General features: G+C 70.5%; 51 protein-coding genes (1 of these 51 running past the window's edge). 26 read left to right on the top strand and 25 right to left on the bottom strand.

Annotation, left to right across the window (positions count from 1 at the left end; all coding sequences use genetic code 11):
• The 4 genes from IEX84_RS12460 to IEX84_RS12445 form a co-directional block, all read left to right on the top strand.
• Nucleotides 1–1,137 (top strand): ABC transporter substrate-binding protein (locus tag IEX84_RS12460; RefSeq protein WP_188872907.1); only part of this gene is annotated, 1,137 nt, incomplete at its 5' end.
• Nucleotides 1,138–1,144: 7 nt separating this feature from the next.
• Nucleotides 1,145–2,119 carry a carbohydrate ABC transporter permease gene (locus tag IEX84_RS12455; protein WP_188872906.1) on the top strand — a complete coding sequence of 325 codons (975 nt, stop codon included), beginning with the start codon at nt 1,145–1,147 and terminating at the stop codon, nt 2,117–2,119.
• Nucleotides 2,116–2,985, top strand: a complete 870-nt coding sequence (locus tag IEX84_RS12450; protein WP_188872905.1) for a carbohydrate ABC transporter permease — start codon at nt 2,116–2,118, stop codon at nt 2,983–2,985. The genes IEX84_RS12455 and IEX84_RS12450 overlap by 4 nt, the downstream gene beginning before the upstream one ends.
• Before the next feature lie 6 nt (nt 2,986–2,991).
• On the top strand, nt 2,992–4,131 hold the full coding sequence (locus IEX84_RS12445; protein WP_188872904.1) for an ABC transporter ATP-binding protein: 1,140 nt from the start codon (nt 2,992–2,994) through the stop codon (nt 4,129–4,131).
• 211 nt (nt 4,132–4,342) lie between these two features.
• Here the strand turns inward: IEX84_RS12445 and IEX84_RS12440 are convergent, their stop codons facing one another.
• The 3 genes from IEX84_RS12440 to IEX84_RS12430 all read right to left on the bottom strand — a co-directional run bounded on the left by IEX84_RS12440 (nt 4,343) and on the right by IEX84_RS12430 (nt 6,295).
• A complete protein-coding gene (locus IEX84_RS12440; protein ID WP_188872913.1) occupies nt 4,343–4,582 on the bottom strand; it encodes a BolA/IbaG family iron-sulfur metabolism protein in 240 nt (79 codons plus the stop codon).
• Between the two features lie 123 nt (nt 4,583–4,705).
• Nucleotides 4,706–5,686, bottom strand: a complete 981-nt coding sequence (fen, locus tag IEX84_RS12435) for a flap endonuclease-1 (RefSeq protein WP_188872903.1) — start codon at nt 5,684–5,686, stop codon at nt 4,706–4,708.
• A gap of 24 nt (nt 5,687–5,710) precedes the next feature.
• Entirely contained in the window at nt 5,711–6,295 is a 585-nt protein-coding gene (locus IEX84_RS12430; RefSeq protein ID WP_188872902.1) for a GNAT family N-acetyltransferase, read from the bottom strand.
• A gap of 89 nt (nt 6,296–6,384) precedes the next feature.
• Between IEX84_RS12430 and IEX84_RS12425 the strand changes: the two genes are divergently transcribed.
• From IEX84_RS12425 to IEX84_RS12415, 3 genes are all read left to right on the top strand, one after another.
• Complete coding sequence (locus IEX84_RS12425) at nt 6,385–6,789, top strand: DUF3054 domain-containing protein (protein WP_188872901.1); 405 nt, start codon at nt 6,385–6,387, stop codon at nt 6,787–6,789.
• A gap of 126 nt (nt 6,790–6,915) precedes the next feature.
• A complete protein-coding gene (locus IEX84_RS12420; RefSeq protein WP_229732370.1) occupies nt 6,916–7,182 on the top strand; it encodes a hypothetical protein in 267 nt (88 codons plus the stop codon).
• Between the two features lie 45 nt (nt 7,183–7,227).
• Complete coding sequence (locus IEX84_RS12415; protein ID WP_188872900.1) at nt 7,228–8,229, top strand: ornithine cyclodeaminase family protein; 1,002 nt, start codon at nt 7,228–7,230, stop codon at nt 8,227–8,229.
• Here IEX84_RS12415 and menD read toward each other — a convergent pair whose 3' ends face one another.
• The 3 genes from menD to IEX84_RS12400 all read right to left on the bottom strand — a co-directional run bounded on the left by menD (nt 8,230) and on the right by IEX84_RS12400 (nt 12,112).
• Nucleotides 8,230–9,993: a 2-succinyl-5-enolpyruvyl-6-hydroxy-3-cyclohexene-1-carboxylic-acid synthase gene (menD, locus tag IEX84_RS12410; RefSeq protein ID WP_188872899.1), complete on the bottom strand. Its 1,764-nt coding sequence runs from the start codon at nt 9,991–9,993 to the stop codon at nt 8,230–8,232.
• Complete coding sequence (locus IEX84_RS12405; protein WP_188872898.1) at nt 9,990–11,378, bottom strand: isochorismate synthase; 1,389 nt, start codon at nt 11,376–11,378, stop codon at nt 9,990–9,992. The genes menD and IEX84_RS12405 overlap by 4 nt, the downstream gene beginning before the upstream one ends.
• 128 nt (nt 11,379–11,506) lie before the next feature.
• Nucleotides 11,507–12,112, bottom strand: a complete 606-nt coding sequence (locus tag IEX84_RS12400; protein ID WP_188872897.1) for a sulfite oxidase-like oxidoreductase — start codon at nt 12,110–12,112, stop codon at nt 11,507–11,509.
• Nucleotides 12,113–12,274: 162 nt separating this feature from the next.
• Between IEX84_RS12400 and IEX84_RS12395 the strand changes: the two genes are divergently transcribed.
• From IEX84_RS12395 to IEX84_RS12385, 3 genes are all read left to right on the top strand, one after another.
• The gene (locus IEX84_RS12395; RefSeq protein ID WP_188872896.1) at nt 12,275–12,487 is read left to right on the top strand and encodes a DUF7120 family protein; all 213 of its coding nucleotides are present in this window, start codon (nt 12,275–12,277) and stop codon (nt 12,485–12,487) included.
• A gap of 67 nt (nt 12,488–12,554) precedes the next feature.
• Entirely contained in the window at nt 12,555–12,833 is a 279-nt protein-coding gene (locus IEX84_RS12390; RefSeq protein ID WP_188872895.1) for a UPF0058 family protein, read from the top strand.
• A 43-nt stretch (nt 12,834–12,876) separates the two neighbouring features.
• Nucleotides 12,877–15,213, top strand: coding sequence for a DUF7527 domain-containing protein (locus IEX84_RS12385; protein WP_188872894.1), 2,337 nt, complete (start codon nt 12,877–12,879; stop codon nt 15,211–15,213).
• Here IEX84_RS12385 and IEX84_RS12380 read toward each other — a convergent pair.
• Nucleotides 15,210–15,515, bottom strand: a complete 306-nt coding sequence (locus IEX84_RS12380) for a hypothetical protein (protein ID WP_188872893.1) — start codon at nt 15,513–15,515, stop codon at nt 15,210–15,212. The genes IEX84_RS12385 and IEX84_RS12380 overlap by 4 nt on opposite strands.
• Before the next feature lie 225 nt (nt 15,516–15,740).
• On the opposite strand from IEX84_RS12380, the gene IEX84_RS12375 reads away from it, so the two are divergent.
• The 3 genes from IEX84_RS12375 (at nt 15,741) to IEX84_RS12365 (ending at nt 18,080) form a co-directional block, all read left to right on the top strand.
• The gene (locus IEX84_RS12375) at nt 15,741–17,111 is read left to right on the top strand and encodes an adenylosuccinate synthase (protein WP_188872892.1); all 1,371 of its coding nucleotides are present in this window, start codon (nt 15,741–15,743) and stop codon (nt 17,109–17,111) included.
• A gap of 171 nt (nt 17,112–17,282) precedes the next feature.
• Complete coding sequence (locus IEX84_RS12370) at nt 17,283–17,477, top strand: methytransferase partner Trm112 (protein WP_188872891.1); 195 nt, start codon at nt 17,283–17,285, stop codon at nt 17,475–17,477.
• 54 nt (nt 17,478–17,531) lie between these two features.
• Nucleotides 17,532–18,080 (top strand): DUF7524 family protein, encoded by a 549-nt coding sequence (locus IEX84_RS12365; RefSeq protein WP_188872890.1) that lies wholly within the window; start codon nt 17,532–17,534, stop codon nt 18,078–18,080.
• Here the strand turns inward: IEX84_RS12365 and IEX84_RS12360 are convergent.
• Together IEX84_RS12360 and IEX84_RS12355 are read right to left on the bottom strand one after the other, a co-directional pair.
• Entirely contained in the window at nt 18,077–19,261 is a 1,185-nt protein-coding gene (locus IEX84_RS12360) for a DR2241 family protein (RefSeq protein WP_188872889.1), read from the bottom strand. The genes IEX84_RS12365 and IEX84_RS12360 overlap by 4 nt on opposite strands.
• Nucleotides 19,258–20,154: a CbiX/SirB N-terminal domain-containing protein gene (locus IEX84_RS12355; protein WP_188872888.1), complete on the bottom strand. Its 897-nt coding sequence runs from the start codon at nt 20,152–20,154 to the stop codon at nt 19,258–19,260. The genes IEX84_RS12360 and IEX84_RS12355 overlap by 4 nt, the downstream gene beginning before the upstream one ends.
• 177 nt (nt 20,155–20,331) lie before the next feature.
• Between IEX84_RS12355 and IEX84_RS12350 the strand changes: the two genes are divergently transcribed.
• Genes IEX84_RS12350 through corA form a run of 5 tightly spaced genes read left to right on the top strand, consistent with a single transcriptional unit; the run spans nt 20,332 to nt 24,258 of the window.
• Nucleotides 20,332–20,835: a DUF7523 family protein gene (locus tag IEX84_RS12350; protein WP_188872887.1), complete on the top strand. Its 504-nt coding sequence runs from the start codon at nt 20,332–20,334 to the stop codon at nt 20,833–20,835.
• A gap of 50 nt (nt 20,836–20,885) precedes the next feature.
• Nucleotides 20,886–22,364, top strand: coding sequence for a cysteine--tRNA ligase (cysS, locus tag IEX84_RS12345; protein ID WP_188872886.1), 1,479 nt, complete (start codon nt 20,886–20,888; stop codon nt 22,362–22,364).
• A gap of 45 nt (nt 22,365–22,409) precedes the next feature.
• Nucleotides 22,410–23,060 (top strand): DUF6517 family protein, encoded by a 651-nt coding sequence (locus tag IEX84_RS12340; protein WP_188872885.1) that lies wholly within the window; start codon nt 22,410–22,412, stop codon nt 23,058–23,060.
• A 50-nt stretch (nt 23,061–23,110) separates the two neighbouring features.
• Nucleotides 23,111–23,281: a hypothetical protein gene (locus IEX84_RS12335; RefSeq protein ID WP_188872884.1), complete on the top strand. Its 171-nt coding sequence runs from the start codon at nt 23,111–23,113 to the stop codon at nt 23,279–23,281.
• Nucleotides 23,278–24,258, top strand: coding sequence for a magnesium/cobalt transporter CorA (gene corA, locus IEX84_RS12330; protein WP_188872883.1), 981 nt, complete (start codon nt 23,278–23,280; stop codon nt 24,256–24,258). The genes IEX84_RS12335 and corA overlap by 4 nt, the downstream gene beginning before the upstream one ends.
• Here corA and IEX84_RS12325 read toward each other — a convergent pair.
• The 4 genes from IEX84_RS12325 to IEX84_RS12310 form a co-directional block, all read right to left on the bottom strand.
• Nucleotides 24,255–25,502: a tripartite tricarboxylate transporter permease gene (locus tag IEX84_RS12325; RefSeq protein WP_188872882.1), complete on the bottom strand. Its 1,248-nt coding sequence runs from the start codon at nt 25,500–25,502 to the stop codon at nt 24,255–24,257. The genes corA and IEX84_RS12325 overlap by 4 nt on opposite strands.
• A gap of 206 nt (nt 25,503–25,708) precedes the next feature.
• Entirely contained in the window at nt 25,709–26,053 is a 345-nt protein-coding gene (rpl12p, locus tag IEX84_RS12320) for a 50S ribosomal protein P1 (protein WP_188872881.1), read from the bottom strand.
• Nucleotides 26,054–26,080: 27 nt separating this feature from the next.
• Entirely contained in the window at nt 26,081–27,127 is a 1,047-nt protein-coding gene (locus IEX84_RS12315; protein WP_188872880.1) for a 50S ribosomal protein L10, read from the bottom strand.
• Nucleotides 27,128–27,763 (bottom strand): 50S ribosomal protein L1, encoded by a 636-nt coding sequence (locus IEX84_RS12310; protein WP_188872879.1) that lies wholly within the window; start codon nt 27,761–27,763, stop codon nt 27,128–27,130.
• A gap of 204 nt (nt 27,764–27,967) precedes the next feature.
• Between IEX84_RS12310 and IEX84_RS12305 the strand changes: the two genes are divergently transcribed.
• The 3 genes from IEX84_RS12305 (at nt 27,968) to IEX84_RS12295 (ending at nt 30,332) form a co-directional block, all read left to right on the top strand.
• The gene (locus tag IEX84_RS12305) at nt 27,968–28,675 is read left to right on the top strand and encodes a thioredoxin domain-containing protein (RefSeq protein ID WP_188872878.1); all 708 of its coding nucleotides are present in this window, start codon (nt 27,968–27,970) and stop codon (nt 28,673–28,675) included.
• A 122-nt stretch (nt 28,676–28,797) separates the two neighbouring features.
• Entirely contained in the window at nt 28,798–29,217 is a 420-nt protein-coding gene (locus IEX84_RS12300) for a plastocyanin/azurin family copper-binding protein (RefSeq protein WP_188872877.1), read from the top strand.
• Between the two features lie 152 nt (nt 29,218–29,369).
• Nucleotides 29,370–30,332, top strand: coding sequence for a transcription initiation factor IIB (locus tag IEX84_RS12295; protein WP_188872876.1), 963 nt, complete (start codon nt 29,370–29,372; stop codon nt 30,330–30,332).
• 164 nt (nt 30,333–30,496) lie between these two features.
• Here IEX84_RS12295 and IEX84_RS12290 read toward each other — a convergent pair whose 3' ends face one another.
• The 6 genes from IEX84_RS12290 to IEX84_RS12265 form a co-directional block, all read right to left on the bottom strand.
• Nucleotides 30,497–31,513: an NADP-dependent oxidoreductase gene (locus tag IEX84_RS12290; RefSeq protein WP_188872875.1), complete on the bottom strand. Its 1,017-nt coding sequence runs from the start codon at nt 31,511–31,513 to the stop codon at nt 30,497–30,499.
• A 104-nt stretch (nt 31,514–31,617) separates the two neighbouring features.
• Entirely contained in the window at nt 31,618–31,827 is a 210-nt protein-coding gene (locus IEX84_RS12285; RefSeq protein WP_188872874.1) for a hypothetical protein, read from the bottom strand.
• A 51-nt stretch (nt 31,828–31,878) separates the two neighbouring features.
• Nucleotides 31,879–32,847: a Gfo/Idh/MocA family protein gene (locus IEX84_RS12280; RefSeq protein ID WP_188872873.1), complete on the bottom strand. Its 969-nt coding sequence runs from the start codon at nt 32,845–32,847 to the stop codon at nt 31,879–31,881.
• A 49-nt stretch (nt 32,848–32,896) separates the two neighbouring features.
• Nucleotides 32,897–33,238, bottom strand: coding sequence for a rhodanese-like domain-containing protein (locus IEX84_RS12275; protein ID WP_188872872.1), 342 nt, complete (start codon nt 33,236–33,238; stop codon nt 32,897–32,899).
• 2 nt (nt 33,239–33,240) lie between these two features.
• Nucleotides 33,241–33,534, bottom strand: a complete 294-nt coding sequence (locus IEX84_RS12270; protein ID WP_188872871.1) for a sulfurtransferase TusA family protein — start codon at nt 33,532–33,534, stop codon at nt 33,241–33,243.
• Between the two features lie 44 nt (nt 33,535–33,578).
• Nucleotides 33,579–34,745, bottom strand: coding sequence for a YeeE/YedE family protein (locus IEX84_RS12265; RefSeq protein WP_188872870.1), 1,167 nt, complete (start codon nt 34,743–34,745; stop codon nt 33,579–33,581).
• Nucleotides 34,746–34,915: 170 nt separating this feature from the next.
• Here IEX84_RS12265 and IEX84_RS12260 point away from each other — a divergent pair, with 170 nt between their 5' ends.
• The 3 genes from IEX84_RS12260 to IEX84_RS12250 all read left to right on the top strand — a co-directional run bounded on the left by IEX84_RS12260 (nt 34,916) and on the right by IEX84_RS12250 (nt 37,425).
• Nucleotides 34,916–35,890: a WD40/YVTN/BNR-like repeat-containing protein gene (locus IEX84_RS12260; RefSeq protein ID WP_188872869.1), complete on the top strand. Its 975-nt coding sequence runs from the start codon at nt 34,916–34,918 to the stop codon at nt 35,888–35,890.
• A gap of 123 nt (nt 35,891–36,013) precedes the next feature.
• Nucleotides 36,014–37,063, top strand: a complete 1,050-nt coding sequence (locus tag IEX84_RS12255; protein ID WP_188872868.1) for a beta propeller repeat protein — start codon at nt 36,014–36,016, stop codon at nt 37,061–37,063.
• Between the two features lie 56 nt (nt 37,064–37,119).
• Nucleotides 37,120–37,425: a PadR family transcriptional regulator gene (locus tag IEX84_RS12250; protein WP_188872867.1), complete on the top strand. Its 306-nt coding sequence runs from the start codon at nt 37,120–37,122 to the stop codon at nt 37,423–37,425.
• Between the two features lie 9 nt (nt 37,426–37,434).
• Here the strand turns inward: IEX84_RS12250 and IEX84_RS12245 are convergent, their stop codons facing one another.
• Nucleotides 37,435–38,055, bottom strand: coding sequence for a molybdenum cofactor guanylyltransferase (locus IEX84_RS12245; RefSeq protein WP_188872866.1), 621 nt, complete (start codon nt 38,053–38,055; stop codon nt 37,435–37,437).
• A gap of 84 nt (nt 38,056–38,139) precedes the next feature.
• Between IEX84_RS12245 and IEX84_RS12240 the strand changes: the two genes are divergently transcribed.
• Nucleotides 38,140–38,592 (top strand): hypothetical protein, encoded by a 453-nt coding sequence (locus IEX84_RS12240; protein ID WP_188872865.1) that lies wholly within the window; start codon nt 38,140–38,142, stop codon nt 38,590–38,592.
• Nucleotides 38,593–38,599: 7 nt separating this feature from the next.
• Here the strand turns inward: IEX84_RS12240 and IEX84_RS12235 are convergent, their stop codons facing one another.
• Both IEX84_RS12235 and IEX84_RS12230 read right to left on the bottom strand, forming a co-directional pair.
• Complete coding sequence (locus IEX84_RS12235) at nt 38,600–39,250, bottom strand: RAD55 family ATPase (protein ID WP_188872864.1); 651 nt, start codon at nt 39,248–39,250, stop codon at nt 38,600–38,602.
• A gap of 79 nt (nt 39,251–39,329) precedes the next feature.
• Entirely contained in the window at nt 39,330–40,286 is a 957-nt protein-coding gene (locus tag IEX84_RS12230; protein WP_188872863.1) for an NAD-dependent epimerase/dehydratase family protein, read from the bottom strand.
• Between the two features lie 98 nt (nt 40,287–40,384).
• Here IEX84_RS12230 and IEX84_RS12225 point away from each other — a divergent pair, with 98 nt between their 5' ends.
• A complete protein-coding gene (locus IEX84_RS12225; RefSeq protein WP_188872862.1) occupies nt 40,385–40,939 on the top strand; it encodes a tRNA (cytidine(56)-2'-O)-methyltransferase in 555 nt (184 codons plus the stop codon).
• Here the strand turns inward: IEX84_RS12225 and IEX84_RS12220 are convergent, their stop codons facing one another.
• The 3 genes from IEX84_RS12220 to IEX84_RS12210 form a co-directional block, all read right to left on the bottom strand.
• Nucleotides 40,940–41,626, bottom strand: coding sequence for a helix-turn-helix domain-containing protein (locus tag IEX84_RS12220; protein ID WP_188872861.1), 687 nt, complete (start codon nt 41,624–41,626; stop codon nt 40,940–40,942).
• A 65-nt stretch (nt 41,627–41,691) separates the two neighbouring features.
• Nucleotides 41,692–42,054: a hypothetical protein gene (locus IEX84_RS12215; protein ID WP_188872860.1), complete on the bottom strand. Its 363-nt coding sequence runs from the start codon at nt 42,052–42,054 to the stop codon at nt 41,692–41,694.
• Between the two features lie 60 nt (nt 42,055–42,114).
• Nucleotides 42,115–42,285 carry the 3' portion of a hypothetical protein gene (locus IEX84_RS12210; RefSeq protein ID WP_188872859.1) on the bottom strand. The gene runs 210 nt beyond the window's last position, so 171 of the gene's 381 nt are visible here — the last part of the coding sequence; the start codon falls outside the window, past its right edge; the stop codon is at nt 42,115–42,117.

The following is a 42,285-nucleotide window of genomic DNA, read 5'->3' as shown; positions in this document are numbered from 1 at the left end:
GCCGCCTTCCAGAGCATGCTGGAGGGGTTCGAGGAGGCGTACCCGGACGTCACGGTCAACGACAAGGCAATCGGCGGCGGCGGGAACACGAGCCTGAACACGCGTATCAACGTCCGGCTCGGCAACGACAACCCGCCGAGCTCGTGGGCCGAGTGGCCGGGGAAGAACCTCCTCCAGTTCACCGAGGCCGGCCTGCTCGGGGACATCGAGGAGTCCGTCTGGAGTCAGAACGACATGAAGGAGGCGTACGTCTCCGGCCCGCAACAGGCGGCCCGCCCGGACGGCACGTACGTCGCGGTGCCGACGAACATCCACCGCATGAACAACCTCTTCTACAACCCCTCCGTCGTCGAGGCGGCCGGCGTCGACGTCTCCGCCATCGAGACCCCCGCCGACCTCACCGACGCCCTCGCCCAGGTCGAGGAGAACACCGACGCCGTCGGCATGGCCCAGTCCAGTCAGTCCCCGTGGACGACGCTGCAGCTCTGGGCGGCCGTCTACCTGGGTCAGTCGGGCTGGGACACCTACCAGGAGTTCATGGCCGGCGAGGCCGAAACCGGTCCCATCGCGGACGCCTTCAAGACCATCAACGCCTACAGCGAGTACTTCAACTCCGACGCCGGCACCGTCGGCTGGCAGGAGGCCAACAACCTCATCATCGACGGCGGGGCCGCCTTCTTCCACCAGGGCGACTGGGCCGCCGGCATGTACGCCGGCACCGACGACTTCGAGTACGGCACCGACTGGGACTGCGTGACGTTCCCGGGCACGGACGGGCTGTACGCGCTGAACATGGACTCGTGGGTCTACCCGACGAACAACCCTTCCCCGGAGGCCACGGAGAAGTGGCTCACCTACGTCGGCACCACGGACGCCCAGGTCCGCTTCAACACGGAGAAGGGCTCGATTCCGCCGCGTAGCGACGTCCCGATGGACGAGTTCAGCGAGTTCCAGACCAACCAGTACAGCGACTTCCAGGACTCCACCGCCCAACCGCCGAGCGTCGCGCACGGCCTGGCGACGACCCCCGGGGTCCTGAGCGACCTCAAGACCGCCATCAGCCAGAACTACTCCGGCTACTCGGACTCGGCGGCCGAGAACACCGCACAGGCCTTCGTCGACGCCTTCGACAACTGAGCGAGCGATGCGTGGAAAGCTCGCGGCGTATCTCGGGCGGCTCGTCCGCCGGAACCGGGTTCGCGCCGACGGCGGCGAGGTGAACGCCAACGCGACCCGCGATGGGTTCGTGAGCGACGAGTTCACCGCGTCGCTCCCCTACTGGCTCCCGCCGTTCGTCGTGATGGGGCTGGCCGTCTACGGGGCGATCCTCTGGAACTTCTTCCTGAGTCTCACGGACACCTCGGGGTTCCAGACGCCGAACTACGCGAACCTCGACTTCGAGATGTACGCGAAGGCGTTCGCCGACCCCGTCTTCATCGGGGCGTTGCGCAACACCTTCGCGCTCCTCGTGGCGTTCACCGTCCTCTGTCTCGTCGTCGGGCTCGTCGTGGCCGTCCTCGTCGACCAGGGCATCCGCTACGAGAACACGTTCCGGACGATATACCTGCTCCCGATGGCGCTCTCGTTCGTCGTCACCGCCCAGTTCTGGCTCTGGATGTACAACCAGCAGAACGGGCTCGTGAACATCATCCTCGGCGTCGTCGGCCTCGGCCCCTACGAGTGGATCGGCAACCCCTCGTTGGTGCTCGGTGCGGTCGTCTTCGCGCTCATCTGGCAGTTCAGCGGCTACGCGATGGTCGTCTACCTCGCCGGCCTGCGCGCCATCCCCACCGAGCAGTTCGAGGCCGCGCGCGTCGACGGCGCGACCACCCTCCGGATGTACTGGCGGGTCATCCTCCCCCAGCTGAAGGGCGCGACCATCTCGGCGTCCGTCGTCCTGATGGTGTTCGCGCTGAAGGCGTTCGACTTCCTCTACTCCCTCACCGGGAGCTACTACCCGCCGAAGGGGTCGGACATCCTCGCGACGATGATGGTCCGGCAGGCGTTCGTCGCCAACAACCGGGCGTACGCCGCCGCCATCGGTATCATGCTGTTCGCGCTGGCGCTGGTCATCGTCGCACCCTACCTCCTCTACCAGTACCGCGCAGGTGAACTATGACAGAGACGAACGCACTCTCCGGTCGAAGTTGGCGCTCGACGGCCCTCTACGCCGTCCTCGTCCTCCTGGTGGTCTTCTACCTGCTGCCCCTCTGGACGGGGCTGGTAACCTCCATCAAGGCGGACGTACTCGCCACCGCACCGTTCCTCCCGCCCGCGCCCGCGGGCTTCACGAGCGTCCACTGGACGCGCGCGGTCAACGCGCTCGCGGGCGGGCTGGTGAACAGCCTCATCCTCGCCATCCCGGCGACGATCCTCTCCGCCCTCCTCGGGAGCATGGCGGCCTACGGACTAACGACCCTCGACTGGCGCTATCAGGTGCCGATCCTGATGCTGTTCATCGCGGGTATCTTCATCCCGTACCAGGCCGTCCTCATCCCGCTCTCGAAGTTCTGGGCCTCGGTCGTCCCGGTGAGCGACCTCGTCGGCTACGTCGGCCTCGCCGGCTGGGTCGGCGACCTCGTCGGGCTGATACTCTCACACGTCGCGTACGGCATCCCGATCTGTACGCTCCTCTTCCGGACCTACTACAAGGACTTCAACGAGGAGATGATCGAGGCCGCGCGTCTCGACGGCGCGACGACGCACACGATCTACCGGCGGATAATCCTCCCCCTCTCCGTGCCGATGTTCGCGGTGACGCTCATCTACCAGTTCACGCAGGTCTGGAACGACCTCCTGTTCGCGCTGGTGCTCGTCGGCCCGGGCGCGGGCGCGCCGGTCACCGTCCCGCTCAGCCAACTCGGTGCGAGCCTCTCCGAGGTCGGCTTCGGCATCCGGATGGCCGGCGCGTTCGTCGCCGCGCTCCCGACGATCATCGTCTACGTCCTGTTCGGCGACCAGTTCGCGGAAGGGGTCTCCACCTAACACACCATGGCTAGACTCGAACTCGACGACATCACGAAGCACTTCGACGACGACGGCGAGACCATCGTCGCCGTCGACGACGCCAGCATCGACATCGAGGACGGCGAATTCCTCGTCCTCGTCGGCCCCTCCGGGTGTGGGAAGTCCACGACCCTCCGGATGATCGCCGGCCTCGAAACCATCACGGACGGCGAACTCCGCATCGGCGGCCGACGCGTCAACGAGGCCAAACCGCGCGACCGGGACATCGCCATGGTGTTCCAGTCGTACGCGCTCTACCCGCACATGACCGTGCGGGAGAACATGAGCTTCGGCCTTGAGGAGTCCACGGACCTCTCCGGAAGCGAGATCGACGAGCGCGTCGAGTCCGCGACGGACACGATGGGCATCAGCGACCTCCTCGACCGGAAGCCGTCCGAGCTCTCCGGTGGGCAACAACAGCGCGTCGCGCTCGGGCGCGCCATCGTCCGCGAACCCGAGGTCTTCCTCATGGACGAACCCCTGAGCAACCTGGACGCGAAGCTCCGCGCGCAGATGCGCACGGAGCTCCAGCGCCTCCAGGAGGACCTCGACACCACCACCGTCTACGTCACGCACGACCAGACGGAGGCGATGACGATGGGCGACCGAATCGCCATCCTCAACGACGGCCTCCTCCAGCAGGTCGCCACCCCGCTCGAAGCCTACCACGCGCCCGCGAACCAGTTCGTCGCGGGGTTCATCGGCGAACCGTCGATGAACTTCTTCGACGTCGACCTGGAGGGCGACTCGGTCGTCGGCGACGGCCTCGACTACCCCGTGAGCGACGACGTCCGCGCGAAACTCGACACCGACGCGCTCGTCCTCGGCATCCGCCCGCAGGACATCGAGCTCGTCGAGGAGGTCGAGTCGGGCCACGACGTCGCCGTCACGGTCGACGTCGTCGAACCGATGGGCGACGAGAACAACGTCTACCTCAGACTTCCGGACAGCCCGGCGGGCGAGACGTTCATCGCCAACGTCGACGGCCGGACGCTCGTCGACGAGGGCGACGACATCGTCGCGCGCATCCCCGAGGAGGCGGTCCACTTCTTCGACCGCCGCAGCGGCGAGGCGCTCCGCAACCGGGAGTTCGACGACGAAGCCGACGTCGACCTCTCGCTGTAGAACGGCCCGCGACGAGCGCGCCGGCGGTTCGGGTTCGCCGCTCGGTCCGCGCTTCGTGACCCATCCTCTTTCGTTCGTCCGGCCACGCCACGGCGGAGCGACGCGTCCGGCGTGCGCTCGTCACCGAGTCGCTCGGTGCGTCGGTCGTGCAGTCGAGTCAGTCGATTCGTCAGGAAGACACACAGCCGTCCGTCGCGGTATCCGCTCGTCCTCAGGCGTCGTCGGGCGTCTTCGTCGTCAGTTCGAGCGCGTGGATGTCGGTCGTCATCGCGTCCCCGAGCGCGTCGTACACCTGCTGGTGTTGATCGACGATGGTCTCGCCCTCGAAGGTCGGCGAGACGACCGTCGCGGCGAGGTGGTCGTCGTCGTGCTTCCCGCGGGCGCGGGTGACGTCGGCGTCGCACTCGGGGAGGGCGTCCTCGATACGTCGCTGGACTTCCTCGGGACTCATGCTCATGCCCGGAGAGTGGGCGCGCGCGGACAAAAGGACCGCGGAGCGCGGAGGCGCGAACGGTCGGTCGCGCACGCGGCGTGTCGGGAAATCGCGCGGCCGCCGCGGCGTGAACCGTCGCCGTCAGGTCCAGCGGTCGAGGCCGGTCTGCGTCACGGACTCCTCGATGCGCTCGAAGGCGCGTTCGACCTCGTCGACGGGGATGTCCCACTCCTCGGTGAGGTAGGCCCGCGCGCCGTCGAGGTCCGGGTCGAGGTCGGCGTCGACGGTGTAGTCGTCGGTGACGTCGGGGTCGAAGAAGAGCTCGCGGATGCGGTCGGCGTCGTCGATGTACGCGTCCTCGGCGTCGAGGACGCCCCAGAGGTCGCCGTGCTCTCGCACGGCTGTCAGCGCGGTCTTCGGGCCGTATCCGGTGAGTCCCTCGTTGAAGTCGGTGCCACAGAGGATGCCGACGTCGACGAGTTGCTCCCACGTGACGTCGTGTTCGGCGAGGGTGGCCTCGAAGTCCATCCGTTCGACGTCGCCCTTGCTCGTGAGCTGTCGGAGGGTGAGAGGGGCGCCGAGGAGCAGGCAGTCGTAGTCGTCGCTCCCGACGTAGTCGACGTCGTCGTCGACGCGCGCCATGTAGGAGGCCTGCGCTTCGCCCTCGGCGGGCGCTTCGACCATCGGGACGTCGAGGAGCGAGAGGAGTTCGCGCGTCGTCTCGTGGATGACGTCGGTGAGGCGCTGGGTCTGCGAGTCGAGGCGCGCGACTTCGAGGGCGTCGCCCGCCTCGCGGGCCGCCTCGAGCTTCTCCTCGCGCCGCTCGCGCTCCTCGCGGCGTTCCTCGACTTCCTCGTCCTTGAGGCCGACGACGCGGCCGTCGAAGACGAAGACGGGCGTGAGGTCGTTCTCGAAGAACTTCGGGAGGCCCTGCACGACGCCGATGAGGTTCGGGACCTCGGTGCCGTCCGCGGTCGTGTAGGCGTCGTCGCGGGTGAAGCGGACGGTCGTCGTGAGGTACTTGTAGAGCCAGTTGTGCGCGTCGACGGCGACCACGCCGTCGAGCTCGTCGAACCCGACCTCCTCGATGACGGCGAGCTGCCGGAGGTCCGCGTTTCCCATACGCGCCCTATCGGCGCGCGGGTCTTAACGCTCGCCTTCGCCGGCCGGGGCGTCCACGACGGCCGGCGGGCCGTCGCGCGCGTCGAGGAAGGCCCGCTCGGCGTCGTCGAGGTCGCGCTCCCGGTAGGCCGCGAGGCCGTCGGCGTAGTTCTCGGCGCGCGCCCCGGCGGGTCGTTCGAGGACGAGTTCGGCGAGCCCCGCCCGCTCGCCCGTGTAGCCGAAGCCGGCCTTGTGGAGCGCCTCGTAGGCGTAGGGGTTGTTGACGTCGATGCGGACGCGCGCGTACGCATCGAGGAGCCGTTCGGCGGCGAACGCGCAGAGGCGCGCGCCGATCCCCTCGCCGCGCCGGTCGTCGCGGACCGTGACGTAGCGGAGGACGACCGCGTCGTCGTCCGCGTGGTGCGGGCTGAAGGAGACGGCGCCGAGGACGCCCTCGGCCTCGGCGTCGCGGGCGTCGGGCGGCCACTCTTTCCCGTTGCGCACGCCGTCCGCGACGGCGACGGCCTTCCCGGCGTCGCCCGTCACGAACTTCCCGGCGTAGGCGAAGCGCCGCCAGTCGAGGCGGAGGCGGGGGGCGTCCGGCGGCGACCCGAGCAGGGCGTACTCCATACCCGAAGTGGGCGCCCGACGCCCTTGTGGGTGGCGTCGCCGTCCGCGCGAACCGATACGGGAAAGCCCCGGACGGCCCAACTGCGGGTATGTCGTTCCTCGACGTCGATAGCCGGACGGTCCGGGCGTTCGCGCTCGCCGACCTCGTCGCCATCGTCGCGTTCGTGCTCGTCGGCGAGTACCAACACGGGATGCTCGCGTACACCGCGACGCACCCGCTTCGCCTCCTCGGCGTCCTCGCGCCGTTCCTCGTCGGCTGGCTCGTCGCGGCACCGCTCGGTCGGGCGTACAGCACGCGGACGCACGGCCCGCGGGGACTCGTCGGCTGGACGGTCCTCTCGTGGCTCGCCGCCGACGCGCTCGGTCAAGCCCTCCTCGGCACGGGCGCGTTCCCCATCGGCTACGACCCGGTCTTCGCGGTCGTGGTCGCCGTCTTCGGCTCGCTCTTCCTCCTCATCACGCGCGGCGTCGCGTACGCCGCCGTCCTCCGCTGAACGCGGGGTTCTCGGGGCGATGCACCGTCGACGAACGTCTCATAAGTTATGAGTAGCAGATACAGCAGCAACGCATCATTCACGCAAAACACTTATATGAGTGCTGCGCGTAGTACGTAATACATTATGACGAGTTATTACGACCACATCCTGGGGCTGATTCCCCTCGCGTTCGTCGCCGTCGCCGCAATTTTCACGCTCACCGGCTACTCGACGGCGGTGGCGATACCCGCGGCGGGTGGTGTGGGCGTCGCGCTCGTCGGCCACGCCCTCTTCGTTCGCGGTCCCACGGACGAGCCCGCGGTCCCCGCGGCCACGACGACGACCGCGGCCACGACGGCCGGACCGGCCACGACGCCGGACGACCGCGCCCCGATGCCGGCCGCCGAGTAACCCCTCTCCTCAATCCTTTTCCGCGCGCTCGTCTAACCCTCCCGTATGACCGACTGCCTCTACCTCGGGAGCGAGGACGTCGCCGACCTCGCGGAGCCCGCGGCGTACGTCGCCGCCGTCCGCGACGCCTACCGCCAGCGCGGCGAGGGCGCGCCCGCCGAACCCCGGACCAAGCTCGTGAACGAGGAGCCGCCGGGCATGTTCACGACGTATGCGGCTGTCCTCCCCGAGACCGGCGCGATGGGCGGCTACATGTACGGCGCGGGCTTCGACGCACGCGACGCGTGGTTCGTGGCCCCCCTCTTCGACGCCGAGAGCGGCGAACCCCTCGCGCTCCTCGACGGCGCGAGCATGAACCCCTTCAAGACCGGTGCGGTCGGCGCCGTCGGGACGGACGCGCTCGCGCGACGCGACGCCACCTCGCTCGCCGTCATCGGCAGCGGCGCGCAGGCCCGCGGGCAACTCCGCGCCATCGACACCGTCCGGGACATAGAGACGGTGTGGGTCTACTCCCCCACGAAGGAGAACCGCGAGGACTTCGCGGGCGAGATGAACAAACGCCTCGACGCCAGCGTCGCCGCCGTCGCCTCCTCCGCGGCCGCCGTCGAGGACGCCGACATCGTCGTCACCGCGACGAACGCCCCGGAACCCGTCTTCGACGGCGACCACCTCGAACCCGGGACGCACGTCACCGCGATGGGCCAGTACGACCCCGAGAAGCGCGAGCTCGACGCGCGCACGCTCGAACGCGCCGGAAAGTACGTCCTCGACCTCGCGGCGCGCACCGAGACGGACGCCGGCTCGTTCATCCAGGCGAAGGCCGACGGCGTCGTCACCGACGACGACGTCCACGGCGAACTCGGCGACGTCCTCGTGAATCGCCTCCCGGGCCGCGAGGACGACGAGGAGATCACGGTCTTCGACTCCGGCGGCACCGCCATCGAGACCGTCGCGGCCGCGCACATGCTCTACGAGCGCGCGGCCGAGGCCGGGCGGGGAAAAGAGATCGACTTCGCGCCCGCGAGCGAGGCGCTCACCGGCGAGTGATCAGTCCGCGAGGCGAGCGACGACGCGCTCTCTGAGCGACTCGCGCGTCCGGTGACTCCGTTCCGCGTCCGAGGCCACCTCGATCACCTGCGTGCCGTCGCTCGCGAGGCTCGCCCGATAGGCGTCCGCGAAGCCGTCCGGGTCGTCGGCGCGCACGTAGTCGAAGCCGTAGAGCTCGGCGGTCGGCGCGAAGTCGAGGCCGTGGGGCGTCTTGAACTGCCCCTCGAAGGGCGGGTCGAAGGCCTCGATGGGGAGCATGTGGAAGATGCCGCCACCGTCGTTGTTCACGAGGACGATGGTCGCGTCGACGCCGCAGCGTTCGAGCGCGAGCAACCCATTAGAATCGTGGTAGTACGCGAGGTCGCCGATCAGGAGGACGAGCGGGTCGTCCGTCGCGCTCCCCGCACCGAGCGCCGTGGAGGTGACGCCGTCGATGCCGGACGCGCCGCGATTGCCCAACACGGCGAGGTCGGCGTCGCGGGGCGCGCCGAAGCGGTCGACGTCGCGGACCGCCATGCTGTTCGAGACGACCAGCGTCGCGGGGTCCGGGGCGTCCGCGACGACGCGGCGCGCAATCGCGCCCTCGAAGCGTTCCTCCGTGGCCGCGACCTCGCCCGCGTGGACGCGCTCGGCGCGCTCGAACGTCGACGCCGGCCAGTTCGCACTCTCCGTATCGAGGCGTTCCGCGAGCTCGACGGCGAGCCGACCGGGTTCGGCGGTGACGAGGTCGCTCGCGTGGAACGTCGCCTCGCGCCACCCGCCCGCGGGGTCGACGACGACCTGCCGCGCGCCGGACCGCGCGAGGTAGCGCCGCAGGGGCTTCGAGGTCGGCGACGCTCCGATTCTGAGGACGAGGTCCGGGTCCGGCCACTCCGCCGTGACGCGCTCGTCGAGGTAGCCGTCGTACCCCCCGTGGACGGGGACGTCGCCGACGTGCGGGCCGTAGCGGAGCCCGGAGAGCGGGTCGGCGAGTATCGGGAAGCCGCTCGCCTCGGCGAGCGCGACGAGCGCGGGCGCGCACTCGCGGTCGGTCGGCCCGGCGACGAGCAGGCCGCGCTCGGCGTCGTCGATGGCGGCCGCGAGGTCCGCGAGCGCCGCGTCGTCGAGCGCCATCCGTCCCGCGGTCGTCGTCACGAACGGACCGTCGCGGCCGTACGCGGCCAGCGGATGGTCGTCGACCCACCCCTCGGGGACGGCGTGGGGCGAGTCCGCCGGGACGTCGGTCGGTTCGAGGGGCTTGGCGAACGGGACGTTCAGGTGGACCGGGCCGGGTTCGACGCCGGTCGCGGCCGTCACGGCGCGGTCGACGCGGACGCGCAGCGAGCGGAGCGTGCGGTCCTCGACGGCGGGTTCGGGCAGGTCGTCGTAGTAGCGGACGGCGTCGCCGTAGAGTTTCTCCTGGTCGATGGTCTGGTTCGCGCCGCTGTCGCGGAGTTCGGGCGGCCGGTCGGCGGTCAGGGCGACGAGCGGCACGCGGGCCTGCGAGGCCTCGACGACGGCGGGGTGGACGTTCGCGGCCGCGGTCCCCGAGGTGCAGACGAGCGCGACGGGGTCGTCGCTCCGCTTCGCGCGCCCGAGCGCGAAGAACGCCGCCGAACGCTCGTCGAGGTGCGAGAACACGACGAGGTCGGGGTGGGCGTCGGCGGCGACGGTCAGCGGCGTCGAGCGACTCCCGGGCGCGACGCAGACCGCCCCGACGCCGGCCTTGGCGAGTTCGTCGACGAGGACGCGCGCGTGGAGCGTCGCGCGGTTCGGCGCGCTCACGCGTCGCCGTCCCCCCCATTCGGTCCGTCCTCCGTCACCGCATCGCCCGCGCCGCCGTCCGCCTCGAAGACGTCGAGGACGGGCCGATACTTTAGTTGGACCTCCTCCCACTCGGTGTCCGGGTCGGAGTCGGCGACGATGCCCGCGCCGGCGAACGGCCGGACGTGCGTCCCGTCGGCGAGCGCGGAGCGCAACGCGACCGCGAACGTCCCGTCGCCCGAGCGGTCGAACCAGCCGACGGGCGCGGCGTACCAGCCGCGGTCGAACGTCTCCGTCTCCCGAATCACGCGCAGCGCGGCGTCGGGCGGGAGCCCGCCGACCGCGGGCGTCGGGTGGAGCGCCTCCACGAGGTCGAGGACGTGCGCGTCGCTCGACGCCGTTATCGGCGTGAAGAGGTGTTGGACGGCTTCGAGCTTCCGCACGCGGCGCTCGCCCGTCTCGATGCCGGAGGCGACGCCCGCGAGCTGCTCGCGGATGCGCTCTGCGACCACCTCGTGCTCGTGGCGGTACTTCGACGACGAGCGGAGGTCGGCCGCGAGCTGCTGGTCCTCGTCCGGCTCTTCGCCGCGCCCGACGGTGGCCGCGAGCGCGCCCGTCCGGAGGGCGTCGCCGTCCCGGGTGACGAGGCGCTCGGGCGACGCCCCGAAGAACGTCGCGCCGTCGGTCGGCCGGAGCGCGAAGCGGAAACAGGCGGGATAGGTGTCGCCGAGGCGCGCCATCGCGTCCGGGAGCGAGAACGACTCGGCGAGCGTCACGTCGAGCGCCTGGGCGAGGACGACCTTCTCCAGTTCGCCCGAGCGGATGCGTTCGGTCGCGGCCGTCACCTGCTCGCGCCACTCGGCACGCGACGTCGTGCGCTCCGTCGAGACGACGCCCGGCGGGGACGCGGCCCCGCGCTCGTCCGGCGCGAAACGCTCCGTCACGTCACGGAGCGTCCGCTCGACGGTCGCCTCGTCCGCGTTCGGCCCGTGCGTGTTCACGGTCAGCCACGTCTCGCCGGTCCCGGTGACGACCTGGACGTGCGGGAGGACGAACGCCGCCGTCGGGAAGCCCGCCCACGGCCCCGCGCCCGCGTGACCGTCGTGGAAGGCGAAGCCGCCGAGGAAGCGGGGGCGCGCCACGGCGGGGGCGTCCGCGGGCCGGTCGGGCGACGCGAGAACGTCGTTCGCGCGCTCGCGGACCGCCTCGAAGCGCTCGGGACCGTCGGCGGTCACCTGCGCCGCGGCACCGTAGCCGACGACGCCGGGTTCCTCCGGGGCCGTCCACACGGCGTTCGGTCGCCCGAGCGTCCGCAGCACGCCCGTCAGCGACGCGTCCGGGAGGCGGACCGTCCGGCTGACGAGCCGTCCGGTGTCGGCCCGCGCGACGCCCTCGCGTGAATCCATCTACTACGGAGTCGGGGGGCGCGCGCCTTAGCCCCTACGACCGACGACCCACCGGACGCGCTCGCGGGCGCGGGCGACGCACGGAACGCCACCGGCCACGGAACGCCATCGGCCGGCGAGTCGCGGCGTCACGAGTAGCGCTCCTCCGCCCACGGGTTCGCGCTCACGGAGTAGCCACGTTGCTCCCAGTAGCCCCGCTCTGGTTCGGTGAGGAGCGTGACGCCGTCCACCCACTTCGCGCCCTTGTAGGCGTACTTGTGCGGGGTGACGACGCGGAGCGGCCCGCCGTGCTCGCGCGGGAGCGCGTCGCCGTCGTACCCCCACGCGAACAGCACCTCGTCGCGCGCGACGGCGTCCAGCGGGAGGTCCGTCGTGTAGCCGTCGAGGGCGTGGAACATGACGTGGACGGCGTCCGATTCGACGCCGACGGCGTCGAGGAGCGTCGTCGCGCTGACGCCCGTGAACTCGCAATCGAACGTGCTCCAGCCGGTGACACAGTGGAAGTCCTGGCGCTGCGTCTCGCTCGGCAGGTCGCGGAACTCGTCCCACGTGAAGGAGCGCGGCGTCTCGACCGCGCCGTCGACGTCGAAGCGCCACCGCTCGGGGTCCCAGTTCGGCGTGCCACCCATCGAGAGCACGGGGAAGCGCTCGACCTCGCGTTGCCCCGGTGGGAGACGCGCGTCACCGAACTCCCGGTAGAGGCCCGTAACGTCGCGGACGTCCGTCTCGTCCATGGTTCACGGCACGCGCCGGGCGCCCCTGAGGGTACCGGTATCGAGAAACACCGAGACACGGAACGACAACTCCACTTTCCGATACGTGAACGTGAGTTTCGTGAAGCGGGAAATCGGCCCGCCAACTTTATACCAGGCGACGCCAAACCTCGGGGTAGACGAATGCCAAAGGTCGAAATCAACATCCCCGACCACATCGAGATGCAGATCGCCCAGCTCGTCGAGCAGGGCGAGTTCCTCACGCGGGAGGACGCCATCGAGGACCTCCTCTCCGCCGGTATCAAGGCGTACAAGACGAGCGGTCCGATGGACGACGACGAGCCCGGCCTCGAAGACGAGGGCATGATGGGCCACGACGACGAGTACGTCTTCTAACTCGGCTTTTTGCGTGTGTGACCGGCTGGCGAGCAAGGTTTAACCCTCGCTGTACCCAAATCGCGGTATGCACAAGGACGAACTGCTCGAACTCCACGAGGAGATGGTGGAGATCAAGGAGACGTTCTCGGAGTACGAGGGCGTCGACGCGAGCGTCTTCGAGCCGTACGAGGAACTCGACATCGACCCCTCGCACGTCCACAAGTCGAAGAGCGAGCACAAGCACGCGGTCTTCGTCCTCGGGAACGCGCTCGCCGTCGCCATGAGCGAGGACGAGTTCTCGAACGCCGGCCGAATCTCCAAGCGCATGGAGGAACTCGCGGACGACGCCGGCGGCAAGCTGTAGGTCCCCGGAAAACGTTTTACGTCGGTGCCGCCACGGGGCGCGTATGCAGACACGCACGACCGAGCGCGTCGAGTCGTGGGACGCCCGACCCTACGCGGGTGGGGCGGACGCGCTCGCTCGACTCGCGGCCGCGGACTTCTCCGGCGTCGTCACCGCCGGCGGCGCACACCTCTTCTTCGTCAACGGCCGCGCCGTCGCCGTCGCGGACGGCACCGTCGCGGACGTCGCCGAGGGGTCCGGCGAGGCGCACGTCGCCCCGGAGCGCTCGCTCGCCCTCCTCCTGGCGATGCACGAGTCGGACGGCGAGACGCGCGCGAGCTACTACACGAACGACACGCCGCTCGCGGAGACGGACGAGGCGCTGCGCGACGCGGGCTTCACGGGCTACGTCGAGCTCTCCGAGAACGTCCTGAGCGGCGACTACTACGTCGCCTACTACGGCGGTCGCTCGTTCCCGGTCGCCTTCGTCGGGAACGTTCCGGAGGTGTTCACCGGCGAGGAGGCCTTCGAGCGCGCGGCCGACGAAGTGGGGGTCTACGACGTCGTCTCCGTCGACCTCGACTTCCCCGACCTCCCCGAGCCCGAGGAGCCGGTCGACGAGACCGAGACGGTATCGGCCGGGGCCGGAGCCGCCGACGTCGAGGCGAGCGAGGCGACGGGAGACGGGAGGCGCGACGCGACGACCGACGGGACGGCGTCCGGGCCGGCGGCCGGTGCGACGGCGGACGCGGACGACGGGGCGAGCGGGGGCGAGGCCCGGCGGGACGACGCGACGGCCGGGGAGCGATGGAGCGACGAGGCAGACGAGCCGGCCGACGACCGCGATAGCGGGGCGGACGAGCGGGCGGTACCCGACGAGCTCGCCATCGCGGCGGCCGGGCCGGCGGACGACGCGCCCGTCGATACCGACGGCGAAGGGGACGCCTCGGATGGAGCGGAGGACGGCGAGCCGAGTGGAGCGGAGAGCGACGAGCCGGGTGAAAGGGAGAGCGATGCGTCAGGTGGAGACGAGGACGACGCGTCGAACGCTGGAGCCTCGGCGACGCTGGACCCCCTCGGCGCCGGGAGCGACTCACCGGTGGACGCCGAGCGTGGCGGGCCGTCGAGCGGTCGTGAGGGCGCAGCGGCGCGCGACGCCGAGGGCGACGATAGCGACGACGGAGTAGCAGTCACCGACTCGGGAACGGGCAGTGATGGTGAGACGGCGTCCCCGGAGGCGGGCGCGACGGGAGCGGAGCGCGCGCACGCGGGAAACGACGACGCCGACGAAGATGGCGACGACGAGGTTGGCGCCGCCGACGCGACCGGTGGGGATGACGACGAGGACGCGGAAACGGAAACAGAAGTGCCAGAGGCTGACGGGACGGACGGCGTGCCGGCGGCCGAGCACGAGGCGCGCGTCGCGGAGTTGCGCGACGCCGTCGCGGAGCGCGAGGCCCGCATCGAGTCGTACGAGGAGCGCCTCGCCGAGCGCGAGGACCGCATCGAGGCGCTGGGGGAGCGCGCGGAGGACGCCGAGGCCGCCGTCGAGGAGCGCGAGGCGGACCTCGAGCGGCTCCGCGCGGAGCGCGACGACCTCCGCGAGACGGTGGCGACGCTGGAGGAGCGCGTCGCGGAGTTGGAGTCCGCCCTAGAGGCCGCGGGCGGACGCGTCGACCCCGCGACGGAGCGCGACCCCGAGGCGGTGCTCGCGGGGACGAACCTCTTCGTGCGCTACGAGTCGAGAGCGGAGCCGACGCTGGACGCGCTCGGCGAGGCGGACCCGGAGGCGATAGACGCGAACCTCCGCCTCGAACACCACACGAGCTTCGACGCGGCCGACACGACGGTCGCGGGCGACGACTACCGGACGTTCCTCGAGTCGTCCGCGCCCTACCGGTTCGTCTCGTGGGTCGTCCGCGACCTTCCCTTCGAAATCGACGCGACCGGCCACCGCAAGGGTCTCGCGGAGCTCTACGAGGCGATTCCGGAGGTCGACCGCGCGGAACTCGACGGGACGGTGGAGGTCACGACCGACGACGGCGAGACGGTGACGGAGTCCTTCGACGTCGTGTTACGCGACGGGATGGGCGACCCGCTCGTCGTCGCGGCGCTGAACACGGGCCGCGACCCCGTCGCCGGCGGCGAGATGGAGGCGTTGACGGCGGCGGCGTCCCGGGTCCGCGCGGGCGCGGAGACGCTCGCGGGAGCGTTCTACGTCACGGCGTCGTTCTTCGAACCGGACGCGCTGGAAGCGGCGGACGAGGCGACGGCGAGCGGCGGCTTCCTGCGGCGAAGCGAGAAGGAGAGTTACGTGAAAGTCGCGCGCAAACACGGCTACCACCTCTGTCTCGTGGAGGACCGCGAGGGATCGTTCCACGTGACCGTGCCCGGGCTCTAGTTCTCCGCTTCGGCGGGGGACTCGATCTTCATCGACTGGAGTTTCTGGACGGTCTCGTCGACCTTCTCGTCGAGTTCCTCGACGAACTCGTGCGTGTGGTCGGTCGTGATGGCCCCCTGACTGGAGGGCTCGATGAGGTTCTCCTCTTCGAGGACGCGCAGGGAGTAGCGGACCTTGTGGTGCGGGTAGCCCGTCTCGTTGGACATCTTGACGATCCCGATGGGCTCGTTCTCGATGACCATTCGGAGCACTTCGAGGTGGCGTTCGAGCATATCGACCTCTTTCTCAAGTCGGTCTATCATGGCATTTGTTAACTTGTCGGGGCAGCGTTTAAAGGTTGTCCTACGCCCCGGAAAATGCGGACGTGTCCCGTGGTTTCACGCCGGGAGGATTTACGTCTTTCTGCCCTCGGTGGGTCCGTTCGTGGGTAGTCGAACGAGCGTCGTCCGATGGCATACCCATAGACGTGTGTATTTCGGGAGCGGGGACCGTAACGAGTTTCACCGAGGGGGCGAAACGTCCGGCGTATGACCGTCACCATCGTCGGCTCGCAGTTGGGCGACGAGGGCAAAGGCGGCGTCGTCGACATCTTCGGCGACGCCGTCGACGTCGTCGCCCGCTATCAGGGCGGCGACAACGCCGGCCACACCGTCGTGCACGAGGGCGAGGAGTACAAGCTCTCCCTCGTGCCCAGCGGTGCCGTCCGCGGCAAGACCGGCGTCCTCGGTAACGGCTGTGTCGTCAACCCCGCCACGCTCTTCGAGGAGATCGACGCCCTCCGAGAACGCGGTCTCGACCCCGACGTCCGGGTCGCCCGCCGCGCCCACGTCATCTTCCCCTATCACCGCGTCCTCGACGGTATCGAGGAGGAGGCGAAGAGCGAGGACGGCGAGGAGGTCGGCACCACCGGCCGCGGCATCGGCCCGACCTACGAGGACAAGGCCGGCCGTCGCGGTATCCGGGTGGGCGACCTCGTCGACCCCGACGTGCTCCGCGAGAAACTGGAGTACGTCGTCCCGCAAAAGCGCGCGCTCGCCGAGGACGTCTTCGGCGTCGAGACGGGCGAGGCGTTCGACGTCGACGCCCTCCACGCCGAGTACAGCGAGTACGCGGAGCGCCTCCGTGAGGAGGACATGCTCGTGAACGCGGGCGACTACCTCGCCGACCGCCTCGACGACGACGCGAACGTCATGTTCGAGGGCGCACAGGGCACCCTCATCGACATCGACCACGGCAACTACCCCTACGTCACGTCCTCGAACCCGACCGCGGGCGGCGCCGCGACCGGCACCGGCCTCGGCCCGAGCGTCGTCGGCGCGGACGACAGCGACGTCGTCGGCATCGTGAAGGGCTACCTCACGCGTGTCGGGAGCGGTCCCCTCCCCACCGAACTCGGTGGCGTCGAGGGCGACACCCCCGGCTACACACCCGGCGAGGGCCGCGAGGAGGAGCTCGCCACGTACATCCGCGACGAGGGCGGCGAGTACGGCACCGTCACGGGCCGACCGCGCCGCGTCGGGTGGCTCGACCTCCCGATGCTCCGGCACGCAACGCGCACGAACGGCTTCTCCGGTATCGTCATCAACCACCTCGACGTGCTCGCCGGACTGGACGAGGTGAAAGTCGGGCGCGCCTACGAGCTCGACGGCGAGGAGGTCACGACGATTCCCGCGACGACGGAGCGCTGGGCCGCGTGCGACCCCGTCTTCGAGACGTTCGACGGCTGGGACGCGTTCGACTCCGAGGTCGTCGCGGAGGAGGGCTACGACGCCCTCCCCGCCGAAGCCCGCGACTACGTCGAGTACGTCGAGGACGAACTCGGCGTCCCCGCGTACGCGCTCGGCGTCGGGCCGGGCCGCGAGGAGACGGTCGTGCGGACGAACCCCTTCGAGGAGTAGGGCGTCCCGTAGGGGCGACCGAACGCCCGAGCGGGAGCGACCCGTGGGAGCGACACGCGAGGAGTAGGGCGACAACGAGCGCCAGCGAGGCGTCGCCGATTACCGAGCGGCGAAGCCGCGAGCGCGGAAAGTGAGGAAGGCTTTTGGGTGGCCGCCACCCACCCACGAGGCATGAAGCGGGACCTCATGGACATCATCTGCTGTCCGCTCGACAAGCACGACCTCGACCTCGACGTCGAGTCCGAGGAGGACGACGAGGTCGTCGCGGGGACGCTGACGTGCACGGACTGCGGCGAGACCTACCCTATCGAGGACGGCATTCCGAACCTCCTCCCGCCGGACATGCGCGAGGAGACCCCGGCGTAATCTGCCGAGACGAACGAAGCTTTTTGCCGTCGGCCGCCGTCTCCCCGGCCGAACGTGCCCCTGACGCTCACGGTCGACCTGAACGACGGCCACGCGCACGCGCTCGACGCGTCGCCCGTCCCGTTCGAGGCGGACGGGTCGTTCGACGTCGAGATCGTCAACCACGGCGCCGGGAGCCACGTCCACGTCCACACCGACGAGGCCCTCTCCCGGGTCGCACGCCCGGAGAGCGGCAACTACTACGTCCCGCCGGAGTCGCGCGAGCGGATCACGGTCGCCGTCGGCGAGCCGGGGCCGCGTCCCGTCGAGGGGACGCTCCGAATCGCCGCGGGCTACGGGGCCGAACGCCTCGAAATCCCCGTGCGAATCGTCGAACGCGAGACGCCGAACACGGTCGACGTCGACGAGTCCCTGGGTGAGGTGACGACGCCGGACCCGGACGAGGAGGGGCCGGACCTCCGGGCGTTCGTCCCCGCGGCGGTGGCCGTCGTCGGCCTCGCGCTCGCGGTGCTCGCGGTGTTGCTCCTGAACGAGGTCGTCGGGGTCGTCGTCGGCGCGCTCGCGCTCTGTTGTGGCGTCGCGGCGTGGTACGCGCTGCGCTAGTCCATGCCGAGTCGGCGGCCGCGTTTCGCGCGGAGGTAGCGCACGCGATAGCGGTTCGCGCCGTCGTCGAGGTCGGCCTCGCGGACGTCGTTCACCCGGTCCTCCGCGACGGCGTCGACGAGGTCGCCGAGCCCCTCGACCTCGCTCTCGGAGAGCGTCACCTCCCGTGTCTCCTCGGGTTCGCGTTCGAGTTTCGTGAACTCGCGGGCCGCGGCGACGAACAGCGAGCAGGGCTCCCGACAGGGGAACTCGCCGTCGCCCCGCGGGACGTCGAGGTCGGTGTCGGCGTCGTGGTCCCACTCGCGGCGCTTCAGACACTGGCTGTCGACGCAGCAGGCCTCGGCGGCCCACGCGAGCGCCTCTGTCGGGAGGTCGGAGACGAGGTCGTAGATGCCGCTCTGTCGGTCCGCCGTCTCGCGCCAGTGAGTGACGTCGAGGTCGCCCTCGCGTTCGCGGTGCCAGTTGGCGACGGTCGCCGGGTAGACGTAATCGACGGTGTCGACGAGCGCGCCGCCGTCGAGGTCGACGAACCGCCAGCCGTGCGGGAGCGAGGGAGCGGTCGAGAGCGGCCGGTAGCGCCCGCGGTCGTCGTGCTTCACGAGGTCGTGAGCGTCGCTCGGGTCGCGGTGCGTGTCGAGGTCGCGGGGGTCGGCGTCCGCGTCGTCCCGGTGACGGACGTCGTAGACGCGCTCGCCGCCCGCCCCGCCGAGTCGAACGCGGATACGGAGTTCGCCCCACGTACGGACGCGGCCGCCGTCGCGGAGCGCGGCGAGACGCTCGCGGGCGTCCACGGCATCGGATTCATCGTCGGTTTCGCCGTCGGCGTCCTCGGCGTTCGCGTCGTCCGCGTCGGCGTGTTCCGCGCCGTCGCTCGCTTCGCCGTGTCCTCCCTCGTCCTCCGCGTCGCCCTCGCCCACCGTCGCGTCGTCCGCGCCCTCCAGCCATCGGAGGAACGCCCGGCGCGCGGTCCCGCGCCCGCCGACCGTCTCCACCCAGTAGCGCCAGTTGGCGACGTACGGGTCGCCGTCGGCGAGCGCGGCGAGTTCGCTCGTGTCGATTCCGCGCTTCGAGACCGCGGGCGTCTCGAAGCGATAGCCGTAGGCGGTGTCCTCGACGACGAGGCCGTCGAAGTCGATGCCGTCCCCGGCCGCCTCGATCAGGGCGGCGACGTCGCTCGTCATCGCGACCGCCCCGTGGCCGCCTCGGCGCTCGCGTCGGAGCCGCTCCGCGTCCGCTCGCGCACGGCCACGATGGCGTCGGCGACGTCCGCGCCCGCGTCGGCCGCGCGTTCGAGGACGACGTCCGCGACGAGCGGTTCGGTGCCGACCGCGCCGGCGTACCAGATGCGGACGCCGTCGACGGCCGTCGGGACGTCGTACCCCGTCCGGTAGTCGTCGGTGAGGCCCATGTCCACGGGGATGTCCTCGCGGGTGTGGAAGCCGTCAGCGACGAAGAGCGGCACGACGACGACGTCGTCCGTCTCGAAGAGCGTCGCCACGTCGTCCACCTCGGGTTCCTCGTCCATGAAGACGGCGCGGACCTCCGCGAACAGGCCGCTCCGGCGGAGCCGGTCCGCGTGGTAGTGGATGGCCTTCGCGGAGTTCTCGTTGCGCTCGGTGCCGTGGCCGACGACGGCGAGGCCGAAGTCGGTGAGGTCCCGGCCCTCGGTGATAGAGCGGGCGCGCTCGACGATGACGTCGCCCATCGCGTCGTGCGTCCCGACCGGCCCGCAGTAGTGGACGGTCTTGTCGACGTCCGTCGCTCTCAGCGTCGCGTGGTCGGCGTCGGTGCCGTCGGAGTCCCACGCCGAGACGTCCCACTCCGCCAGGCGGAGTTCGCGCGGGATGACGCGCTCGGTGAAGTAGCCCTCGGAGACGAACAGCGGGACGACGTACACCTCCTCGGATTCGAGGGTGCGCAACACCTCGCGGAACGACGGTTCCTCCTTCCAGAACGCCTCGCGGACCTCGTCGAACGCGCCGGCCGCGCGAATCGTCTCGGCGTGCGCGAACGTCGGTTCGCTCGACCCCGGATTGAGGTGCGAGCCGTGGGCCGCGATGACGAGCGCTTGCATGGGACGCGATTGGCACGCACCGACCTTAGGACCACCGTCTCCCGCGGTCCGGACCAACGCCCCCGCCCCGCCCGCAGTCCGCGCACCGACGCCCCGATCCAGGCCACGCGCTCGTCGTCGCCCGCTCGTTCCGCGCGTCCCGCAAGCGTTACCCCCGCGGTGAGCCTGCACGTCGGTATGACCGAAACGCTCGCCGAGCGCGCCCGGGACGCGCTCCGCGACCACCCGTTCCTCGACGCGGCGCTGCGAGCCGGCGTCGTCAACTACGCCGCCGCGGCGCGCTTCCTCGACCTCGCCGACGACGCGGACGTCGAGGCAGCCGCGACCGCGCTCCGCCGGTACGCCGACGCGTGCGAGGCGTACGCGGTCGAATCCCGCGACGCGCGCGTCACGATGGAGAGCGGTCTCGGGCGCGTCGAGGGGACGGGCGAGGGGCCCCTCGCGGTGAACGGGGTCGGCTTCGTCCCCGGTGAAGGGTCGCTGACCGGGATTCTCGCGGCCGGCGACGTGGACGCGGCCGCGCTCGCGGTCGTGCTGGAGCGCCTCGCACTCGCCGACGTCGCGGTCGAGGCGGCCGGCGTCGCGGACGAGGCCCTGTTCGTGGTCGTGGGCCGCCGGGACGGCCCGGACGCCCTGCGCGCGGTCGAGGCGGCGCTCGACGCCGTACCGACGACGGCGTGACGACCGCGAGAGCGATGGTTTAACCACCGGGGTCGCCCTATCCGGCGACCATGACGCTGCGCGTGCGCAACACGCTCTCCGGCGAGACCGAGGAGTTCGTCCCCGAGGACCCCGACGAGGTCCGCCTCTACTACTGCGGGCTGACGACCTCGGACCCGCCCCACCTCGGCCACGCCCGCTCGTGGGTGCACGTCGACGTGATGAGCCGGTGGCTCCGCCACCTCGGCTACGACGTCCAGCACGTCGAGAACTTCACGGACGTGAACGAGAAGATCGTCGCGCGCGTCGGGCGCGACGGCGACGACGAGAACGACGTCGCCGAACACTACATCGCGGAGATACTCGACTCGATGCGCGCGCTCAACCTCGAACGCACCGAGGTCCGCCCGCGCGTCTCCGAGCACGTCCCGGAGATAATCGACCTCGTCGAGACGCTCGTCGAGACCGGCCACGCCTACGAGTCGAACGGCTCCGTCTACTTCGACGTCACCACCTTCGAGGAGTACGGGAAGCTCTCGAATCAGGACCTAGCGCACATCGAGGAGCAGGGCGACCCCGACGAGCGCTCCGAGAAGCGCAACCCCGCGGACTTCGCGCTGTGGAAGGCGGGCGGCGTCGACACCGACGCCATCGAGCGCCACCGCGGGCACGACCACCCGGGGACGCCCGCCCACCCCGAGGGACAGACGTGGGAGTCCCCGTGGGGCGAGGGGCGGCCCGGCTGGCACATCGAGTGCTCCGCGATGAGCATGGCGCACCTCGGCGAGACCCTCGACATCCACGTCGGCGGGCGCGACCTCGTCTTCCCGCACCACGAGAACGAGATCGCCCAGTCGGAGGCCGCGACGGGCCAGCCGTTCGCCAACTACTGGCTCCACTGCGCGCTCTTCGAGATGGACGAGGAGAAGATGAGTTCGAGTCTCGGGAACTTCGTGACGGTGCGGGACGCCGTCGCGGAGTACGGGGCCGACGCCCTCCGGCTCTTCATGGTCTCCGGCACCTACAACAGCCGCCAGACGTACTCGGAGGACGCCATCGACGAAGCCGTCGAGCGCTGGGAGCGCCTCTCGCGGGCGTACGACGACGCGGTCGCCGCCCTCGACTCCGTCGACGCGCACACGAAGGTCGTCGACGACGACCTGCGCGCGGCGACCGAGGCGGCGCGCGCGGACTTCGAGGCCGCGATGAACGACGACTTCAACACCCGCGAGGCGCTGAGCGCGCTCTCCGACCTCGCCTCCGCGCTCAACGTCCACCTCGCCGAACGCGACGCCTACGACTATCGGGGGCTGCGCGAGGGCGTCGAGGCCTTCGAGACCTACGGCGGCGACGTCCTCGGGTTCTCCTTCGGCGGCGAGTCGGGCGGCGACGTCACGCTCGCCGAGGACCTCGTCGAGCTCGTGTTGGACCTCAGAGAGGAAGCGCGCGACGCCGGCGAGTACGAGCGCGCTGACCGCCTCCGAGACGAGCTCGAAGCGCTCGACGTCACCGTCGAGGACACTGACAGCGGTCCGACGTATCGGCTCTGACGGCCGGTGTCTTTTTTCCGGGGTGGTGAGTAGCCCGGTCCAGACATGCGAGAACGGATCGCCGCGGTCGCGGGAGTGTTGTTACTCGTGTCCTTCGCCGGGTGTTCGATGCTCACCGGCGGCCCGGTCACGTTCACCGCCGACAAGGCCACGGTGAGCGAGCAGGCGCTCTCCGACACCGGCTACGAGGAGCAGTCAGTGAATCAGTCCGTCATCACGCGGAACGTCAGCGCGGCCGACCAGTCGAAGACGGTCAAGGTGACGAACTGGATCGCCCAGTACGACCGGTCGATGGACCTCGGGCCGCTGGGTTCGCAGCGCGCCGCGGTCTTCAGCGTCGTCGCCACCCCGCAGGTGGACGTCCTCGGCCAGTCGTTCAACCCCATCGGTGACTACTCGCGCGAGCGGATCGTGATGATGCTCCAGCAGCGCTACGAGAGCATCGACAACGTCCAGCCCGTCGGGAACTACTCGACGACGATGCTCGGGGAGAACGCCACCGTCGGGAAGTTCAGCGCCGAAGCCCAGCTCGCCGGCGGTCAGTCCGTCGACGTCTACGTCCACGTGACGCGCGTCCAGCACGGCGACGACTACGTCCTCGCCGTCGCCGTCTACCCGCAGCGCTTCGACGACAGCGAATCCGAGCACGTCCGCACGCTCTTCGACGGCGTCGAGCACGACACCGGGAGCGAGTAACGACACCGACGACGACAACGTTTTTGCCCGGGCCGGGCGACCCACGCGGTATGCATCGGACCGCCGGGGTCGGCCTCGCCCTCAGCGCGCTCGGCGTCCTCGGATACGTCGCGGGCGTCCTCCACCCCTACCCCGGCCGCGCGTTCGCCATCACCGCCGTGATGGTCGGAATCACCTGCTGCGCCATCAGCGAGGGCCGACTCGTCGGGGGCGGCGAATGACCGTCGACGCCGTCGTCTACGCCGCCGGCGGGGTGACGACCTACGCCGACCTCGACGCCGCGAAGGCCGCCGCCGGCACGACGTGGGTCCGACTGAGCGACCCGACGCCCGACGAACTCGACGCCGTCGCGTCACTCTACGGGCTCCACCCGCTCACCGTCGAGGACGTCCAGAACGACGTTCGACCGAAGGTCGAGGAGTTCGACGACCACACGTTCGTCCTCGTGAAGGCCGCCCGCCTCGCCAGCGGCGACACCTCCTTTCGCGGCGAGCTCCTCACGAACCCCGTCGGTCTCTTCCTCGGCGACGACTGGCTCGTCACGTACGCGAGCGACGACTGCACCGCCGTCGAGCGGACGTGGCAGTTCGTCCGCACCGAGGACCACCGCGTCCTCCAGCGCGGTCCCGACTTCACCGCCTACCGAATCGTCGACACCGTCGTCGACGACTACTTCGGCGCGCTCGACGACGTCGAGGACCGCCTCGAATACGTCGAGGACACCGTGCTCGACGAGACGGAGGCCGACGTGCTGGCGGAGATCAACGACGCACGCCGCGAACTCCTCGCCCTCCGGAAGCTCCTGTGGCCGACGCGGGACGCCCTCGGCGCACTCTCGCGGGGCGACCCCCCGCAGGTGCGCGCGGAGACGGAGAAGTACTACCGCGACGTCTACGACCACCTCGTCCAACAGGTCGACCTCGTGGAGACCTACCGGGACCTCGCGTCGGGCGCGCGCGACATCTACCTCAACACGCTCTCGATGAGCACGAACGAGGTGATGAAGAAGCTCACCGTCGTCGCCACCATCGTCCTCCCGCTCACGCTCGTCGTCGGGGTCTTCGGGATGAATTTCGCCGACGCCCCGTGGAACATGCCCGAGCTCGCGTGGCCCTACGCCTACCCCGCCGTCATGCTCGGGATGGGGCTCGTCTCCCTGATACTCCTCTGGCACTTCCGCCGCGAGAGCTGGCTCTAGGCGACGAGGATGGGGACGACGAGGACGCCCATCAGGTGGACGCGGCGCGCGCCGAAATGCGGCGGGACGAATCCGAGCAGCGTCGCACCCGCGAGCACCGCGAGCCCGACCGGGCCGGCGAGGACGACGCTCAACAGCGCGACGAGGACGCACGCGCCCGCACAGACCCACGCGGTCGGGAGCGACGTCACCGCGACGAGGTAGCGCTCCCCGACGACGACGACGAGGACGACGCCCACCGCGGCCGCGAGCAGGAGACACGCGACGAAGAGCGGCAGGTCGAGCGGTGCCGCGCTCCGGTCGAGCGCGACCACGACGCCCGTGTGCGCCTCGCCGAGCGCGACGAACGCGAAGAGAGCGAAGATCGTGTTACTGGTGTTGACGCCGCTCGTGGCGACGAGGAACGCCCGGTCGCCCGTCGCGTCGTCGAGTCGCGGGAGCGCGGCGAGGGCGACGACGGCCGCGACGGCGCTCGACACGCCGGCGACGTAGCTCACCGCCGCGCCGGCCGCCGCCCCCGCGAGCGCCGCGAGCGACATCGTCGGTTTCGACGCGCGAATCGCGGCGTCGGCCTGCGCGGGCGGCCCCCGACCACGGAGCGCCGTGAGGAGGACCGGGAGACCGAACAGTCCCGCGAACGCCGGCATCAGGAGGTCGCCGTCGCCGAGCAGGGGGGTCGTCGGAAGTGGAAGCGCGACGAGGCCGAACGCGCCGGCGAGCGCGAACGCGAGCGCGGCCCCGACGCGCCGGCGACGCGTCGGTTCGGTGCAGACCAGGAAGACGACGACGGCCGCGAGGAGCAACGGGAGGTGGGCGCGGACCGCGGGCGCGAGCGGGCGGACGAGGAGCGTGACCGGCCACCCGAGGACGCACGCGAGCAGGGCGGCCGCGCCGCTCCCGAGCGCGGAGAGCCGGAGCGCCTCGCGCCCGCGGCCGTCGAGGACGAGTCGGTGACCCGGGAGCGTCGACGGCGCCATCGCGGCGTCGGGCACGCCGAGCGCGAGCGCCGGCACGACGTCGAGGGTCGAGTGGACGACGCCCGCGACGAGCACCGTGACGGCGACGCCGCGCGCCGGCCCCGGGAGGACCGGCGTTGCGGCCGCGAGCAACATCGCGAGCGTGTTGACGTGCAGGCCGGGGGTCAACCCCGAGCACGTACCGAGGACGATGCCGGCCGCGACGCAGGCCAGCGTGACCGCCGCCGACTGCGTCTCCAGCCCGACACGGACGCCGAACGCGTACATCGGGGCGGAGTGGGCGCGCCTTCGCACTTGAACGCGCGCTCCCGGCGGGCGCTGTGCGATACCGCGCGGCCGGTCGGTCCGGTCGCCGAACTATGCGCTCGTCGTACCGACCGGCGTCGTCGAGCGTCCCGCGGGGCGGCGCGCGGCGCGGTCGCTACGCGGCGTGGCGTCGAAAGAAAGAACGCGGATTCGGATTCGCGGAAGTGTTAGCCGAAGAGGTCGCCGAGGCCCTCGCCGGAGGCCTCCTCGTCCTCTTCTTCGCCGCCTTCCTCTTCTTCGTCGGGGGCCTCGGCTTCCTCGGACTCCGCTTCGTCCTCGGACTCCTCGGCGGAGCCGCTGGACGCGGAGCCACCGGACGCGCCGGCGGCCGGGACGGCCGCGGCGGACTCGATGGCGTCCTCGATGTCGACGTCCTCCAGCGCGGCGACGAGGGCCTTGACGCGGGACTCCTCGACGTCGACGCCGGCGGCCTCGAGAACGGCCGTGACGTTGTCCTCGTTGATCTCGTCGCCCGATTCGTTCAGGATGAGCGCAGCGTAAACGTATTCCATTGGTCTAGGGTGTTGTGTGTGGGGTGGTTAGTCGCCGAACATGTTTCCGAGGCCTTCCGCACCGCCGTCCTCGTCGCCCTCGTCGTCGGGCTCCTCGGACTCGGCGTCGGTATCGTCGGCCTCGGTCTCGTCGGCGTCCGATTCGTCTTCGTCGGGCTCCGCCGCGGACTCCGCGGGCGCTTCGACGCCGCGGAGCTCCTCGGGGAGCGCCTCCTCGTCGTCGATGTTGGCGGCGAGCGCGCGAACCTGCGCGTCGGCCGTGCTGACGAGGTCGTCCATCAGGTCGGGGCTCTCGATTGCGGCCTCCAGCCCGACGCTCTTCGCCTCGCCGGACGCCTTGCGGAGCATGTCCGGGACGGTGGCGGCGGTCGGGTACTCGGCGTTGAGCGAGAGGTTGCGAGCCGAGGCGACGGCGGACTGGATGTCCGCGCGGTACTCCTCGACGTCGATGGCGAGGTCCTCGGGGTCGAAGAGGACGCCCTCGCTGTAGACGCTCCGGAGGTCGAGACCGACCTCCTTGGGCTCGATACCGAGTTCGCCGAGCACGTTGGCGACGTCGTCGGAGACGACCTCGCCCTCCTCGGTGACGACGGAGTCGGAGAGCACCTGAATGGAGCCCTCCTGGATGCGCGCGTCGGCACCGATCTGCTGGAGTTCGCCGACGAACGGACCGGGGTCGATTCCGGTGTCACCCTCGGGGATGACGATGTCGTTCGGGGCGACCTCGCCCGCGTTGATCGGCGCGGGCGTCTTCGAGGCCTCGAGTTCCTTGTAGAGGCCGAACGGGTTGTCGTTCGTGCCGACGAGCCCGACCTGCCCGGAGAGGAACTCGGTGAGCTGTTCGAGGCCGTCGTCGACCTCGTCGAGCGCGCGAGCGAGGAGCGTGTTCCGGCTCATCCGGAGTTCGGCGCTCCCGTGGAGCTCGCGGCGCATGTCCTGGAGCTGGCGCGAGGGGATGCCCGCGACGTTGACGACGCCGACGGAGTCGTAGGAGTGCAGGAACTCGGTGAGTTCCGCGACCTCCTCCTTCTTCCACTCGGGGATCGTCTCGGTGGTGCGTTCGGACGCGGACATTTAGGCCACCTCCACGGACGGGCCCATCGTCGTCTTCACGTAGATGGAGTCGACGTTGAGCGGGCCCTTCTCGAGGTTCGCGTGCAGGCGGCGGACGATCACGTCGATGTTCGACGCGATCTCCTCCGCGCTCATGTCCTCCGCACCCACGCGGGTGTGGAAGGTGCGCCGGTCGCGCGAGCGGAGCTGCACGGTGTTCTTCATTCGGTTGACGGTCTCGACGACGTCGTCGTCGGGCTGGAGCGGGGTCGGCATCTTCCCGCGGGGACCGAGGACGGTACCGAGGTAGCGACCGATGTCCTGCATGAGGGAGGCTTCGGCGATGAAGAAGTCCGTCTCATCGGCGAGGTCCTTCGCAGCGTCATCGTCGTCGCCGAGGTCTTCGAGGTCGTCCCCACCGAGGACGTCGTCTGCGACGTCTTCGGCGCGAACGGCCGTCTCGCCTTCGGCGAATACCACGATGTTCGTCTCCTGTCCGGTGCCCGACGGCAGCACGACGCTCTCGTCGACGCGGTTCGACGGGTCGTTGAGGTCGAGGTCGCGAAGGTTGATAGCGAGGTCGACCGTCTCGCGGAAGTTCCGCGGCGGGGCGTCCTCAATCGCGCTTGCGACTGCCTCTTCTATGTTGTCTGCCATCTTTCACCTCCGTAGTGTGTCTGCCCCCGTGAGGGGAGCTTCTACGGGTCAGTGAAACAGGCTACGCCTGTCTCCTCTGAAGGGAAGCGGATGCGACGCATAAAAGCGTCGTTTCAACAGCCCCGTGGGCCGCTCTCACGTCCGCGCGGTACGGCGCGGGTTCGAGGCGGTGAGCCTATGCGTCGCACCCCCGTTCGACGACACATGCGAACGCGACGCGACGTGCTGGCGACGGCGGGTGCGCTCGGCGCGGGACTGTTGGCGGGTTGTACTTCCTCGGGCGACGGTGGGGGTGGCGAGTCGGGCGGCTCCACCACGACCCGGGACCTCCTCGACGTCGACGTGCCCGACGACCCGGACGTCGAGACGGTGGACTCGCTCCCGACGCCGGTCCGGGGCGACCCGGACGCGGCCGTCACCGTACAGGCCTTCGAGGATTACGCCTGTCCGCACTGTGCGACCTACTCCACCGAGGTCGTCCCGCGACTCGTCGAGTCGTACATCGAGCCCGGCGAGGTCCGCTACGAGCACCACGATTTCCCGCTCCCCGTGAGCGAGGAGTGGTCGTGGGCGGCGGCGAACGCGGCCCGCGCGGTGCAGGACGCCCTCGACGACGCGGCGTTCTTCGAGTACACGGCGACGCTCTTCGCGCACCAGGACGCGTACGTCGGCGCGGGCGCGACCGGCTACGACTACCTCGGGACGGTCGCGGACGACCTCGGTGCGGACGCGACGGCCGTCGTCCGCGCCGCGAAGGGCGGCGCGTACGACCCGGTGATCGAGGCCGACTTCGAGACCGGCCGCGAGATGGGCGTTCAGGGGACGCCGACGGTGTTCGTGGACGGCGAGAAGACCGGTGACCCGGGGTACGACGCGATCAGCTCGGCCATCGACGACGCGCGCTCGGCCTGAGAACCGCGGACCGCGGGAGGTGCGCGGTGAGCGAGGCGGACCGGGACGCGGCGGGCCGCTTGAGCGCGCGCCGTCACCCCGCGACCGATACGCGTTTTCTCGCGCGCGGGCTACGTGCGTGTATGCGACGACGAACGTACCTCGCCGGCGCGGGCGCGCTCGTCGCCCCCGCGCTCGCCGGCTGTGGCGGCGACTCCTCTTCCTCGACGACCACGACGACACCGCTCCCACCCGACACCGTCCGCTGTGACCTCGTGGATTACGCCTTCCGGCCGGGGACGGACGACGCCCTCGTAATCGACGCCGGGACGACCGTCCGCTTCGTCTGGCGGACGAGCGGGCACAACGTCGTCCCGGAGGAGCAGCCGGCGGAGTCGACGTGGGAGGGCGAACCCGAACTCCTCCCGCGCGGGCACACGTACGAGTACGAGTTCACCGTCCCGGGCACCTACCACATCGTCTGCGAACCGCACGTCAACCTCGGCATGGTCGGGGACATCGTCGTCACGGAGTCGGGGGGCGCGACGACGACCGACGGGTGAGCGACCCACGGGAGTGACTCACAGCCGCGTGAGGAGACGACGAATGCGGTGATACCTACCGGAGACGGCCCCTATCGCCGCTGTGTGCCGAAAGAGACCTATATCGGTCTAGGCAAAGGGCTTAAAACTATCGGTGTCGTTGATGCAATTACATGGCACGCCGCAGCCGCCAGCAGGAGCGAGACGTCGAGGCGGAGACGACCGACGGGGAGCAGGAGGGGACGCGCACCTGTCCGGAGTGCGAGTCCACGAACCTCTCGGTGAGTGCGGACCAGGGGGAGCTCATCTGTGAGGACTGCGGCCTCGTACTGGAGGAGGACAACGTCGATCGGGGGCCGGAGTGGCGCGCGTTCAACCACTCCGAGCGCCAACAGAAGAGCCGGGTGGGCGCGCCCACCACCCAGACGATGCACGACAAGGGGTTGACCACACAGATCGACTGGAAGGACAAGGACGCCTACGGGCGTTCGATCTCCTCGAAGAAGCGCTCGCAGATGCACCGGCTGCGCAAGTGGCAGGAGCGCATCCGCACGAAGGACGCCGGCGAGCGCAACCTCCAGTTCGCCCTCTCCGAGATCGACCGGATGGCGAGCGCGCTCGGCGTCCCCCGGAGCGTCCGGGAGGTCGCCTCCGTCATCTATCGCCGCGCGCTCAAGGAGGACCTCATCCGCGGGCGCTCCATCGAGGGCGTCGCTACGTCCTGTCTCTACGCCGCCTGCCGCAAGGAGGGCATCCCGCGCTCCCTCGAGGAGGTCGCCGAGGTCTCCCGCGTCGACCAGAAGGAGATCGGCCGCACGTACCGCTACGTCGCCCAGGAACTCTCCCTGGAGATGGAGCCCGTCGACCCCAAGCAGTTCGTCCCGCGCTTCGCCAGCGAACTCGACCTCAACGAGGAGACCATCGCCAAGGCGAACGAGATAATCGACATCTCCGCCGAGCAGGGTCTCCTCTCCGGGAAGAGCCCGACCGGCTTCGCCGCCGCCGCGATCTACGCCGCGAGCCTCCTCTGCAACGAGAAGAAGACCCAGCGCGAGGTCGCAGACGTCGCGCAGGTCACCGAGGTCACCATCCGTAATCGCTACCAGGAGCAGATCGAAGCGATGGGCTTCGAGTAGGTCGGCCCGAAGGGGCGACCGAACGGACGGGCGGGGCGCGATAGCGGCCCGCGAGTGACGGACCCCGTAGAGCTGCGAGGGACGGGCGAGGAACGCGACCCGTCCGAAGCGACGAGCGGCGCGGCTCCCGACCTACTTCTCGCCGGCTCCCGCGTGCCCGACGCTCACGCGTCGAATTCGGCCTCGACCCGCACGACCTGCTTCCCGACGTTCTCGCCCTCGAAGAGGCCGACGAAGGCGTCCGGGGCGTTCTCCAGCCCGTCGACGACGGTCTCGCGGAACGCGACGTCGCCGTTCTGCACCCACTCGACGAGGCGCTCGGTGGCCTCCTCGAAGCGCGGGGCGTAGTCGCCGACGAGGAAGCCCTCGACGCTCGCGCGCTTCTCGACGAGCGTGTGGAGCTTCCGCGGGCCGGTCGGAACGCCCTCGTCGTTGTAGAGGGCGATCTGTCCGCAGACGGCGACGGAGGCCCGGACGTTCAGGTGCTCGAAGACGGCGTCCGTGATCGGGCCGCCGACGTTGTCGAAGTAGCCGTCGACGCCGTCCGGCGCGGCGTCGGCGAGCGCCTCGGAGACGTCCGCCTCGGCGTAGTTGACCCCGACGTCGAAGCCGAGGTCGTCTTCGAGGTGTGCGACCTTTTCGTCGCCCCCGGCGATTCCGACGACGCGACAGCCGTTCAGCGACGCGATTTGGCCGACGACGCTCCCGACGGCGCCCGCGGCCGCGGAGACGACGACGGTGTCGCCGGGGTCGGGGTCGAGGACGTCCGTGACGCCGAAGTACGCGGTGCGGCCGGGCATCCCGAGGACGCCGAGCGCCGCGGAGTCAGAGACGCCGCCCGTCTCGACGCCGACGAGGTCGTCGCCGTCCGCGACGGCGTAGTCTGCCCACCGGAGGTTCCCGGTGACGGTGTCACCCGCCGCGAACTCGGGGTGGTTGGACTCGACGACCGCGCCGACGACGGCACCCTGGAGGACGTCGCCGACGGCCCACGGTTCGGCGTACGACTCCCCGGCGCGCATCCGGCCGCGCATGTAGGGGTCGACGCTCAGATAGCGGGTGCGCACGAGCACCTCGCGCGGGCCGGGGTCGGGGACCTCGGCCTCGACGAGGTCGAAGTCGTCGTCGCTCGGTTTCCCCTCCGGGCGCTGTGCGAGCACGAACTGGCGGTTCGTGTCCATACGCCGATGGTGGGCGTGGGCCCGGACGTGCGTTGCGGTGGCGGCGCGAACCGTCGCGGACCACCGCGCGCGGCGGCGTCGCGGTGGCGGCGCGTCTCAGCCGCTCAGTACTCGGCGGGTTGCCACGTCCCCTCCGTCCACTCGACGCGCCCCTGCGCTTCGAGTCGGTTCAGGCAGCGCTCGCAGAGTTGCATCCCGAACCCGTCCTCCGTGACGTCCGCGTGGGCGGCGAGGTCGCGCAATCCCCAGTCGTCGTCCTCCGATACCGTGAGCAGCGCCTCGTACACGTCCTCTTGAACCTCGGACCCATCCATATCGAGGAGTGACACCACACGAACACTTAATAGGTATGCCTAATCGGCCCCTCAGAGCGTGACGCGCTCGTCGGTCGCGGCCGCCTCCGAGAGCGCGTCGATGGCGCGCATGTTGGCGACCGCGTCCGCGCCGCCGGTGCGCGGCGTCATGCCGCTCTCGACGCAGTCGGCGAAGTGTTCGGCCTCGCGGGCGTACTGGTCGACGGGCTCGAACGTCTCCGTGGCGGTGCGGCCGTCGCGACCGTAGCGGAGTTCCGCGGGCGCGTCCGCGGGGACGTTGAACGCGGGGCTCGCCTCGACCCAGCCGTCGGTCGTCTCGATCCGATAGCGCTGGTGTTCGGGCGCGTCGAACCAACAGCGGAGGGTGGCGCGTGCGCCCCCGGCGTACTCGAACGTCCCGGCGAGACGCGTGTCGACGCCGCAGTCGCGGCTGTCGTGCGTCGTCGCGGTGACGGCGTCGGGTTCGCCGACGAAGGTCCGGAGGGCGTTGACGGGGTAGCAGCCGACGTCCATCAGCGACCCGCCGGCGAGACCGGGTTGGAGGCGGACGTCCTCGGGGTCCCCGCGGAGGGGGAAGCCGAACGACGCTTCCGCGGCGACGACGTCGCCCATGTCGGAGAGGAGGCTGCGGACGCGCTCGGTCCGCGGGTGGTAGCGGTACATGAACGCCTCCATGAGCGTGACGCCGCGGTCGGCGCAGTGCTCGACGACGTCGCGGGCCTCGCCCGCGTCGCGCGTCAGCGGCTTCTCGCAGAGCACGGGGAGGCCGGCGTCGGCGGCGCGCGTCGTCCACTCGGCGTGGAGGCCGTTCGGCAGGGGGTTGTAGACCGCATCGACGTCGGCGTCGAGGAGCGCCTCGTAGCTCCCGTAGGAGGCCGGGATGTCGTGTGCGGCCGCGGCGTCGGCGGCGCGCTCGGCGTCGCGGGAGGCGATGGCCGCGACCTCGTGTTCGGTGCGGGCGACGCCGGGAACGAAGGCGTCGAGGGCGATGTGTGCGGTGCTGAGGATACCGAATCGCATATCGGCTCCTCGCGGGGCCGACGGGAAAAACTGTCTGTCGCCCCCTCCCTCAGTCGCTTCCGGCGTCGAGCGCGTCGACGTCGTCCGCGACTTCGAGGTCGCCGTCCCACTCGTCCATGCCGCCGGCGACGCTGTACACCTCGCCGGCGTCGCCGTACTCCTCGACGAAGCGCGCGGCCTGCTGGGAGGACTTGCCGATGTAGCAGAGGAACGCGACGGTGTCGTTCCACTCGCGCTCCTCGACTATCGCCTCCAGCTCGTCGAGCGTGAGGTTCTCCGCGCCCGGGACGTGGCCCTCCGCGTAGGCCTCGGGGTCGCGGATGTCGACGAGCGTGAAGTCCTCGTCGTCGAGGCGCTCGCTGGTCTCGGTCGGGGTGAGTTCTGCGGGCATGCTCAGTTCTTGCGGAGGTAGATGCGATAGACGCCGTCGCCGCTACGCCAGACGGTGGCCTCGGCGTCGTCGCCGACGGCCTTCGGGACGTTCTCCGTGCAGGGGACGTGGTCCGTCTCCTGGACGAGGAGGTCGCCCGATTCGAGGTCCTGGAGGCCCTTCTTCGCCTCCACCTGCGGGTACGGGCAGACCTCGCCCATCATGTCCTGGGTGCGGTCGGCGTTCTCGTAGAGCTCCTGTGCGGTCTCGTCGTCCAGTTCGTCGGGGGAGTCGACGACGTCGTCGATGGATGGCATTGATGTGTTCTAGTGGGTGGATAGGTGTCTGTCTGACGGTTCCGTTAGATGGCGCAGCCGACCTCGCGGTATATCCAGTGGGTCATCACGTAGACGCCGGCGACGATGCCGACGGTGGCGATGAAGGAGTGGACGGAGAGCTCCGCGAGCCCGGAGTAGATGTTCCCGATGTTGCAGCCGGGGGCGAGCCGGGAGCCGGCGCCCATGGCGAAGCCGCCGAGGACGGCGTTCGGGAGGCGGCGCTTGCGCGGCATCCGCAGGGAGAAGTCCCCGCTCCAGTAGGCGGCGAGCGCGGAGCCGAGGACGAGGAAGGCAATCATCACCATGTCGACCGTGACGCCGACGCCCGCACCGCGGAAGAGGACGGACCCCCAGTAGGTGAACGAGCCGGCGTCGACGCCGGCGAGCGAGAGGACGTAGCCGCTCCAGCGGGCCTCGGGGCCGGTGACGCCGACGATGGAGACGGTCGTGAACCAGATGAGCGCGAAGACCGAGATGCCGAGCGCGGCGCTCCGGGGGTCCCACGGGCGCTTGCTCGCGGCGACCGGGTTCGCCCACGCCTGGCGGACGCCCGCAAAGTACGCGCGCGTCCCGGCGGCGAGGCGCTGGAGGCCGACGATGGGCGTCCCGACGATGGTCGCGGGACGGGCGGAGGCGGCGGTCGCGCGCTCGTTCCCCGAGTACTGACGGCCGAGGACGGTCGCGTAGACGAGCGTGGCGACGACGGCGACGCCGATGGCGAGCAGGCCGGCCGGGACGGGCGAGATTTCGAACAGCGAGACCCCCTCGCCGAACGTCAGCGAGGCGAAATACGTGGACTGGAGCGTCGGGAACGCGACCACGAAGGCGACGTAGCCGACGCCCATGAACAGGAGGGTGAGCCAGTACTGGACGTACCCCTCGCCGGCGCGGTAGAGCGTCCCGGAGGCGCAGGCCCCCGCGTAGGTCATCCCGATGCCGAAGACGAACCCACCGACGAGGCCGGTGAGCCCCCAGCCGGGCGTCCAGAAGCCCTGGAAGTAGCCGAACTGATAGGCGGTGCCCCAGAACACCATCGTCACGAGGACGGCGGCGATGACGCCCTTCGTGACGCGGGTGTCCTTGTACGCGAAGAGGTCGCGGAAGGCGTTGACGAAGCAGAATCGGCCCTTCTGGAGGCAGGCACCGATTCCGAGGCCAACGACGGCCGCGACGAGTAGTTGTGATACCACGGGTGCCCACCGCTATCGGTTTCGACGGGATAACTGGCCGCATTACGGTACGACCGTACCGGCACCGATGACGCGCCGTCGATGGAGCCGGCAAGTGTTTCTGGTTCGCGGCGGCCCTGGACGGCCAGCGCCCTTTTGTACGGGAGCCGAGAACCGTGTAGCACGCAGCAATGGGTGGGACGGCACTAACGCGACGGCGGGTACTGGGCGCGCTGGGCGGCGTCGGTGCGGCGGCGCTCGGCGTCGCGGCAACGACGGGTGCGTCGGCCGACGACGAGTGGAACGCGGTCGGCTCGCCGACCGGCAACGCCATCAACGACGTCACACACACGTCGGGGATGGCGCACGCCGTCGGGTCGAGCGGCCTCGTTCTGCGCCGGGTCGCCGGCGAGTGGTCGATTCACACGGACGAGGGCGCGGGGCGGAGCAAGACCCTCGAGGCCTGTGACACGACCCGCGGCGGCGACCGCCTCTGGTTCTGTGGAGCCTCCGGGACGGTCGGGGCGCTCGACGTCGAGTCCGGGGAGGTCACGAGCCACTCGAAGCCCATCGAGGCCGGAAACGGCTTCACGGACGTCGCCGTCGCGGGGAGCGTCGGCGGCGAACGCGTCTACCTCGCGTCGAGCAGCGGCACGGTCGTCGTCGGTCACCACGGCAAGAAGGGGATGACGTGGACGAAACGCGACACCGGCGCGAGCGACACCGTGACCGCCGTGGACTTCCACACGCGCGAGCGGGGGCACGCGGTGACGAACGGGTCGGCCGTCTACCGGACGACCGACGGCGGGGCGACCTGGGAGTGGGTCGGTATCGAGGACGCCCAGGTCCCGCTGAAGGACGTCTCCTCCGGCGCACGGCACGTCTACGTGGCCGGCGGTGCCGGGCGCGTCTTCCGTCTCGACTGTCGGTGTCGCCGATGGACGCCGTTCAAGGCGGGGAGCGTGACCATCTCGGCGTTCGAGCGCACGGCCGACCGACTGCTCGGTGCCGGGGGGTCGGGCAACGTCGTCGAGCCGTCCGACACCGGCTACACGCTGTACGGGACGGCGACCGGCAACCACCTGAACGGCGTCGCCATCGGCGAGGAGTACGAACCCGATGTCGTCGTCGGCGACAGCGGCGCGATTCTCGAACGCCGCGTCTGACCCGCGTTTCGCGTTCTCCCACTCCGTCTCGCGTTCGTCGACCGACCCGTAGCCGCGCGCGGACCATTTGTGTTGGATTTCGGGCCACAAATTCCTTTTAGGGGCCGGCCTTGAGAGTAAACGATGACAGAGACCAGTGACGGCGGTTCGGGTAGACGGACCTTCCTGAAAGTCGCGGGCGGGGCTGCAGCCGCCGTCGGCGGCGGCGCGCTCGTCACGAACGGGGTATCGGCGGCGAGCGGGGACACGAGCGACGCGTGGAGCGAGGTCGAGTCGCCGATCTCGCAGACGCTCTACGGTGTCGTCGACACGCGCGCCGGCCCCCACGCGGTCGGGAAGAGCGGGACCGTGCTCGCGCGACAGGGCGGCGAGTGGAACGCCGTCGTCAAGCACGGCCCGGCGACCCGCGAGAACATGCTGAAGGCCGTCGACGTGACGGACGACGGGAAGCGCATCTGGTTCGCCGGCTCCTCCGGTGCGCTCGGTGCGTACGACGTCGAGAAGGGGATGAAGTACGACTACTCCGCACCCCACGAGCACACCTCGACGTGGGAGGGTATCTCCGTCACCGGGAACCGCGAGAACGAGAACGTCTACATCTCGAACGGGTCCGGCGAGGTGTACGACGCGCACACCGACGACGAGGGCTGTATCGTCTTCGACAAGCTCGTCAAGCCCGGCAGCGGGTCGAAGATCAGTGCCCTCGACTTCCAGGGGCAGAACCTCACGAAGGGGTTCGCGGCCGACACCTCCGGCAACGGCTTCCGGACGACGGACGCGAGCGACACGTGGGAGCGCATCGGCGTTCCGAACGCCCAGGTGAAGTTCTACGACATCCTCACCTATCAGACGGCCGACGCCGAGCGCGTCTACATCACGGGTGGTGGCGGTCGCCTCTTCCGCCGCGACTGCGTCTGTAACCGCTGGACGCCGGTCCAGCTCGGCTCCAAGGCGTTCCGCTCCATCTCGCGGAACCCCGACACGGGCACGAAGGTCGTCGTCGGCTCCGCCGGTGTCGGCTACCGGCTCTCGGGCAGCGGCGGCTGGACCTCCTTCGAGACCGGCACGTCCAGCGCCCTGAACGCCGTCGCCCTCCCGCGCTTCAGCGACACGCCCCCGGTCGCCGTCGGCTCCAGCGGCGTCATCGTCGAGGGCACCACGACCACCAACTGAGGCGACATGTTGGCCGCCGGAGTTAAGCGGCGGTCGAACTTCGGTTCGGATACGCGATGCACGACCTCACCGGCTTTCAGCGCGACCTCCTCTTCGTTACCTGCGGGCTGGACGAGCCCAACGGGCTCGACATCAAGGACGAGCTCGAGGACTACTACGGGACGACCATCAACCACGGTCGGCTCTACCCGAACCTCGACACGCTCTGCGAGAAGGGCCTCCTCGACAAGCGCAAGCAGGACGAGCGGACGAACGCCTACTCGTTGACGCGGCGGGGTCGCCGCGAGATAGTCGACCGGGAGAGCTGGGAGCACCAGTACATCTCCGAGCTCCTCGAAGAGGAAGCGGAGCGCGCCCACTAGACCGAGGCCCTATCGCCGACCCAACCGCTCTTCTGCGGCGTCGAACGCCGCCCGCGTGTTCAGGTTCGTGAACGTCCCGGGGGCCGCGTGCGTCCCGATAGCCGCCTCTCCGACCGCGCTCACGTCGAGGTCGGCGAGCGCCGCGTCCGCGCGCCGGCGGTCCTCGGCGAGCGCGCGCTCGACCGCGCCGACGGCCGGCTCAACGGCGTAGACCGCGTGGAGCGCTTCGGGGTACCCCTCGCGGTACGGCACCGCGGCCTCGCGCGCCGCCGCCCGGTCGAAGAGGTAGCGGACGAACGCGGGGTCGACGAACGGCACGTCGCAGGCGACGACGAACGCGCGCTCGGCGTCCGTCGCGCGCAATCCCGCGCACATCCCGGCGAGCGGTCCCTCGTCCGCCCGGTCGGGGCCGTCGAGGGCGTAGGTGACAGGTCGCGGGTAGTCGGCGAGCGCGTCCGCGATCCGCTCGCGCTGGGCGGGCCGGCAGTTCACGACGAGCGCATCGATGGGGCCGGCGAGTCGGTCCGCGACCCGGCGGATCAACGGCGTGCCGGCGAGCGACGCGGTGGCCTTGTCGCGCTCCCCGAAGCGGGTCGAGTGACCGCCCGCGACGACGACGGCGGCGTGCACGCCACACCGTCGGTGCGCCGCGTACAAGAACGCTCTGACGGACGAGGGGTAAGGTTAACCTCACGGCGCGCCACACTGAAACGTATGAACGAGGAAGCCGCGGCGTTCGTCGACGCCCTCCGCGAGGCCGACGTGGGACAGATTAGGCGCGCGATTGCGTACGACGGCGAGGCGTACGACCACCTCTACACCCGCGAGGACGTCACGGACGCCCAGACGCCCGAGGAGATCGAGGAGACCACGAAGAACCTCATCCTCAAGGGGTTCGACGACGAGCTCGACCAGCCCGAGTTCGCCCGCTTTGGCCACCTCGACCTGAGCGTCCGGTGGTTCCACGACGTCGTCGTCCTCCAGGTGCCGCTCGGCGAGTGGAGCGGCGTCATCGTCTCCTTCGACCGCGACAGCGTCGTCGACACGGGCGCGTTCACCGACATCGCGCTCGACTACATCGAGAGCCCCGGGAGCGAGTTCCGCGAGACCGAGGGCGAACCCGAGGGGGAGGAACTCGACGACGCCGTCGAAGAACAGTTCTCCTGAGCGTCCTTCAGTAGGGGACCCACTCCGTCGGCGACGACGTCACGCCGACGACGCGGAGTTGGCGCTCGCCGTCCTCGTTCGTCCGCGTCTGCACCATCCCGTCGAAGAGCGGCGCGAACCGGTCGAAGGCCTCCCGGTCGCCGAGTTCGATGAGCGCGAACCCGAGCTGGTCGGCCGACTGTATCCGGCCCGTGTAGACGTGGAGGAACCGGAAGAGCCGGCGGGGCTCCGTGTACATCAGCATCGTCGGGATGGAGACGAAGCCGGAGCGGACGCGCCCGACACCCCCCTCGTCGAGCGCCTGGAAGAGCCCCGCGGAGCGGATACCGATGTCCGTCACGTCGCCCGGCGAGGACGCGTAGCGGACCCACCGGGTGTCCCGGACCTCCTCGCCGCGCTCGCGCGTCACGCAGTCGACGACGCCCGCCCGTCCCTCCGCGACCGCGTCCGCGAGCGGTGGTGACTTATCGAGCAACCGGTCCGCGTCCTCGCGCATCGTGATGACGAGCGCCCCCTCGCCCCGCCGACACCCCGCCTCGACGAGCGAGCGCGCGAGGTCCCGCTTTCCGGTCAGCGGCGGCCCGCCGATCATCAGGTTCGTCCCCGCCGCGACCTCGTCTATCGGGAGGGTATCGCTTACGTCGTAACTGTCCCCCATCGCCCGGCATCTTCGACCGACGGCGGTTAAAACGTACCGACCCCCGCGCCGGGGGGCACTCGGTCCCGCGGCGCGACACTCACACGTCGTGCGACGCGTCGCGTTCCGCGCGCAGCTCCGCCGCGAGCTGCTCGGTCGCCTCCCGGACCGCCTCGTCGCTCGACCGACTCGGACTCCAGCCGAGCGCCGCGAGCTTCTCGATGGAGAGGCGCATCTTCGGCACGTCGCCCGTCCACCCCCGGTCCCCGCCCGTGTACGCGTAGTCGGGCTCGACGTCGAGGACGTCCGCGACGACGTCCGCGATACGGGTGACGGAGGTCGTCGTCCGCGTCCCGAGGTTGTACGTGTTCACGTCGGCGTCGGCGTGTTCGACGACGTACTCGATGGCCTCGACGCACTCCTCGACGTGCATGTAGGACTTCTGCTGGCGGCCGTTCCCGAGTATCTCCAGCTCGTCGGGGTCCGCGAGGAGCTTCTCGATGAAGTCCGGGATGACGGTCCCGCGCTGGCGCGGCCCGACGATGTTGGCGAAGCGAAAGAGCCACACCTGGAAGTCGTAGGAGTGACCGTAGACGGAGAGGAGGCCCTCGTCGGCGAGCTTGCTCGCCCCGTAGATGCTGATGGGTTCGAGGGGGGCGTAATCCTCCGGCGTCGGCATCGGGGCTTCGCCGTACACGGTCGAGGAGGACGTGAAGGCGACCTTCGAGGCGCCCACGTCGTCCATCCGTTCGAGGACGTTGTACGTCATCGTCTGGTTCTCCTCGAAGAGCGTCCGGTCGTCGTCGAAGTTCGTGTCCGTGTACGCCGCGAAGTGGAAGACGACGTCCGTCCCCGCGGGAATCGCCTCGGCCGTCTCGTCGGCGTCGCGGAGGTCCGCCTCGACGAACTCGACGCCGTCGGGGACCGCCGCGCGCTCGCCCTTCGAGAGGTCGTCCACGCCGATCACGCGGTTGTCGTCGACGAGTCGCGCCGCGAGGTGCGAGCCGACGAGGCCCGCGACGCCCGTCACGACCACCGTCTTCCCGGAGAAGTCCATACGCGACGGTGCGCGAGGCGGCGCAAGTGCCTTTCCCTTTCTCGCCCCACCGGGGTCGTTCCGTAAGCCGTTACCCGCCCACGCCCCTCTCCGGACGTATGCAGAACGACCCCGAGGTCGCCGTGCTCCGGTTCGGCCACCGGCCCGGACGCGACGACCGGATGACGACGCACGTCGGGCTGACGGCGCGCGCGCTCGGCGCGGACCGCGTGATCCTCCCCGACAACGCCGGCCAGTCGCTGGAGACGATCCGCGACATCACGACCCGCTTCGGCGGCCCCTTCGAGGCCGAACTCGACGACTCCCAGCCGGCGACGATTCGCGACTGGGACGGCCGCGTCGTCCACCTGACGATGTACGGCGAGCGCGTGCAGGACGTCGAAGGCGAGGTCCGCGCGGCCCACCGGGACGCCGCGGAGCCCCTGCTCGTCGTCGTCGGCGGCGAGAAGGTCCCCTTCGAGGTGTACGACGAGGCGGACTGGAACGTCGGCGTGACGAACCAACCCCACTCCGAGGTCGCGGGCCTCGCCGTCTTCCTCGACCGGCTCTTCGAGGGCCGCGAACTCGACCGGGAGTGGCGGGACGCGGAGCAGGTCGTCGTTCCCGAGGCGACGGGCAAGACCGTCGTCGCGCCCGAGGACGTCGAGGACTGATCACCGCAGGCGGGTGAGCGGGGCGACGAGCCGGTCGGCGGCCCGCGCGAGGACCGCGAACGGGTCGACGCCGTCCCCGGAGAGCCGATAGCGGCCCTCGTCGTCGCACTCGACGGCCCCGCGGGCGTCGAGGACGGCGAGCGCGCGCCGGACGCGCTGGGTTTCGACGCCGAGGTCGTCGGCGAGCGCCGCGGGCGCGCGTGGGCCGTCGCGCAGCGCGCGCAGACACTCGCCCGCGAGGTCCGCGTCCGCGAACGCCTCGGGGTCGACGTCGACGGCCGGCGACTCGCGCGTCGCGCCGGCGTCGGTGGCCGTCGTGTTCGTACTCCACACCCCTCGCGCGTCCGCGTTCGTCCCCCCATCCGCACTCACGCCCGTCGCCCCCGGTCGCTGTGCGAGCGCGTCGAGCGCGAGCCAGCCCGCGAGGACGAGCGCGACGAGCGCGAGCCAGTGCACCCCGCGGGCGAACGAGAGCGCGGCGACCAGCCCGGAGGCGAGCGCGAGCGCCGCGTGCCGGGCCGCCGTCGCGGCGTCGTGCCGTTCGCCCGCGGCCTCCGCGAGGGCGACGCCGAGCGCACCGACGCCGACGGCGAGCGCGACCGGGAGGCCGAGCCCGACGGCGAACGCGAACCCGGCGAGGACCGCGGCCTCCGCGGCGCGCCAGCCGAAGGTGCGAACGGACGACATCACGGGTCACGACGCACGACGCGGGCAAAACGGCGGCGGTCCGCACCAGCTCGCGGTCGCACGGATTACTCGGTCGACCCCCGCCGATAGTCGCGCAGTCCGAGTGCGAACAGGACGAGGCCGCCGACGGCGAGCAGGACGTGGAGCGCCGTCCCGAGGCCGAGCACGGCGCTCACGAGGAGGCTGTACGCGGTGATGCAGAGCACCCCGAGGCCGAAGAGGACGTGGACGACGGCGCGCGGGACGCCGTACGCCTCGGTGACGACGAAGACGGCTTCGAGGGCGACGACGATGGCGTACACCCCGAGGACGTCGCGGAGCGGCCACCCCGCGACGAGCGCGAGGCCGGCGAAGACGGCGGCACCGCCGAGGGTCTTCCGAGCGACGTTCCGGTCCGCGGCGGTCTCGCGGACGGCGGCGAGGGACACGACCGACCCGTCGGTGCGGACCGCCCTAAGCCTTCGGCACCGCGCGCGACGCGGACCGCCTCAGGTCCCGGTCGGCGTCCAGCCCGCCTCCCGGGCGACGCGCCAGAGCGTGTACAGACCGAGGAGGGCGAAGACGGCACCGACGAGCGCTAGGAGCGGCGCGGGGTCGGTGAGGCCGAAGTAGACCATCGCGGCGGCGAGCGCGAGGACGACGAGGCCGCCGCCGGCCCG

The organism is Halarchaeum rubridurum (assembly GCF_014647115.1).
Classification (GTDB): domain Archaea; phylum Halobacteriota; class Halobacteria; order Halobacteriales; family Halobacteriaceae; genus Halarchaeum; species Halarchaeum rubridurum.
Note: the sequence above shows the minus strand (reverse complement) of the source record. Positions and strands in the feature narration are given on the sequence as shown.

What these genes read in the sequence shown, in the direction of transcription:
- IEX84_RS12325 (WP_188872882.1), bottom strand. Translation starts at nt 25,502, where the DNA reads ATGTACGCGTTCGGCGTCCGTGTCGGGCTGGAGACGCAGTCGGCGGCG.
- IEX84_RS12400 (WP_188872897.1), bottom strand. Translation starts at nt 12,112, where the DNA reads ATGGACGAGACGGACGTCCGCGACGTTACGGGCCTCTACCGGGAGTTC.
- IEX84_RS12250 (WP_188872867.1), top strand. Translation starts at nt 37,120, where the DNA reads ATGCACGACCTCACCGGCTTTCAGCGCGACCTCCTCTTCGTTACCTGC.
- IEX84_RS12240 (WP_188872865.1), top strand. Translation starts at nt 38,140, where the DNA reads ATGAACGAGGAAGCCGCGGCGTTCGTCGACGCCCTCCGCGAGGCCGAC.
- IEX84_RS12225 (WP_188872862.1), top strand. Translation starts at nt 40,385, where the DNA reads ATGCAGAACGACCCCGAGGTCGCCGTGCTCCGGTTCGGCCACCGGCCC.
- IEX84_RS12295 (WP_188872876.1), top strand. Translation starts at nt 29,370, where the DNA reads ATGGCACGCCGCAGCCGCCAGCAGGAGCGAGACGTCGAGGCGGAGACG.
- IEX84_RS12415 (WP_188872900.1), top strand. Translation starts at nt 7,228, where the DNA reads ATGACCGACTGCCTCTACCTCGGGAGCGAGGACGTCGCCGACCTCGCG.
- IEX84_RS12300 (WP_188872877.1), top strand. Translation starts at nt 28,798, where the DNA reads ATGCGACGACGAACGTACCTCGCCGGCGCGGGCGCGCTCGTCGCCCCC.
- IEX84_RS12230 (WP_188872863.1), bottom strand. Translation starts at nt 40,286, where the DNA reads ATGGACTTCTCCGGGAAGACGGTGGTCGTGACGGGCGTCGCGGGCCTC.
- IEX84_RS12260 (WP_188872869.1), top strand. Translation starts at nt 34,916, where the DNA reads ATGGGTGGGACGGCACTAACGCGACGGCGGGTACTGGGCGCGCTGGGC.
- IEX84_RS12355 (WP_188872888.1), bottom strand. Translation starts at nt 20,154, where the DNA reads ATGCAAGCGCTCGTCATCGCGGCCCACGGCTCGCACCTCAATCCGGGG.
- IEX84_RS12360 (WP_188872889.1), bottom strand. Translation starts at nt 19,261, where the DNA reads ATGACGAGCGACGTCGCCGCCCTGATCGAGGCGGCCGGGGACGGCATC.
- IEX84_RS12280 (WP_188872873.1), bottom strand. Translation starts at nt 32,847, where the DNA reads ATGCGATTCGGTATCCTCAGCACCGCACACATCGCCCTCGACGCCTTC.
- IEX84_RS12305 (WP_188872878.1), top strand. Translation starts at nt 27,968, where the DNA reads ATGCGAACGCGACGCGACGTGCTGGCGACGGCGGGTGCGCTCGGCGCG.
- IEX84_RS12315 (WP_188872880.1), bottom strand. Translation starts at nt 27,127, where the DNA reads ATGTCCGCGTCCGAACGCACCACCGAGACGATCCCCGAGTGGAAGAAG.
- IEX84_RS12270 (WP_188872871.1), bottom strand. Translation starts at nt 33,534, where the DNA reads ATGCCATCCATCGACGACGTCGTCGACTCCCCCGACGAACTGGACGAC.
- IEX84_RS12385 (WP_188872894.1), top strand. Translation starts at nt 12,877, where the DNA reads ATGCAGACACGCACGACCGAGCGCGTCGAGTCGTGGGACGCCCGACCC.
- IEX84_RS12235 (WP_188872864.1), bottom strand. Translation starts at nt 39,250, where the DNA reads ATGGGGGACAGTTACGACGTAAGCGATACCCTCCCGATAGACGAGGTC.
- IEX84_RS12440 (WP_188872913.1), bottom strand. Translation starts at nt 4,582, where the DNA reads ATGAGTCCCGAGGAAGTCCAGCGACGTATCGAGGACGCCCTCCCCGAG.
- fen (WP_188872903.1), bottom strand. Translation starts at nt 5,686, where the DNA reads ATGGGAAACGCGGACCTCCGGCAGCTCGCCGTCATCGAGGAGGTCGGG.
- IEX84_RS12375 (WP_188872892.1), top strand. Translation starts at nt 15,741, where the DNA reads ATGACCGTCACCATCGTCGGCTCGCAGTTGGGCGACGAGGGCAAAGGC.
- IEX84_RS12290 (WP_188872875.1), bottom strand. Translation starts at nt 31,513, where the DNA reads ATGGACACGAACCGCCAGTTCGTGCTCGCACAGCGCCCGGAGGGGAAA.
- IEX84_RS12390 (WP_188872895.1), top strand. Translation starts at nt 12,555, where the DNA reads ATGCACAAGGACGAACTGCTCGAACTCCACGAGGAGATGGTGGAGATC.
- IEX84_RS12420 (WP_229732370.1), top strand. Translation starts at nt 6,916, where the DNA reads ATGACGAGTTATTACGACCACATCCTGGGGCTGATTCCCCTCGCGTTC.
- IEX84_RS12395 (WP_188872896.1), top strand. Translation starts at nt 12,275, where the DNA reads ATGCCAAAGGTCGAAATCAACATCCCCGACCACATCGAGATGCAGATC.
- IEX84_RS12370 (WP_188872891.1), top strand. Translation starts at nt 17,283, where the DNA reads ATGAAGCGGGACCTCATGGACATCATCTGCTGTCCGCTCGACAAGCAC.
- IEX84_RS12340 (WP_188872885.1), top strand. Translation starts at nt 22,410, where the DNA reads ATGCGAGAACGGATCGCCGCGGTCGCGGGAGTGTTGTTACTCGTGTCC.
- cysS (WP_188872886.1), top strand. Translation starts at nt 20,886, where the DNA reads ATGACGCTGCGCGTGCGCAACACGCTCTCCGGCGAGACCGAGGAGTTC.
- IEX84_RS12450 (WP_188872905.1), top strand. Translation starts at nt 2,116, where the DNA reads ATGACAGAGACGAACGCACTCTCCGGTCGAAGTTGGCGCTCGACGGCC.
- IEX84_RS12405 (WP_188872898.1), bottom strand. Translation starts at nt 11,378, where the DNA reads ATGGATTCACGCGAGGGCGTCGCGCGGGCCGACACCGGACGGCTCGTC.
- IEX84_RS12380 (WP_188872893.1), bottom strand. Translation starts at nt 15,515, where the DNA reads ATGATAGACCGACTTGAGAAAGAGGTCGATATGCTCGAACGCCACCTC.
- IEX84_RS12220 (WP_188872861.1), bottom strand. Translation starts at nt 41,626, where the DNA reads ATGTCGTCCGTTCGCACCTTCGGCTGGCGCGCCGCGGAGGCCGCGGTC.
- rpl12p (WP_188872881.1), bottom strand. Translation starts at nt 26,053, where the DNA reads ATGGAATACGTTTACGCTGCGCTCATCCTGAACGAATCGGGCGACGAG.
- IEX84_RS12335 (WP_188872884.1), top strand. Translation starts at nt 23,111, where the DNA reads ATGCATCGGACCGCCGGGGTCGGCCTCGCCCTCAGCGCGCTCGGCGTC.
- IEX84_RS12455 (WP_188872906.1), top strand. Translation starts at nt 1,145, where the DNA reads ATGCGTGGAAAGCTCGCGGCGTATCTCGGGCGGCTCGTCCGCCGGAAC.
- IEX84_RS12255 (WP_188872868.1), top strand. Translation starts at nt 36,014, where the DNA reads ATGACAGAGACCAGTGACGGCGGTTCGGGTAGACGGACCTTCCTGAAA.
- IEX84_RS12285 (WP_188872874.1), bottom strand. Translation starts at nt 31,827, where the DNA reads ATGGATGGGTCCGAGGTTCAAGAGGACGTGTACGAGGCGCTGCTCACG.
- IEX84_RS12445 (WP_188872904.1), top strand. Translation starts at nt 2,992, where the DNA reads ATGGCTAGACTCGAACTCGACGACATCACGAAGCACTTCGACGACGAC.
- IEX84_RS12430 (WP_188872902.1), bottom strand. Translation starts at nt 6,295, where the DNA reads ATGGAGTACGCCCTGCTCGGGTCGCCGCCGGACGCCCCCCGCCTCCGC.
- IEX84_RS12350 (WP_188872887.1), top strand. Translation starts at nt 20,332, where the DNA reads ATGACCGAAACGCTCGCCGAGCGCGCCCGGGACGCGCTCCGCGACCAC.
- IEX84_RS12275 (WP_188872872.1), bottom strand. Translation starts at nt 33,238, where the DNA reads ATGCCCGCAGAACTCACCCCGACCGAGACCAGCGAGCGCCTCGACGAC.
- IEX84_RS12425 (WP_188872901.1), top strand. Translation starts at nt 6,385, where the DNA reads ATGTCGTTCCTCGACGTCGATAGCCGGACGGTCCGGGCGTTCGCGCTC.
- IEX84_RS12310 (WP_188872879.1), bottom strand. Translation starts at nt 27,763, where the DNA reads ATGGCAGACAACATAGAAGAGGCAGTCGCAAGCGCGATTGAGGACGCC.
- corA (WP_188872883.1), top strand. Translation starts at nt 23,278, where the DNA reads ATGACCGTCGACGCCGTCGTCTACGCCGCCGGCGGGGTGACGACCTAC.